This is a genomic window from Proteiniphilum sp. X52, from assembly GCF_003712195.1.
GTDB lineage: Bacteria > Bacteroidota > Bacteroidia > Bacteroidales > Dysgonomonadaceae > Proteiniphilum.
The window spans coordinates 115,344-173,014 of sequence record NZ_RDSD01000003.1 but is presented as its reverse complement, the minus strand read 5'-3'; the positions used below and the strand labels follow the sequence as shown (position 1 = coordinate 173,014).

General features: G+C 43.8%; 43 protein-coding genes, 1 tRNA gene and 2 pseudogenes (2 of these 46 cut by a window edge). 21 read left to right on the top strand and 25 right to left on the bottom strand.

The genetic code is table 11. The features are described from left to right. The 8 genes from D7D25_RS04415 to D7D25_RS04380 all read left to right on the top strand — a co-directional run. On the top strand, positions 1-2,251 hold the 3' portion of the coding sequence (locus tag D7D25_RS04415) for a hybrid sensor histidine kinase/response regulator transcription factor (protein ID WP_122967742.1). The gene continues 1,703 nt to the left of window position 1, outside the view; the window shows 2,251 of its 3,954 coding nt (coding positions 1,704-3,954); its start codon lies off the left edge, out of view; its stop codon occupies positions 2,249-2,251. 408 nt (positions 2,252-2,659) lie between these two features. Then, positions 2,660-5,737, top strand: a complete 3,078-nt coding sequence (locus D7D25_RS04410; protein ID WP_158602537.1) for a SusC/RagA family TonB-linked outer membrane protein — start codon at positions 2,660-2,662, stop codon at positions 5,735-5,737. Positions 5,738-5,748: 11 nt separating this feature from the next. Next, the gene (locus tag D7D25_RS04405) at positions 5,749-7,281 is read left to right on the top strand and encodes a RagB/SusD family nutrient uptake outer membrane protein (RefSeq protein WP_122967740.1); all 1,533 of its coding nucleotides are present in this window, start codon (positions 5,749-5,751) and stop codon (positions 7,279-7,281) included. A 27-nt stretch (positions 7,282-7,308) separates the two neighbouring features. Further along, positions 7,309-7,710, top strand: a complete 402-nt coding sequence (locus D7D25_RS04400) for a hypothetical protein (protein ID WP_148038851.1) — start codon at positions 7,309-7,311, stop codon at positions 7,708-7,710. Between the two features lie 266 nt (positions 7,711-7,976). Beyond that, positions 7,977-9,254: a hypothetical protein gene (locus D7D25_RS04395; protein WP_122967738.1), complete on the top strand. Its 1,278-nt coding sequence runs from the start codon at positions 7,977-7,979 to the stop codon at positions 9,252-9,254. Between the two features lie 324 nt (positions 9,255-9,578). Then, complete coding sequence (locus D7D25_RS04390; RefSeq protein WP_158602536.1) at positions 9,579-12,065, top strand: SUMF1/EgtB/PvdO family nonheme iron enzyme; 2,487 nt, start codon at positions 9,579-9,581, stop codon at positions 12,063-12,065. A gap of 41 nt (positions 12,066-12,106) precedes the next feature. After that, the gene (locus tag D7D25_RS04385) at positions 12,107-14,143 is read left to right on the top strand and encodes a beta-L-arabinofuranosidase domain-containing protein (protein WP_122967736.1); all 2,037 of its coding nucleotides are present in this window, start codon (positions 12,107-12,109) and stop codon (positions 14,141-14,143) included. 41 nt (positions 14,144-14,184) lie between these two features. After that, positions 14,185-16,050, top strand: a complete 1,866-nt coding sequence (locus D7D25_RS04380; protein WP_122967735.1) for a glycoside hydrolase family 127 protein — start codon at positions 14,185-14,187, stop codon at positions 16,048-16,050. Between the two features lie 148 nt (positions 16,051-16,198). Here D7D25_RS04380 and D7D25_RS04375 read toward each other — a convergent pair whose 3' ends face one another. Continuing rightward, positions 16,199-16,594 (bottom strand): hypothetical protein, encoded by a 396-nt coding sequence (locus tag D7D25_RS04375; RefSeq protein WP_148038849.1) that lies wholly within the window; start codon positions 16,592-16,594, stop codon positions 16,199-16,201. 123 nt (positions 16,595-16,717) lie between these two features. Here D7D25_RS04375 and D7D25_RS04370 point away from each other — a divergent pair, with 123 nt between their 5' ends. Continuing rightward, positions 16,718-16,930: a hypothetical protein gene (locus D7D25_RS04370; protein ID WP_122967733.1), complete on the top strand. Its 213-nt coding sequence runs from the start codon at positions 16,718-16,720 to the stop codon at positions 16,928-16,930. A gap of 284 nt (positions 16,931-17,214) precedes the next feature. Here D7D25_RS04370 and D7D25_RS04365 read toward each other — a convergent pair whose 3' ends face one another. The 3 genes from D7D25_RS04365 to fumC all read right to left on the bottom strand — a co-directional run bounded on the left by D7D25_RS04365 (position 17,215) and on the right by fumC (position 21,423). Continuing rightward, complete coding sequence (locus tag D7D25_RS04365) at positions 17,215-17,829, bottom strand: hypothetical protein (protein ID WP_122967732.1); 615 nt, start codon at positions 17,827-17,829, stop codon at positions 17,215-17,217. Positions 17,830-18,255: 426 nt separating this feature from the next. Further along, a complete protein-coding gene (locus D7D25_RS04360; RefSeq protein ID WP_122967731.1) occupies positions 18,256-19,896 on the bottom strand; it encodes a fumarate hydratase in 1,641 nt (546 codons plus the stop codon). A gap of 129 nt (positions 19,897-20,025) precedes the next feature. After that, a complete protein-coding gene (fumC, locus tag D7D25_RS04355) occupies positions 20,026-21,423 on the bottom strand; it encodes a class II fumarate hydratase (protein WP_122967841.1) in 1,398 nt (465 codons plus the stop codon). Positions 21,424-21,752: 329 nt separating this feature from the next. Between fumC and D7D25_RS04350 the strand changes: the two genes are divergently transcribed. From D7D25_RS04350 to feoB, 3 genes are all read left to right on the top strand, one after another. After that, positions 21,753-22,298: a hypothetical protein gene (locus tag D7D25_RS04350; RefSeq protein WP_122967730.1), complete on the top strand. Its 546-nt coding sequence runs from the start codon at positions 21,753-21,755 to the stop codon at positions 22,296-22,298. Beyond that, a complete protein-coding gene (locus tag D7D25_RS04345; protein ID WP_255417174.1) occupies positions 22,279-22,833 on the top strand; it encodes a PepSY-associated TM helix domain-containing protein in 555 nt (184 codons plus the stop codon). The genes D7D25_RS04350 and D7D25_RS04345 overlap by 20 nt, the downstream gene beginning before the upstream one ends. 102 nt (positions 22,834-22,935) lie before the next feature. Then, positions 22,936-25,452, top strand: a complete 2,517-nt coding sequence (gene feoB / locus D7D25_RS04340; protein ID WP_122967729.1) for a ferrous iron transport protein B — start codon at positions 22,936-22,938, stop codon at positions 25,450-25,452. Between the two features lie 38 nt (positions 25,453-25,490). On the opposite strand, the gene D7D25_RS17830 is transcribed toward feoB, so the two are convergent. Continuing rightward, positions 25,491-25,703, bottom strand: coding sequence for a hypothetical protein (locus tag D7D25_RS17830; RefSeq protein WP_148038848.1), 213 nt, complete (start codon positions 25,701-25,703; stop codon positions 25,491-25,493). A 17-nt stretch (positions 25,704-25,720) separates the two neighbouring features. Here D7D25_RS17830 and D7D25_RS04335 point away from each other — a divergent pair, with 17 nt between their 5' ends. Next, positions 25,721-26,593 (top strand): hypothetical protein, encoded by an 873-nt coding sequence (locus D7D25_RS04335; protein ID WP_122967728.1) that lies wholly within the window; start codon positions 25,721-25,723, stop codon positions 26,591-26,593. A gap of 3 nt (positions 26,594-26,596) precedes the next feature. On the opposite strand, the gene D7D25_RS04330 is transcribed toward D7D25_RS04335, so the two are convergent. The 3 genes from D7D25_RS04330 to D7D25_RS04320 are packed head-to-tail and all read right to left on the bottom strand — an operon-like array spanning position 26,597 to position 28,177. Continuing rightward, positions 26,597-27,022 (bottom strand): ATP-binding protein, encoded by a 426-nt coding sequence (locus D7D25_RS04330; protein ID WP_122967727.1) that lies wholly within the window; start codon positions 27,020-27,022, stop codon positions 26,597-26,599. Next, complete coding sequence (locus D7D25_RS04325; RefSeq protein WP_148038847.1) at positions 27,019-27,855, bottom strand: transposase; 837 nt, start codon at positions 27,853-27,855, stop codon at positions 27,019-27,021. The genes D7D25_RS04330 and D7D25_RS04325 overlap by 4 nt, the downstream gene beginning before the upstream one ends. Beyond that, entirely contained in the window at positions 27,812-28,177 is a 366-nt protein-coding gene (locus D7D25_RS04320) for a hypothetical protein (protein ID WP_221407952.1), read from the bottom strand. The genes D7D25_RS04325 and D7D25_RS04320 overlap by 44 nt, the downstream gene beginning before the upstream one ends. Before the next feature lie 173 nt (positions 28,178-28,350). Between D7D25_RS04320 and D7D25_RS18450 the strand changes: the two are divergent. Then, positions 28,351-28,494: pseudogene (locus D7D25_RS18450) on the top strand (helix-turn-helix domain-containing protein); the annotation flags it as partial. A gap of 282 nt (positions 28,495-28,776) precedes the next feature. Then, positions 28,777-29,409, top strand: a complete 633-nt coding sequence (locus D7D25_RS04310) for a class I SAM-dependent methyltransferase (protein ID WP_122967723.1) — start codon at positions 28,777-28,779, stop codon at positions 29,407-29,409. An 80-nt stretch (positions 29,410-29,489) separates the two neighbouring features. On the opposite strand, the pseudogene D7D25_RS04305 reads toward D7D25_RS04310, so the two are convergent. The 3 genes and pseudogenes from D7D25_RS04305 to purN form a co-directional block, all read right to left on the bottom strand. Beyond that, positions 29,490-29,738, bottom strand: a pseudogene (locus D7D25_RS04305) (type II toxin-antitoxin system death-on-curing family toxin); the annotation flags it as partial. Between the two features lie 186 nt (positions 29,739-29,924). Beyond that, positions 29,925-30,006, bottom strand: a tRNA-Leu gene (locus tag D7D25_RS04300). A gap of 82 nt (positions 30,007-30,088) precedes the next feature. Continuing rightward, positions 30,089-30,748, bottom strand: a complete 660-nt coding sequence (purN, locus tag D7D25_RS04295; RefSeq protein WP_370453828.1) for a phosphoribosylglycinamide formyltransferase — start codon at positions 30,746-30,748, stop codon at positions 30,089-30,091. Between the two features lie 100 nt (positions 30,749-30,848). Between purN and D7D25_RS04290 the strand changes: the two genes are divergently transcribed. The 3 genes from D7D25_RS04290 to rnc are packed head-to-tail and all read left to right on the top strand — an operon-like array spanning position 30,849 to position 33,187. After that, positions 30,849-31,085, top strand: a complete 237-nt coding sequence (locus D7D25_RS04290; RefSeq protein ID WP_019539373.1) for an acyl carrier protein — start codon at positions 30,849-30,851, stop codon at positions 31,083-31,085. A gap of 10 nt (positions 31,086-31,095) precedes the next feature. Beyond that, positions 31,096-32,358, top strand: coding sequence for a beta-ketoacyl-ACP synthase II (gene fabF / locus D7D25_RS04285; protein ID WP_122967722.1), 1,263 nt, complete (start codon positions 31,096-31,098; stop codon positions 32,356-32,358). Position 32,359: 1 nt separating this feature from the next. Further along, entirely contained in the window at positions 32,360-33,187 is an 828-nt protein-coding gene (gene rnc, locus D7D25_RS04280; RefSeq protein ID WP_255417173.1) for a ribonuclease III, read from the top strand. A gap of 16 nt (positions 33,188-33,203) precedes the next feature. Here rnc and D7D25_RS04275 read toward each other — a convergent pair whose 3' ends face one another. From D7D25_RS04275 to D7D25_RS04255, 5 genes are all read right to left on the bottom strand, one after another. Further along, on the bottom strand, positions 33,204-34,220 hold the full coding sequence (locus D7D25_RS04275; RefSeq protein WP_122967837.1) for an ATP-dependent 6-phosphofructokinase: 1,017 nt from the start codon (positions 34,218-34,220) through the stop codon (positions 33,204-33,206). Between the two features lie 262 nt (positions 34,221-34,482). Further along, positions 34,483-35,634 (bottom strand): lipid-A-disaccharide synthase, encoded by a 1,152-nt coding sequence (gene lpxB / locus D7D25_RS04270; RefSeq protein WP_122967721.1) that lies wholly within the window; start codon positions 35,632-35,634, stop codon positions 34,483-34,485. Between the two features lies 1 nt (position 35,635). Beyond that, positions 35,636-36,400 (bottom strand): 5'/3'-nucleotidase SurE, encoded by a 765-nt coding sequence (gene surE, locus D7D25_RS04265; protein ID WP_122967720.1) that lies wholly within the window; start codon positions 36,398-36,400, stop codon positions 35,636-35,638. 276 nt (positions 36,401-36,676) lie between these two features. Then, the gene (locus D7D25_RS18150) at positions 36,677-36,979 is read right to left on the bottom strand and encodes a hypothetical protein (RefSeq protein WP_185140212.1); all 303 of its coding nucleotides are present in this window, start codon (positions 36,977-36,979) and stop codon (positions 36,677-36,679) included. A 24-nt stretch (positions 36,980-37,003) separates the two neighbouring features. Continuing rightward, entirely contained in the window at positions 37,004-38,350 is a 1,347-nt protein-coding gene (locus D7D25_RS04255; RefSeq protein WP_255417172.1) for a sn-glycerol-1-phosphate dehydrogenase, read from the bottom strand. Between the two features lie 377 nt (positions 38,351-38,727). On the opposite strand from D7D25_RS04255, the gene D7D25_RS04250 reads away from it, so the two are divergent. The 3 genes from D7D25_RS04250 (at position 38,728) to D7D25_RS04240 (ending at position 42,027) form a co-directional block, all read left to right on the top strand. After that, the gene (locus tag D7D25_RS04250) at positions 38,728-39,492 is read left to right on the top strand and encodes a DeoR/GlpR family DNA-binding transcription regulator (RefSeq protein ID WP_122967719.1); all 765 of its coding nucleotides are present in this window, start codon (positions 38,728-38,730) and stop codon (positions 39,490-39,492) included. Positions 39,493-39,667: 175 nt separating this feature from the next. Continuing rightward, positions 39,668-41,164 (top strand): glycerol kinase GlpK, encoded by a 1,497-nt coding sequence (gene glpK / locus D7D25_RS04245; RefSeq protein ID WP_122967718.1) that lies wholly within the window; start codon positions 39,668-39,670, stop codon positions 41,162-41,164. A gap of 113 nt (positions 41,165-41,277) precedes the next feature. Further along, positions 41,278-42,027 carry an MIP/aquaporin family protein gene (locus tag D7D25_RS04240; protein WP_122967717.1) on the top strand — a complete coding sequence of 250 codons (750 nt, stop codon included), beginning with the start codon at positions 41,278-41,280 and terminating at the stop codon, positions 42,025-42,027. A 290-nt stretch (positions 42,028-42,317) separates the two neighbouring features. Here D7D25_RS04240 and D7D25_RS04235 read toward each other — a convergent pair whose 3' ends face one another. From D7D25_RS04235 to D7D25_RS04195, 9 genes are all read right to left on the bottom strand, one after another. After that, entirely contained in the window at positions 42,318-43,829 is a 1,512-nt protein-coding gene (locus tag D7D25_RS04235) for a BACON domain-containing protein (RefSeq protein ID WP_255417171.1), read from the bottom strand. Between the two features lie 115 nt (positions 43,830-43,944). Then, on the bottom strand, positions 43,945-45,732 hold the full coding sequence (locus D7D25_RS04230; protein WP_122967716.1) for a RagB/SusD family nutrient uptake outer membrane protein: 1,788 nt from the start codon (positions 45,730-45,732) through the stop codon (positions 43,945-43,947). Positions 45,733-45,752: 20 nt separating this feature from the next. Next, positions 45,753-49,019, bottom strand: a complete 3,267-nt coding sequence (locus tag D7D25_RS04225; RefSeq protein WP_122967715.1) for a TonB-dependent receptor — start codon at positions 49,017-49,019, stop codon at positions 45,753-45,755. Between the two features lie 42 nt (positions 49,020-49,061). Beyond that, positions 49,062-51,017 (bottom strand): calcineurin-like phosphoesterase family protein, encoded by a 1,956-nt coding sequence (locus D7D25_RS04220; protein ID WP_255417170.1) that lies wholly within the window; start codon positions 51,015-51,017, stop codon positions 49,062-49,064. Between the two features lie 159 nt (positions 51,018-51,176). Further along, a complete protein-coding gene (locus D7D25_RS04215; RefSeq protein ID WP_185140211.1) occupies positions 51,177-52,148 on the bottom strand; it encodes a YncE family protein in 972 nt (323 codons plus the stop codon). A gap of 21 nt (positions 52,149-52,169) precedes the next feature. Beyond that, positions 52,170-53,312 carry a porin gene (locus tag D7D25_RS04210; RefSeq protein WP_122967713.1) on the bottom strand — a complete coding sequence of 381 codons (1,143 nt, stop codon included), beginning with the start codon at positions 53,310-53,312 and terminating at the stop codon, positions 52,170-52,172. Between the two features lie 183 nt (positions 53,313-53,495). Beyond that, entirely contained in the window at positions 53,496-54,839 is a 1,344-nt protein-coding gene (gene glpT / locus D7D25_RS04205; RefSeq protein WP_122967712.1) for a glycerol-3-phosphate transporter, read from the bottom strand. Positions 54,840-55,106: 267 nt separating this feature from the next. After that, positions 55,107-56,681, bottom strand: coding sequence for a glycerol-3-phosphate dehydrogenase/oxidase (locus D7D25_RS04200; RefSeq protein ID WP_122967711.1), 1,575 nt, complete (start codon positions 56,679-56,681; stop codon positions 55,107-55,109). Positions 56,682-56,974: 293 nt separating this feature from the next. Further along, on the bottom strand, positions 56,975-57,671 hold the 3' portion of the coding sequence (locus tag D7D25_RS04195) for a DeoR/GlpR family DNA-binding transcription regulator (RefSeq protein WP_122967710.1). 86 nt of this gene lie beyond the right edge of the window; 697 of the gene's 783 nt are visible here — the last part of the coding sequence; the start codon falls outside the window, past its right edge — the gene reads right to left on this strand; the stop codon is at positions 56,975-56,977.

Below are 57,671 nucleotides of genomic sequence, written 5' to 3'. Positions count from 1 at the left end.
ATTACCGAATGATGTTATTTACAGATTAATAGAAGACAATAAAGGATATATCTGGGGAAGTACCAACAAGGGTATTTTCAGGTTGAATCCCGACAATCTGGATGTGACAGTATATACTCATTCAAACGGATTATTAGGGGATCAATTTAATTACAAATCCGGGTTTAAGAGTTATGACGGGAAAATATATTTCGGGGGAGTAAAAGGATTTGTTGGCTTTATGCCTGATAACCTGGGAATAAATGAATATATACCACCCGTAGTTCTGAATAGTTTTCAAATTCAGAATAAAGAAGTCACACTCACAGAAAAAAATTCGCCGTTAGAAAAATCTATTACTTATACTCATAGTATCAGGGTTCCACACAATGTTTCAGTGTTTAGTATAGGTTTCGCATCTCTAAGTTATACGTATCCCGGAGGGAATATGTATGCTTATAAACTGGAAGGACGTGATAATGAATGGATCTATGCCAATCAGGCACATCAGGTAAATTATTCTGATTTATCACCGGGCAATTATGTTTTCAGAGTAAAAGGATCAAATAGTGACGGCATTTGGAATGAAACAGAAACATCATTAAAAATTGATGTGTTACCCCCCTGGTACAGAACTTTTGCTGCCTACCTGTTTTATATTGTAATGATAAGTGGCATAATATCGTTTAGCATATATATTTTTGTACGCAGGACAAAACGTCGTAACAAACTATTATTGATGGAGATAGAAAATACCAAAGAAAAAGAATTATATACGGCAAAGATCGATTTTTTCACGCATATAACCCATGAGATAAGGACACCTTTAAGCCTGATTAAAATCCCATTAGAAGATGTTATGAAGAATATTGATATAAACAATCCGAATTGGGACAATCTTACAATCGTTCAACGTAATGTTGACCGGTTATTAAAACTGGTCAATGAACTCATGGATTTCAGAAAGACAGAGTCTCAAAGCCTTAGTTTGAATTTCGTAAAAACCGATGTCGTTGGTATTATAAAAGATACGATCAGCCGATTCAAGCCAAGCATGGATGCAAAAAGAATACTATTCAACAATAGTTTTTCAATTGGAAGTATTTATGCCGATGTTGACCGGGAAGTATTTACCAAAATAGTAAGTAATTTATTTTCTAATGCGTTGAAGCAATCTCTTACAGTAATAGAAATGGTATTCAGCCACAATGAAAAAAATTTTACCATAAAAATAGAGAATGATGGGGATACCATTCCGGATGAGTATCTTAAAAAAATATTTGAGCCGTTCTTTAAGTTAAATAGAAATGTACAGGGCACCGGTATAGGTCTTGCATTTGTGAAATCATTAGTAGAACTTCATAAAGGAGCGATATACTGTGATAACTCTAAGCCCGATAGAACTATTTTTGTGATGACGCTACCTATTAATCAGGATTACAGTATAAATATAGATGATGAACAAACAGACAAAATGTACGATACATCATTGAAAACATCACACACCCTACCGATCCATCCTAAAAAACCGAATCATACAATCCTCACAGTGGAAGACAATGAAGAATTTCAAAAGCTTCTTTATAGCCACCTGACAAAAAAATACCACGTATTGCAAAGTAGAAACGGGATGGAAGCCATGAGTATCATGGATAAAGAAAATGTAGATGTAGTGATCTGTGATATAATGATGCCGGTAATGGACGGGTTAGAATTTTGCAAGACGATGAAAGAGAATATAAAATACAGCCATATACCGGTAATCCTGCTAACCTCCAGAACCAATCTGGAATCTAAGATTGAAGGAATAAATTGCGGTGCGGATGAATATATAGAAAAACCTTATTCCGTTGATTATCTTATGGCAAGAATCGACAATTTATTAGAAAACCGAAGGAAGATGCAGGAAGCATTCAAAAATTCACCGGAACTTGCTTTTAAAAGTATTACTCATTCAAAAGCAGATGAAGAATTCCTACAAAAACTGATCGATATTATTCATAATAATTTGGATGAACCCGATTTAAATATAGATAAGTTAGCGGAAGAAATGGCTTTGAGCCGTTCCACTCTTTACCGAAAAGTTAAAAATGTATCGGAACTTTCTCCCAATGATTTTATTCTACTTATCAGACTTAAAAAAGCAGCCGAACTTATTAAACAAAAACAATATCAAATCAATGAGATCGCCTATATGGTAGGTTTCAGCTCTCCAAATTATTTTTCAAAATGCTTCTTCAAACAGTTCGGTGTCACTCCAAAAGATTTTTAATTACCACTTAGACACTGTTCACCTTAGTTTGATACGATTTTGCATTTTTTTGGAACAATAGTTCATTTTCCATAATTTAAACATATTCATCTTTGTGATGATTATGGCGGTATTCAGTGTACTATTTAATTATCAATGCTTTGAAATATTTCTTTTTGTACTATATACTTATATTTTAATTTAAAAATATGAATGCCTATGAGAAAAACCAATTTAGATCTATCAAGAAATGAGAATCGGATAAGATTCAGGTATCTACCAGCTATGGTGAACAGATAAAATCAGTTCCTACGTTTAAAATTGGAAAAAATGAAATAAAATTAATATGATAGTATGAATAACATTAGTCTTCAAAATAACGGTATGATCCTTTCGACATTGGTCGATCGTATGATGAAAAAGGTAAAAATGAGAATATTTTTACTGCTCATTGTTCTTTTCAGCTCGGTTACCTTGTTCGCAAATTCCTCTGAGATTTTTTTAGCTGAAATAAATACTGAAGCGCATAATTCAAGCATTGCGACGGTAATTACCCAGCAAAATAAAAAACGGATTACAGGTAAAGTGTCAGACTCCGGAAAGGGACCTATTATCGGTGCAAATATTATAGAAATCGGTACATCCAATGGAACGGTAACTGATATTGACGGGAATTTCACCTTAGAGGTAAACAACGGTGCTGTATTAAAAATTTCTTATATAGGCTTTCAGGATATGAATTTTGACCCGAAAAACAGATCATATGTTGAAATAATAATGGAAGAGGATACAAAAATTTTAGAAGAAGTTGTTGTTACAGGTGTCGCAAAAGGAACCTCAAAAGAAAAATTATCTTTTACCGTGGAAAAGGTAAGCAACGAAGTCATAAAAGAAGTACCGGGACTCAATGTTGCTTCAACTTTGTCAGGGAAAATGCCAGGTATAAAGGTTTTCTCCACCACTGGAAATCCAATGGATGAACCGGTAATTCAATTACGCGGAACAACCTCATTTACAGGCACATCTCAGCCGTTAATTATTATTGATGGTATTATTACCGCAGGCGTGTTGAAAGATATTAACATGGAAGATGTTGAAAGTATTGAGGTCATCAAAGGGGCGGCCGCGGCTTCTTTTTACGGTTCAAAAGCCGCGGCGGGTGTGGTGAATATTATCACCAAAAGAGGGGGTAATTTGGAAAGCGGAACTTCAAGAGTTACATTAAAAAGCGAGATCGGAGCTAACTGGATAGGTTTTTTACCTTTAAGAACGACCGCCCACGGACATGTAGTCGATGAAAATGGAGAACCCACACGAGGAGTTTTGGACGATGACCAGATCTGGGACAATAAATACAATATGTCCAGTAATTCATATAATGATTTCTTTACTCCCCGTCTTTTCAATTCCACGACTGCAGGCATAACCAGCCGATCCCGGGATGGGGATATGAGTTATTACGCTTCTATTCAATATACGCATAATCCCGGAATCGTGCGTGATCTGGACGGCGTCAAACGACACAGTTTCAGGGTTAATCTCGATAACAGGATTTCCAATACCGTTTCGCTTACCTTATCAAATCTTTACGTAAGGACGATTAATGACCGTCGCTCCGTAAATTTCGACGACATCTATTATGCTGATCCCAATGCCAATTTCTTTGCGGATAATCTGGACGGTACCCCATATAAGGTCAATCCGAATATTGTATCCACTCGTAATAATATTAATCCTCTGTACGATATAAACAATAAAATACAACGCGGGACAGCAAACCGTTTTTTAGGAAATTATGGAATTCGCTATATACCCACCCTCTGGTCAACATTCAGCGTTAATTATAATTTAGATTTTTTCCACTATCAGGATGAAGACCTGACGCCAAAAGGACGCCTTTTGGTGAATTATCCGGATGGAAGCACCCGGGATGAGGGTTATGTATACAAAGGGTCCGGAAATACATTTAAGCATAACTTCGAATTGAGCGGTCTTTTTACGAAATCTTTTGATGACATCACCACCACACTGAAGTTGCAGTATTTATATGAAGACTCAAAATCAGAAGGTTTATGGGGCAACGGGTCCAGACTTGCTGTTTCAGGGATGAACAATACCTCTTTGGAATTGGCCGATCCGGAGACACGAGATCATTCTTCCTGGGGAAGCCGCATTGTGTCCAATAGTTACACCGCAGTAGGTAATCTTGATTATAAAGGCAAATATATCCTGGATGGTCTGGTAAGAAGAGACGGAGCGTCTGTGATTGGAGATGATAACATATGGCAAACATATTATCGGATTTCCGGTGCATGGAATGTAACCGAAGATTTCAAAATACCCTATTTCCAAATGTTTAAACCTCGCATATCGTATGGCACAGCCGGGATCCTACCGGATTATGGTGCCAAATACGAAACCTTCTCTCTTAGCAATGGCACTTTATATGGCGGAGCCCAATTAGGAAATAAAAAACTCAAACCCGCATTATCACAGGAACTTGAAGTTGGGATAGATACGCGTTTTTTAAATCGAATTGATTTGTCTTATACCTACTCAAACAAAAGAAATACCGACTTACCCTATGTGATGACCGTATCAGGTGTAACGGGTTTTCAGTATCAGAATATAAATATTGGAGAGTTTTTTGTACATAGTCATGAAATCTCACTTAATGCGAACCTGCTGCAAAGGAACGACTGGAGATGGGATGCAACCCTAACTTGGGATAAGCTGACAGAGTATGTCGGAGAATTGGGCAGACCGGATTTTACTATCGGATATACAAAAGTCGCATCCCATGAGAAGTATGGAAATCTCTATTCCAGTAAATTTGCAACCTCTCTGGATCAGGTAAAGACAAGCACACTCATAAAACCGGGACAGACGGTTGAGGATGTTTTTACCATTAATAATTATGGATATGTCGTTCGGAAAGATATGATAGGGACCCGGGACGAAGCTAAAATGTCGATATTGGATGAGAATGGTGCAACCTCTCAGAATGAGTTTATCGGAAATATGATCCCTGACTTTAATGTTAATTTAATAAATGTGTTGAATTACAAAAACTGGATGTTCTATTTTACACTCTCATGGCAACAGGGTGGTGTATTATATAATAATACCAAAGTGTATATGTCTTTTGCCGGAAGAAATGCCGCTTTCTGGGATATGTCGGATCGTCCGTGGGAACAAAGGAAGCCTATGTCATATGCGAATCAGCATTCCAGAGCATCATTTACAGAGGATGCTACATTTTTAAAAATGCGGGAAATGTCGTTGAATTATAATCTGACCGCACAACAATTACAAAAATGGGGAATCTCATTCATTAACAGCATCAAATGTGGTGTAGTAGGTAGAAACTTATTTACTCTGACAAAATACTCAGGACCTGATCCGGAAACAAGAACCGTAGAAGGAGGAACATTGAACGGATCGGATACGCCAAAATATCCTTCTGATATCAGAACTATTACAGGCACAGTAACTATTGAATTTTAATTCTTGCAATTATGAAAAAAAAAATATTCATTTCGTATTTTATATTCCTGTATCTGACCGCATGTGAACCATATTTTTCGGGTCTGGATATTAAGAACGATCATCAGCCGGATATTTCAACGGTTATGGGAGATATTAATCAGTATCCCTCTTTGATAAGCGGAGCATATAATAATTGGTGGCATCACATGCTTGCATCCAATGATGGTGATACATGGATATTGGCGACAAATTCAGATGCTTTTACAGCTGGAGCAGGAAACTGGGATCTGCAATCTTATTACTATAGGAGGAACTATGAAAAACCCATGATTCCAAATACGGATAAAAATGCAGGTTTTCCCCGGACATTATGGTATAATCATTACAGTAAAATCAGCACTGTCAGGAACATGCTGGCAACCATAAAAGAAAATCAACTGGTATATCAAGAAGATAACAAGGATCAAACATTTAAAATACTGGCAAATTGCTATTTTTTAATGGGTGCTTTTTATACCGAATTAAGTTTATTATTTGATCAATGTTTTTTAATTACTGAGGATTCTGATCTTCAGTCAATTACTGCTGACAATATCCGACCGGCTCTGGAGACCAAAGAATTAGCCCTTGGCTATTTGGATCAATGTATTGAGATATGCAACGCTCATAGTTTTACAAACTTCGGCGGTCTGTTGCCATCCGATATCGTGGGTAATAATGTTAAACTGAGACAGTTTGCTAATTTCATGGCTGCCAGATCTATAGCGTATCATCCGAGGAACAAGGATATGTATGGATCAGTAGATTGGGCTGAAGTAAAGAAATATATAGCAGAAGGGCTTTCAGAAGATGTAAAAGCAAAGCTACCTCTACAAGGATGGGATGTGTGGTCTTATGCTGCCGCCTCATGGCCGGGAGGCAATCAGTGGGGCAGAGTTGGAATGAGGGTTATTAATATGATGGCTTATCCCGGTGATCCCGGAGCAATTTGGCCGCTTCCAACCGATTTCGGACAAGGTCAGACATTGCCTGAAGCTGATTCTCCAGATTTTAGATTAGGTACCGATTTTGTGTATTATCCCTCTGTGAATACTCCGACAGGTGGTTTATCCTATGACGGATATACAAAATACAGTTCATATGTACTTAATCGTTTTTCGGAAACAGGACAACAATCGGGAGAAGGAGACCTCTATTTTTTCACTAAAGCAGAATCAGATCTCTTATATGCAGAAGCTGCACTCCAGACGTCCGAAATATCCAAAGCGATTCAAATGGTGAATCTCACCCGTGTGAATAGAGGCAGGTTGAACGATATAGATAATAATTCGTCCAAAGAAAAAATTTTAGAGGCGATCTATTATGAACGATTTGTTGAATGCGGATATGCATATACCGCTACTCCATTTTATGATAGACGCCGTACTCCTATCGATAAATTTCAATTGACCACCAGATCGTTCCGTCAATTACCTATCCCAATACTGGAACTTGGCTTCTATGATATTGAATCTTACACTTTCGGTGGAGAACAGGATAAAAATGACCAATATGAGTTTTAATCGTATGTAATAAATAATTTTAATTATATGAAAATCAAAATAATATCTTTTATAATCTTTTCAATATTCGTGATGTCTTGTGATAGATCCGGAATATTTGAAGAATTCCAAAAAGCAACCCCCTGGGAATTTCACGTGCAGGTATTTAGTGACGACAACATGACACAACCCGTTGCCGACGTACTTGTAAATATTTATAAAACCAATCAGGACCGGGACAACAATACGAATATTCTTTCAACACGCAATACTGGTGCAGACGGCGAAGCGGTTTTTTCTTTAAAAGATTTCGAACCCGGTTTGGATACTCAGAAAGCAAAAGGAATTTATTATATAAGAGTTGAAAAAGATGGGATTATTAAAAACGATATAACTCGTTATCTTTTAATGAACGATGGGCATACTTACCACTATATCGTACTTAATTAGCATATCATTTTTATCTTCAATCCATTGTAGGTCTTGTTTATGATATTCTAATATTATAACGAAGAGTACAGAATTAATTGTATGAGGATCTACAATGGATTTATATTAAATTTATTATGCGAATGAATGGAGCATTGGTTAAATATTCTCTTTGTTTTCTGATATCAACCTCGGTATTTTATTTTATTTCTTGTAAGAAGAACAGGGATGATAATGTGATATCCTTAGGGTTGAATATTACAATTACAGATCAGACAGGGAGAAAAATGGAAGGTGCGACCGTGGAAATTTACAGTTCTGCGGAGGATCGAGATCATGGCAGAAATATAATCATATCAAAAAAAACAGATGCCAAAGGTATTGTCAGGTTTACAGGGAATGAGTTCAATAAAAATAACCAGACATTTGAAAAAATAAATGGAGTATACTATTTGAACGTATTCAAACATAATATGAGGCAGCAGGCAGAAACTGAATTTTTGGACTTCACGAAAGACAAAAAAACTGATCAGTCAATATATCTGGAAAATGCCAATGCAGAAACCATTACGGTAAAAGTTGCCGTGGTGTATGAAAACCCCGTTTTATTACCTCAAAACAAACGCCTTCACGAACTCTTTATCACTCCCGGATACAGCTTTAAATGGAATGATCCGGTGGAACTTTCCCAAAATTATGAAAAGACGCTGGAAGAAGTTTCAGGATATACCATAGATTACCAGATTGTGAAGGAAATTGATGCCGGGCAACTATTTACTTATCTCAAAAATGATCCCGAGAAGAGATTGTTATCAGTGGATGAAGTAGCGAAATACCTTGGGGAGGAAAATTGGGAAACTTTTAAAGAAATAGGTACTTCATATGATTATAACGCGATGGTCGCCCATTATGGTTTTGATAAAATGCGGGACAAGGGGGAAATTCATGAAGTGTGGGTTTGGACTTTTCCTTATGGTGGAATGTGGGAATCGCATATGATGGGCAAAGATGCTTTTTGGATTAACTCTCCTCCGAATGAAAATCCCACTTGTACGGAACTACTCAGTATTATGGGATTGAATTACGAACGGGATCTGGCTTGTGCACTGGAAAGTTATGGACATCGTTTTGAATCAACCATGATGCAGGTTTACGGATGGTGGAATTATGACAATAAAACCAGCCTGTCTCAACTTTCCACATGGGAAAAATACTCTGCCTATGGTTTGCGGTATGATAAATTTGAGAAAGGTAAAGCCCAGATAGGAAATGTGCATTTCCCACCTAACGGACAACAGGATTATGATTTTGGCAACGAGACATATATCCTTAGTTATGTGGATGATTGGCTGAACTATCCTTATTTAAGAGGAAATGAGGCCAGAAGTGTGAATCGGACAGAATGGGGAAATCCTCAGGGTTCCTGGCAATTAGGATGGATGAAGTATTATCTCTCCCATATGCCTCGTTACAAGGGGATTAATCCGAATGATGGAAAATTGAATAATTGGTGGCACTATGTTGTAGATTATAACAATGCCATCAAAAAACAAACTCTTGATTAGTCTATGGAAGATTTAAAAAAACTGTTGGCCATTATTTTTCTCATAGTGTGTTCTATACATCCACTGTGCAGCCAATCTTTGGAGTCAATACGGTTCAATGAAGGAAGCCATTTGTCATTTCAATCCATTGAACCGGACATTATCTTTCCTGAAGAGTTGCCACTGACTACGTATCAGATAGGAGAAACAGAATACTCAACAGTTACTTCCTCCGGGATTATGGATGTATCTTTTTTGATGCAAACATCCCAATTGGGGATTCAAGGAATAATCAGCTTTAAAAATATTTCTGCAGATACATTGATTTTACACAATATTGTTCCGTTGGGACGAAATAAAAAAAACATATATATCACGGGGAAAGGCTCGCATGGCCTTTCCCGTACGTATTTGTTCCGACCGGATCATGAACCCCTGAATGTTATTCTGCCCGACAATGCCTGGGAATTAGGATTTACTTGTGCGGAAACAGATGGAGAAGATAATATTGTTGCATTGGTACGACGTGATAATAAAAGTCTGAAAAATGGAAATTTAAGACGCTTTGAAACAATCCTATATCCTGATGGCATCATTGAGTACAATTTCTGGCTGGATAAATATAAGGGTGATTGGCAAAATGGTTTGAAGTTAATGTTCCAGGATAGGTTATTGTATGATGTTCCGGTAGGCACATTCGATAATTCATTGATCGAGAGGGAAGACCTGAAATGGATTCGGGACTGCTTCGCGGTTAATCTCATGATGACCTGGGATAAACGATTCTTTGATTATAAAGACAATTCGTTTCATGTACAGCAGTATCTTGAAAAAATGAAAAGTCTGATGGGTGGCTATGATGTGTATGGCATTTGGCCCACATGGCCCGCATTAGGGATGGACCAGCGAAATCAATGGGATATGTTTCGGGATTTGCCGGGTGGATACACGAAATTAAGGGAGATATCGGATCTATGCCACAAAATGGGAACTTACTTCTTCTTATGCTACAATCCATGGGACGAAAGTACCCGTTCGGATGAAGGTCATTTCGACGGGATGACCAATATTACCGGAGTGGCGGATATTGACGGATTCGTGCTTGATACCAAAGGTGGATCAAGTGTCGAATTACAGAATGCGGTGGATGCTGCCCGCAAAGGAGTTGTAATGTATAGTGAGGGAATGGCTGTGCCTCGTGATATGCAGGGAATTGCTTCCGGCAGAGTGCATAATGCCCTTTATTACCCGCCTGTACTGAATTTAAATAAATTCATAAAGCCTGATTTTGCCATTTTCAGAGTGGCAGAGGAAGCACGCGAACCGATAAAAAGAGAATTCAATCTTTCATTTTTCAACGGATATGGCACGGAGATAAACAGTTTCCCCCCCGGAAGATTTGAATGGTCTGATCAACAAATGCAATATTGGGGTAAACTGCTTATGATCCAAAGGGAAAACAGTGCAAATTTCTTCCAATACGATTTTACCCCGCTAATCCCCACATCGATTGATAGTATGTATGTGAATAGATGGGCAACAGAAACAAAGACAGTCTATACAATCTTAAACTTGCGTCCGTCCGGATATGATGGAAACTTATTTCAGGTAGAGAGTGGGGATTCCTGGCATTTTGTTAACCTTTTTAAACATGAAGAAGTGCTTGTCAATAAGATTGGGGATAAAGACTATGTAAAAATAAAAATAGACGGATTTAATTGTTTTGACCTGGGCACAAATAATGAAAGCTCGGTATCAGCAATCGCCCGGTTTCCAAAATTATTGTCTGTTATGTTGAGTGGCGATAAACTTTCTTTCTCTTCCAAAAAGGGTGATAAAATCAGGATCTGGTCAGGAGAGCCGGGTTATGAAAATATTCCTGCTGAATATGACACGAAGCTGCAAACAATTCGATTACAGGATGTATTTCCGGATAAAGAAGGAAAATTTATCATTCAAGCGTTTGAGGGAAAAGAATTAATCGATGAGAGGATAATTCATATAACACCCGGCACAGTACGTTTGATATCGGAAACTGAAATCACAGAGAAAGTGAAAACAGCGCCTACAGGTATGGTCACTATACCTGCCGGGATTTTTAAATGCGATAGTTACAGAGTAGGCGACTCTTTCATTCCTTATCCTGATAATCTGACATCCAAGGGTGAGAAAATATCTATGAGAAAATTTTTTATGGATCAATATCCGGTTACCAATACACAATATAAAGAGTTTTTAGAAGCAACTGACTATCAACCGGGTGATACAACAAATTTCCTGAAACATTGGATAAATAAAGAGATTCCCAAAGGACAGGAACACTATCCTGTAATTTATGTGACACTTGAAGATGCGAAGGCCTATGCCAAATGGGCAGGAAAACGTATCCCAACCGAATTGGAGTGGCAGTATGCAGCCCAGACCGCAGATGGAAATGAATGGCCCTGGATACAAAGAACGCCTGTGGAAAGAGAAGAAGAGTTTATCACTAATACTCTTTCTGTATGGAGAATAAAAGGGATCGATTCAACCCGGTGCAATTTGGGAGACGGCTCGCTTTATCCGGTCGGAAAATATGAAGAAGGGAAGAATCCCTATGGATTATATGATTTGGTAGGTTGTGTATGGCAGTTGACAAATGATGTTTATGATAATACTACTTACAGGTATATAATGATAAAAGGAGGAAGTTATTTTTCACCAAAATCAAGTTTCTGGTATGTACAGGGAGGCCCCCGTGAATTGAATTTCAGACAATACCTGCTCCGGGTTTCCTCGTCGTTCGAAAGAAAGGCAACAGTGGGATTCCGTTGTGTAAAAGATGCATGGTGAAAAAATATTTTTGATTATAAAATTATAAATATGTATATGTTATGAAGAAAACAAGTCTAATTATTCTATTATTATTTTTAGTATATAACATGAATATCGAAGCACAACAGAGGCAACTGTCAACTGACCTCTATTTAAATAATCGTTCGCCACTAATTACAAAACCATACATGGAACTTCCTTTGGGTTGTATACAGCCGGAAGGATGGTTGAAGGATCAGATGTTGAGGATGAAAAACGGTATGACCGGTCATCTCGACTCTCTCTACCCCGAGGTGATGGGACCGCGGAACGGTTGGCTCGGCGGAGACGGTGACGTGTGGGAAAGAGGACCTTATTGGATAGACGGTCTCCTCCCACTGGCATATATATTGGATGATGAATCATTAAAAGCCAAAGTGCAGCCCTGGGTGGAGTGGACTCTCCAGAGCCAACAACAAAACGGTTATTTTGGTCCATCAATGGACAGAGAGCCGGAAGAAGGACTACAAAGGACAAATGCTCATGACTGGTGGCCGAAAATGGTCGTCTTAAAGTTCATGAAGCAGTATTATGAGGCAACACACGATGAACGTGTCATTCCATTTATGCTGAATTATTTCAGATATCAGCTGAAAGAACTACCTTCGAAGCCTCTGAATCACTGGACCCGTTGGGGTCAGCAACGGGGAGGAGACAACCTGATGGTGGTATACTGGCTTTATAATATTACCGGAGAAAAGTTCTTACTGAAACTGGGAGACCTGATTACAGAGCAAACTATAGATTGGACGAATGCCTTTCTGGAAGGTGATATGCTGAATACGCTGTTCAGTGTTCATTGCGTCAATTTGGCACAAGGTATGAAACAGCCAGTGATTCGTTATCAGGCAAGCAAAGATCAGAAACATATCTATGCCGTTCACAGAGGAATGAAAGATCTTAAACGTGCCCATGGATGGCCCAACGGCCTTTATGGTGCCGATGAGTTACTGCACACCGGAAACCCTACACAAGGCTCCGAGCTCTGTACTGCTGTTGAACTGATGTTCTCCCTTGAAAAAATGATTGAGATCACAGGAAGTGTTGAATGGGCGGACTGGCTGGAGAAAATTACTTTTAATGCTTTACCAACGCAAATTACTGATGATTTCGATGCACGCCAATACTATCAGCAACTGAACCAGGTTGAAGTATCACGTCATCCGAGAAATTTCGTAACATGCTACCATGGCACCGATCAACTATTCGGCCTGTTGACCGGATATCCCTGTTGTACTTCGAATTTGCATCAGGGATGGCCAAAATTCACGAAACACTTGTGGTATGCATCCGAAGATAAGGGACTGGCTGCTCTCTTTTATTCCCCATGCACGATTACCGCTAAAGTTGGGACAGGTACTACGGTTAAAATCGAAGAGATCACGAACTATCCGTTTGAAGAATCTGTTCGTTTTACCATTGATATAATCGATCAACCTGTCGAAACGGTTATGTTCCCTCTCCACCTCAGAATCCCGGAATGGTGTAACGAGGCTACGATAAAAATCAATAATAAAATATGGAAAAATACCGGTGGCGGGATAATTGAAAAGGTTCATCGTGAATGGAAATCGGGGGACGTGGTTGAGCTGCTGTTACCGATGGAAGTAAAAGTTTCCCGCTGGCATGAGGCATCGGCGGCAATAGAGAGAGGTCCCCTTCTGTACGCCTTGCGGATGGAAGAAAATTGGATCAAGGTAGAGGATGATCGCCAATTCGGAACCCGTTACGGGGAGTGGTACTATGAAGTGCATAGCGATTCGCCGTGGAACTATTGCCTGAAGGAGGAATCCATAAGACCTGAAAATATTGAAACCGATTTTCAGGTAATTGTGAATGAAGTGAAAGGATATCCATGGAATGTGGAAAACGCTCCTGTTGAAATAAAAACCAAAGGAAAACGAATGATTGACTGGCAGCTATACAACCGTTCCGCCGGACCTCTTCCATTCAGTGTACAATATCAGGCGGAGACAATGCCCGAGGAAGAGATCATCTTGATACCCTACGGATGTACAACGTTGAGAATAGCGGAGTTCCCCGTTACAAGACAGTGATTTAAACAGAGGTTAAATGATATAACATAAACAGCACAGCAATGAACAAATATTTTTTATTGTTCCTCTCAGTTACTTTGATCGTTTCTTGTTCATCGATACACAAGAATGATAAAGGGATTTCTACTTCGAAAGTGATCGGCCAAATCGACTTTTCGAATGTACAACTCACGGATAATTTTTGGTCACCCCGCCTGAGAAATCATGCCAGCACAACATTACCCGTGTGTATTGACCAGATAGAGAACAAGACAGGCAGGATCCGTAACTTTGAAAACGCAGCAAAAGGAACCGGCGAACATTCAGGGATCTTTTATGATGACTCCGATGTGTATAAAGCACTGGAAGGCATGGCATATAGCCTGATCAACAATCCGGATCCTGAACTGGAAAAAAAATGTGATGACTGGATCGCAAAAATTGCGGCATCCCAGCAACCGGATGGCTATATCAACACGTTCTACACCTTAACCGGCATAGATAATCGTTGGACGAATATGGACAAACATGAGATGTACTGCGCCGGACATATGATCGAAGCAGCTATTGCATATTATAAGGCAACCGGAAAGAGAACGCTTCTCGATGTCTCCATTCATATGGCCAATCACATGATGGATTTATTCGGCCCCGGTAAGCGTCATTGGGTTCCGGGACACGAAGAAATAGAACTGGCGCTGGTAAAGTTATATGAAGTAACCGGGGAAGGAAAATATCTCGACTTCGCCTACTGGCTTCTCGAAGAGAGAGGGCACGGACATGGAAGTAAGGGATCGGAAGGAACATGGAACCCGCTTTATTACCAGGATGTGGTGCCGGTAAGAGATCTGGAAGAAATAACCGGTCACGCTGTCCGTGCCATGTATCTTTTCTGCGGAATGGCCGATGTTGCCGCTCTGAAGGGAGATGACGGATATATTGAAGCGCTGAACCGTTTATGGGATGATGTCGTGCTTCGAAAAATGTATATTACCGGTGGTATAGGATCATCACGACAGAACGAAGGTTTTACAGAACCTTATGATCTACCGAATTACGAAGCATATTGTGAAACATGTGCTTCAGTGGGAATGGTATTTTGGAATTCACGCATGCATCAGTTAACCGGTGACGCAAAATATATTGATGTGATGGAACGTTCCATGTACAACGGTGCACTTGCCGGTATATCTTTGGACGGCGATCGCTTTTTTTACGTGAATCCACTGGCATCCCACGGTAATCACCATCGCAGGGAATGGTACGGAACAGCCTGTTGTCCCAGCCAGATTTCACGGTTCTTGCCATCCATCGGGAATTACATTTATGGGATATCGGATAAGACAATATGGATCAATCTGTTCATAGGCAATAAAACCGAGATCAATACAGGAAAAGAGAGATTCACTATACGTCAGGAAACTGATTATCCATGGAACGGAACAGTTGAATTTCGCATAGAATCTCTTAACAAAACAATGAAAAAAGAATTTCGTTTACGTATTCCTGAGTGGTGCAATAAATTTACTGTTGCCATAAACGACGAAACCGTAGAAAATATACCTCTGGAAAAAGGGTTTGCCGTAATAGACAGAAAATGGAAGAATTCCGACAAATTGGTTTTAACGATGGATATGCCGGTAGAAGTGATAGCAGCCGATCCTCGTGTCAAGGAAAATACCGGGAAACGAGCCATTCAACGAGGGCCGTTAGTCTATTGTATGGAAGAAATCGACAACCCTTCTTTCGATAACCTGTTTTTATCTCCGGATATGGAATTTACCTCCAACTTTAATGAATCGCTTCTGGAAGGAATAGTTACAATAAGTGCAGGAAAGGATAGTGACAGCATTCTTTTCGTCCCGTATTATGCATGGGATAACAGGGAAGCAGGACAAATGAAGGTATGGGTTAATTACAAAAAATAATATAAGGAACAGGTAACCTGTTGTCTTCATCACCTCATTTATACCGGTTTTGTCCGCAAGGGAAAGAAAGCCCTGGATGAAGCCGGTAAAAACAGGTTGTACGCCTGTTATTAAAGGAAAGTACAATACAAGAAAATAGAAACCTGATCTATACCGGATCCACAGTATTGCTCTTCTTATGCTTGGTTAAATTCTCAATGGTGCGTTGCTGTGAATCGATGATATTGATCAGTTGTCGGTTGATATCAGTTTCATAATGGGTCCCCGGTTCTGTGATCATTTGATTGCTTTTATCATCTCCCTTTCTCATTTCTCCTCTGCCGGTGATCAACCAATCCGGATTTAACCAATCAATTGATTGGATGATTTTTAACAATATCTCATAGCCAGGATAGCTTCTTCTATTTACCACAATATTCCTGACAGTTTGATCTTTTGACCCGATCTTTTTCGCAAATTGCGCGGGCACCCCATTACACTCAATTTCAATAATTTGAGCAATTCTGTCAAAAATAGTTTCATTTTCCATAGAAAAAGCAATCATTTTATTTGTATTTATCAACAATATTATTGATATTTGCAAAACGAAATAAATCATTACAAAGTAAACGTTTTTATTTCACTTTTGAAATAGCGGAAAACGCTATTTCCTTAACTAATACATAAAATGGAAAGAAATTCGTTTCAGAAAGGCCTCGGGCAAGTACAGGTAAAAGATTTGGCCGAAGTGAAGGCCAAATTAATGCAGGCGCTTGGTATTCGAACACCACAGGGGCTCGGGTATCGCATACGGGGTGTGTATTCCTTGAAGGTGCGCGAAAAGGAGTTAATAGAGTCTGTCTTCGCTGAATATGGAATCAAGGATATTTGGGGTTCGTAGGGCATGTCTTGCCAATACAAGGAAACCTCACAATTTAGTCCTCCATTCAGATAAATAGAAGAAAATAGATATACCGCTTCTTTGAAGGAACAGAATTATCACAACTTCCATACACTGATAAAAAATCAATAAAGTATGGATGAGAAAGGTAAACCAATCGCATGAAAAAGAAGAATCAGGCCAGTGAGAAGTGGCTCGAGATTATTATTTGCATCCTTTTAGCTGTGATATTGATCGGGCTGTTCGCTTGTCTGATTATCTTAATGACCTGATTCCATCACCTGTTACCTATTGAAAACGCATATCATGGTTTCGTTGTCTGATTTTATTATCGATGACTCTTTCAGTTCGTTTTCCGAACCACTCTTGGTTGTATTGCCAAGTTTCCAGCCCATAAACAGACCGGAAATTTCTTTTGCTTCTTCAAATGATGTGTAACGAGAATTTTTATTTACATTTCCCGCCTTTTGATGTATGGTTGCTTGCTTGAATGCGCTTTTCCATCCAAAATGAATAATCAGTTTACGGTCTTTGATTGTATGGTTCTCCGATATGGATACCTTAAACGCATAAGGAGACACGACTTTTATAGTAAACCATTCCCCTTGTATTTCTGTGATAGACCCATTCAAATAATCAACCTTAAACTTTTCAAGAGATAGTATTCCTGTAAAATTTTCATTAGGACGTGATATATTAATCATCTCATCAGCCAAATTAATACTTGAAATAATTGCTTCATCTTGCTTTGTTTTAATTTCAAGTTCATGCGATGACGCATCCAAATTAAATTCACTGGGAGTGGTAAAATTCAACTCAAATTTGTCGCAAGATGTAAAAAGAAAAAGCATTACGTATACGCTTATAAAAAATCCTGATAATAATTTACTTGGTTTCATTGTTCAATCGTTTTAATTCATAACCTGTTTTCATTATGCACATTAAAAAAATCAAATCCACCTTACCAATTTCAATTTTTAATGAGTATTGCATATAATAATTATGATGTCTTTTCAGGTGTTGTAAGCTATTGAACACAAGCACCTATTATATAGATGTAATAAATGCCAGTTTCGCTGCATAAAAAGTTAGGGAATTACATATAATTTTATCATTTATAACAATTATCGAGTAAGTTTGTTTAATAATTTAGAAACATTAACGGTGTTTATCTTGGAAATAGGTGTTGTAATGAAAGCCCCTCACCCCTTCAACCGGGGCTCAAACGCTAGTTAGTTTAAATAGAGATGCCGGCTTTCCATTCCCATCAAAGGGTTACGGAAAGTCGGCACCGGTTTTTCCCTGCTATTTACCCTAACGTGTATTTAGCCTGCCGCGCAATTAGGCTGTGTCACTACCTGGAAGAAATCATTTCCCTTGTCATCGACCAGGATAAATGCCGGAAAATCTTCCACTTCAATCTTCCATATCGCTTCCATCCCCAATTCGGGATACTCCACACATTCAAGGCTCTTGATGCTATCCTGCGCCAAGATGGCTGCCGGGCCGCCAATACTGCCTAGGTAGAAACCTCCATGCTTTTTACAGGCATCGGTAACCTGTTGACTGCGGTTCCCTTTTGCCAGCATGATCATGCTGCCGCCGTGCGACTGGAACAGATCCACGTAAGAGTCCATACGCCCTGCCGTGGTGGGTCCCATCGATCCGGAGGCATAACCCTCCGGGGTCTTGGCCGGGCCCGCGTAGTAAATAGGATGATCCTTGATATACTGTGGGAGGCCTTCCCCGCAATCGATGCGTTCTTTCAGCTTGGCATGGGCTATGTCTCTTCCGACAATGATCGTACCATTCAGCGAAAGGCGGGTGGAGACCGGATATTTGGAAAGCTCCGCGAGGATTTCACTCATCGGCCTGTTGAGGTCGATTTTTACACCTCCCGCTTCACCCACTTCACGGTATTGTTCTGGGATAAGACGTGCAGGATTATCCTCCAGCTTCTCGATCCAGATACCTTCACGGTTAATTTTCGCCTTGATGTTGCGGTCAGCCGAACAAGACACTCCCATCCCTACGGGACAGGAAGCGCCGTGGCGCGGCAGTCGGATAACCCGCACGTCATGGGTGAAATATTTCCCTCCAAACTGCGCGCCCAGCCCCAACTCTTCAGAGGCTTTCTTCAGCCTCTCCTCCAGCTCGATGTCCCGGAAAGCCTGTCCCAGTGCATTCCCTTCAGTGGGGAGGTTATCGTAGTATTTGGCAGAGGCAAGCTTCACCGTCTTCAGGTTCGCTTCGGCCGAGGTGCCGCCAATCACGAACGCCAGGTGATAGGGAGGACAGGCGGCAGTTCCCAGTGACTTCATCTTTGCGAGCAGGAACTCTTCCAGTTTACCTGGGGTAAGCAACGCTTTGGTCTCCTGATAGAGATAGGTCTTGTTGGCCGATCCGCCTCCCTTGGCAATGCAAAGGAACTTGTACTCGTCCCCCTCCGTCGCATAGAGGTCGATTTGCGCGGGCAGGTTCGTGCCCGTGTTCACCTCATCATACATGTTCAATGCGGCATTCTGGGAGTAGCGCAGGTTCTCGTTCACGAAAGTATTGTACACTCCCCGTGAAAGGGCCTCCTCATCGTTCCCGTCGGTCCACACCCGCTGCCCTTTCTTGCCCATGATAATCGCTGTGCCCGTGTCCTGACAGAAAGGGAGAATTCCTTTCGCCGATATCTCGGCATTACGCAGGAAGGTGAGCGCCACGAACTTATCATTGTCACTCGCGCCGGGGTCGTTGAGAATGCTTGCCACTTGCTCCTGGTGGTCGGGGCGCAGCAGGAATTCCACATCACGGAAGGCAGTCTCCGCCAACAGGGTCAATCCCTCTTTCGAGACCTTCAGGATTTCTTTCCCTTCAAAGGATGCCACTGACACATGCTCCTTGGTGAGCAGATAATAGGAGGTCTGGTCTTTCGACATCGGAAAAGGCTCCTGATAAATGAATGGTTTTGTTGCCATAAATATGATTTTGTTCAATAAAATTCGTTCGGAGGTTATTTATCCGGGTTATTTTGCATTAGCAGGCAAAAATACAAAGAAAAAACGGCATCCGAAAACGACGCCGTTCAAAAATAGTTGTAATTAAGATTAAGCCAAAGGCCCGGTCATATCCTCGGGACGCACCCACTTATCGAAATCCTCCGCGGAGACATAACCCAGGCGGACAGCTTCCTCTTTGAGCGTGGTTCCGTTCCGGTGAGCCGCGTTGGCGATCTCGGCAGCTTTATAATAACCGATCTTCGTATTCAAAGCGGTTACCAGCATCAATGAATTGTCGAGCAAATCCTTAATACGCGGCCTATTAGGCTCAATGCCCGATACGCAATGGATATCGAACGACAGGGCGGCATCTCCCAAAAGTTGCGCACTCTGAAGGAAGTTGGCTGCCATCACCGGCTTAAAGACATTCAGTTCAAAATGCCCCTGCATGCCTCCCACGGCAATTGCCACATCATTTCCCATTACCTGGGCGCATACCATGGTGAGAGCCTCGCATTGGGTAGGGTTCACTTTTCCGGGCATAATAGACGAACCGGGCTCGTTGGCGGGGATAATAATCTCGCCGATACCGCTCCTGGGGCCGGAGGCCAGCAGCCGGATATCATTAGCTATCTTGTTAAGCGACACAGCGACCTGTTTCAATGCTCCATGTGTTTCCACAATGGCGTCATGTGACGCGAGCGCCTCAAATTTATTCGGGGCAGTCACAAAAGGAAGGCCGGTAAATTCGGCAATGTAACGGGCTACAATCACATCATAGTGCCTGGGAGTGTTCAACCCCGTTCCTACGGCAGTACCACCCAAAGCAAGTTCAGCCAAATGCGGCAAGGTGTTTTCAATGGCGCGGATGCCATATTCCAATTGCGCAGCATAACCGCTGAATTCCTGTCCCAATGTAAGGGGAGTGGCATCCATAAGATGTGTCCGCCCGATCTTCACCACATCCGCCATCTCTTTCGATTTGGCGGCCAATGCTTTCCGCAGTTGGCGCAATCCGGGGAGAGTCACTTCTACTATTTTTTTGTAGCAGGCGATATGCATTCCGGTAGGGAAAGTATCATTCGACGATTGCGATTTATTCACGTCATCGTTGGGTTGTAATGTTTTTTCTCCCTCGCCGATTATTTTTCCTGCCAGTTGATGGGCGCGATTGGCAATCACTTCATTCACATTCATGTTGCTCTGCGTCCCCGACCCTGTCTGCCAAATAACCAGCGGGAACTGGTCATCGAGTTTACCTTCTAGGATTTCATCGCAAACCTGCGCAATGTAATCACGTTTCTCCTGCGACAACACACCCAGTTCATGGTTGGCGTATGCCGCTCCTTTCTTCAAATAGGCAAATCCGTAAATGATTTCTTTTGGCATGGAAGCGGGACTTCCAATCTTAAAATTATTCCGTGAACGCTCGGTTTGCGCACCCCACAGCTTATCGGCAGGCACCCGCACCTCGCCCAGCGTATCCTTCTCAATTCTGTAATTCATAAAGCATGCATGTAATATATTTATATAAATTTTCTCACCCTTTCCAAATCCTTCGCCCTCCACACACTCACAACCAGCATCTTTCCTCTTTTCCCAATTCGGCAACCGGAAAAATAAATAAATCCACCACTGTCTGCAAAAATATAAAGAAAAGACGGTATTGAAAAACCACTACCATTTCATGCTATATCATCACATAAATATACTCATTTTAAGGGATGGTTTCATAAGGAAAAAAATTGTTATTTTGAAGTTTCTAAATCGCCATATCTAATTAAAAATAACAAAAAGCTGTAAATTTGCAGTTTTAATCATAATAGAATAATCGTATGAGGCAGTTAGATTTTATTTTAGTGGCATTTGCCTTCTTTGCCGCTTCCTGTAACAATGCGGGACAAACACAAAAGAGCAATGAAAGTAAAGAGACCGTGACGGAAACCGGAGCGATTGTCTACGATGCCGACTCCCTTTACGCCGTAGCCGAATCATTGATAGACGAACCGGTGGCGATCAAAGGGTATGTGACCCATACTTGTAAGCATTCAGGTAAACGTTGTTTTCTGACCGGAGAAGGACAAAAACATTCCATCCGGGTGGAAGCCAAGGGAGAAATAGGAGGTTTCAACCGGGAACTGGAAGGCTCCCAATTGCAAGTAAATGGCATATTGCGGGAAAGACGACTCACCGAAGCTGAAATAGCAGATATGGAAAGCAGTGTCAACGAAAAACTGACGAAACAAGAGGCCTCTGCTGAAACTTGCGAGGCAGAGTTGGCCAATATCAACGAGATGAAGGATTGGATGAAGGCCCACGGAAAAGATTACTACTCGATATATTATATCGACGGATTGAACTATGAAGAAGTTCACAATTAGTCCAAAAATAAGAAAATGGATACGAATCCTCCATCGCGACATCGGGTTCGTGATGGTGGGCCTATCCCTTGTTTACGGGATTTCCGGTATTTTGCTCAATCATATGAACGGCAAAGATCCTTCCTATAAAGTAGAGGAGACTAGCTTGACTTTTGCCCCAGGGTTGACACGGGAAGAGTTCAAACAAGCATGGCAATCCGAAGCCGGCAGGCCCGGACTGAACACTATCGGCGAAACCGCGGGAAAATACCGGTTAATGCTGCAGGGCGGTATCGGGGAGTATGATCCACAGAGTGGTGTGGTCCAATATCAGACAAGCAGAAGAAAACCCTTTGCCTACTGGGTGAACCGGCTCCATTATAACCGCGTCAAGGGGTGGTCGCCCATGGCCGACATGTTCGCCGGATCAGTGATCTTTCTGGCCGTATCAGGGCTGTTTATGGTAAAGGGGAAACATGGCATCACGAAAAGAGGGAAATGGTATCTGATTATCGGCCTGCTTATTCCTGTCTTATATATATTGCTGGCAGGATAAGAAGGCTGAAAGCCTCAAAGACCCCATTATTTAGAAACAATATAAATAATCAAGGCAAAAAAAGTTATCTTTGCATGGCGAAATAAGAAAAATCAATCATTCATGCGCCTTTCAGAATTACAAACGGGACAAAAAGCGTACATCGTAAAAGTAAATGGTAACGGGGCTTTCAGGAAACGTATCCTCGAAATGGGGTTCATACGCGGAGAGGAAGTCAAATCGATACTGAACGCTCCATTAAAAGATCCCATCAAATATGAGATCATGGAATACGAGGTATCGCTACGCAGGAGCGAGGCGGTAATGATTGAAATATCGATGCTGGCAGGAGATGTCCCCAATGACGCCCCTTATAAGGAGGATCCCATAACTGAAGAGCAAGTGCGGCAAAACGCACAGGCCAGTCGCGACAGTGGATCGGAACCGCGGACACATCATCATAGAAATGGAGGAAATCATCCCGATAAGAGAATAAGAGTCGCACTCCTGGGAAATCCCAATTCGGGAAAAACCACCATTTTCAATCTGGCTTCCGGCGCGCACGAGCATGTGGGTAATTACAGTGGTGTGACGGTCGACTCGAAAGAGGGCACCTTACGCCACAATGGCTATGAGTTCACACTGATAGACCTTCCCGGCACTTACTCCCTCACAGCATATACCCCGGAAGAATTATTCGTCCGGAAACATATACTGGATGAAAAACCCGATGTGATTGTGAACGTGGTATCGGCATCGGCGGCGGAGCGAAACCTCTATCTCACCACGGAACTGATCGACCTGAAAGTGCCGGTGGTGATCGCCCTGAACATGTACGACGAACTGGAAGAGAGCGGCCGCACATTCGATTACGAGACCTTCGGATCATTGATCAATATCCCTATGGTACCCACCATAGGCAAAAGGGGTGAGGGTATCCCCCAATTACTCGAAAAAGTAATCGATATCTACAAACAAGAGGAGTTCGATTATGTGCAGATCCCCTATGGACGGGTGTTGGAGAAATCCATCGCCATCATGGAGCGGGAGTTCAAAAATGTGGAACCCACACTGTATGCGGGATGGAATATGCCATTACGGTATATCTGTGTCAAATTGCTTGAAGGCGACAGGGATGTGGAGAAGCATGTCCGCACCTTGCCCCAACAGGAACAGATCTTCTCCCGCAGGGATAAAGAGCGGATCTACATTGAACGGTTACTCCGGGAAGATCCGGAGTCTGCCTTCACCAATGCCCGGTACGGTTTTATCGCCGGCGGACTCAAAGAGACGCTTACGGAAAAGACCCAGTTCTCCGAAAAAACCAAATTACTGGACGCCCTGGCAACCCATAAATACATCGGGTTCCCCCTCTTTTTCCTGTTTTTATGGATCATGTTCGAAGCCACTTTCCGTCTGGGCAATTACCCAATGGAATGGATCGAGTGGTTGGTCGAACAACTGGGAAATCTCGTCAGGGGTAACATGCAGGAGGGTCCCTTGAAAGCGCTGATCGTGGATGGCATCATCGGAGGTGTGGGAGGCGTCATCGTCTTCCTCCCCAATATTGTGATATTGTACCTTTTCATCGCCTTCATGGAAGACTCCGGCTATATGGCACGCGCCGCTTTCATCATGGACAAACTGATGCACAAGATCGGCCTGCATGGGAAATCGTTCATCCCCCTCATCATGGGCTTCGGTTGTAACGTCCCGGCCATTATGGCCACACGCACCATCGAAAGCAGGAGCAGCCGTATGATCACCATGTTCATTGTGCCGTTTATGTCTTGCAGCGCCCGGTTACCTGTTTATATTCTCTTCGTGAGTGCTTTCGTACCTAAATACGGGGGGCTGGTGATGTCTGGATTATACGCTTTTGGTATTCTCATTGCCGCGCTCACGGCAAGAATACTTCGGAAGACAGCCTTTAAGGAAGAGGAAACACCGTTCGTGATGGAACTGCCTCCTTACCGGATGCCGACCACCAAATCGATCATCACCCATATGTGGGACCGGTCGAGCCAATACCTGCGGAAAATGGGAGGCCCGATCCTGATCGCCTCCATCGTGATCTGGTTCTTAGGATATTTCCCCCAGAATGCGGAGAGAGATGCCGCCTTCGACAGTGAGATCGCCATGGTCGACGCGCAATACCTTCGGAGTGAAATAAGCGACGAGGAGAGGGAGGAGAAGACAACAGAGATAGAACATCACCGCATTACAACTCACCAGGAGAATTCCTATATCGGCAATATCGGAAAGTTCATTGAACCCGCGATGCGCCCCCTCGGATTCGACTGGAAAATATCAGTGAGCCTGCTCTCGGGGATGGCGGCCAAGGAGATCGTCATCTCCACCATGGGCGTCCTATACACCGGTGACGGTGAAGACCAGCAATCGTTGCAGCACCGGTTAAAGGCAGAGGCTTATGCCGACGGATCGCCCATCTTCACCCCTCTTGTGGTAGCCGGCTTTTTGCTCTTTGTATTGATTTACTTCCCCTGCATTGCCTCAATAATAGCCATCAAAGAAGAGTCGCATTCATGGAGATGGGCGCTATTCAGTGTACTTTACTCCACAGGCCTCGCCTGGTTTACCGCATTCCTGGTATACCAGATAGGAAACCTGTTGATTTAATAGGGTATATATATAAACTTTTCCTGTTATAATACTGTTTAAAAGGCATGGATATACAACTTTTCATCGTTATCATCATCGGTATCATTGTAGGGGCCATCCTCATCCGGGCAATCTATCGTTTCTTTTTCACCGGAAGAGACCACTCCATCTGTGGCGGCTGCACGGGATGCGATATACAAAGAGAACAGGCCCGTCATCTTGATCGATAACAAGGATCCTAAAGAAACGAATCGATCAACAGATTTCACATAAATAATAGGTGCAAATGAAAAGATACAGCCATTTAGCGTTTTTATTCCTTTTGTTTATTGCTCTGTCCTGTAAAAGCAAGCAACAAGTGACACCGGTGTACCAGATCGGTATTGGGGGTTCCATTATTGGCTTTCAGGAACAACAGCTCATCGATTCCATCCTGCAATATGCCCTTGATTATGAAGCGATCTACACCCTGTTGGGCAATATCAAACCCATGAGTTCGGTGAAACTCTATCGTTTTCCATTGGCCAACACCGACAGTTTAAAACAAACGAGCGCCAACATTGTCGATCGCGAGAAGCAAGGAACCTATTTAGACCGGTTATATGCCGTCCAACAAGCGGTGAACCGACTTGATTTCCCGGATCTGAAATTTGTGCTGATACCCTATAAATCTGTACAGGACAGTATTCGGATGATACAGTTAAGCGTTGTCAGGATGAGTTCGCTGGATAGTCTTCTACAGGCAAAGGAAGAATTTTTCGGACAGTTCGGTCTGGTTCCCGGGGCAGACCCGGCGGTCGTGGTCAGTACGATTGAAAATGCAGACCGCTATGAGCGATACAGAGGATACGGCTATTTGTTCGGGTATCCCGATTATGCTGTCGATTTCTTTGTTGAAGCTGCGTTGGAATCTTCCAAGACAAAGAAGACCCTGCCGAGGAAATTTTTCCAGATACCGGTATATGCAAGAGAAGCAGGGTCTTTTACATATGCCTATCCGGAAAGCCATACACCTACAATAGACGTAGATTCCACCGTCTATTACCGATCAGGGAAAGTACTGGAAGAATATAAAAAGATACGGAACAACTATCTGAACACAGACAGTTCACTCAGGGCGTATCAATTGCTCCAGGACTTTTATAAACAGTCTCTTTAGTTCTCAGGCATGTGAGATATCCTCCATGGATATCATATAGGCCTTCTTTCCGGCCTTGAGCGCATCGTAGATGAGCCCGGAGGCAATGAATGTTTTACCTGTTCCAGACGGTCCCATCAGGATCAGGTTGTATGCCTGATTGAGCCAGGCAAGCTGACGCAGTTCACGAAGTTGCCTTTCGGACACACCTGTGGAGTGGCTGAAGTCATACTCGTCCAAGTCGTACTTTGGAGGCAGCTTGGCCTGTTTAAGACGGTTCAGATACGCTTTGTACTCTCTGGTCTTGGTTTCCTCGCGGAGCACGTTTTCAAGGAAGTCCTCATAAGTGGGTTTACTGTTCCGGGCATCAACGATAAGTTGGCCCAGATTGTTGGGGATATAGGACAGACGCAGCCGCGCGCAGCATTTCCTTATATTGTCGGTGTTCATGCAAAGATGGATTTATAGTCATTGATGTTAGATCTCCGGGGCATTTGCTGGAGCGATTCCGGCAGGAGTTCTGTCAGGCTGGGTTCCCGTGGCCCCCTGGGATTACGGCCAAAGTGCCGCTCACAGTAGTTGATGAGGTCGTTTGCATTGTAGTCTCCCTTGTCCAGACACACCTCGAAGCCTTTGATGAGGTGCTCCGGAAGGAAGGATTCCAACTCCGTATTGACGCGGGTTATATTTGCCCTGTAGTATCCGGGATTGGTATCATAAAGATTCTTGAGCCACATGGCCTCCAGGGCATTGCCTTCCAGATACGACAGGATGTAGTTCTCAAGTTCCTTCCTACCGGGTAGTTTGGGACGCTGTATGGTTTCATCCAGGATGGCTTGGCCAGGTATCCGAGCCACTTGGTGGCGGCAAAGCATCTTGCCGGTTTCATTGCTGTGGATTTCGACGTGCCCCTCTTTTACACAAACCCAAACGAAGGTGCCATCACCGTTGAACGTGCCTGTGGGAACATTGTGGAAGTGGCTGTGGAAGTTGATGGTGTTATCCTTTCGTACCAGGTATTCCTTCATCCCATCCTGTGGATGCACGGGTGTGTCCGTGTATGGGGCAAGGTATGGCTGCTCCTCCTTGAAGGCTTCAGCGGGAATGCGTTTTGTGGTACTGTGAGGCAGGCCGTTGGCTGTCCTTGCAAGCCAGCGAAGCGCGGACTCGTTCAGCATCTCGATGTTGGTGAACTCCCTGCCGCGAAGGAACCCGTACTTGATATATTTCACCACATCTTCAACCTTCCCTTTCGACTGCGGATCGCTTTTCCCGCAGAACACACATTGGAAGTGCCCGGATGCGCATGACGAAGTTGAATACTGTCTTCTCACTCACTTCAGGAAAGTCAGCATGACCCTCGCGAAGATGGTCGTGGACCTGACGGCATGACAGGTATGGTGCCTTTATCAGCTTTTTCTTAACTTCTTCCTCGAAGATGTCCAGCTTGTGCTTGAAGTCCCGCTCATACGCCTGGCTGGCCTGGAACTCCTCCAGCGTCATCCTGACGTACTTCTCAACAGTGTGCCGGTGCAGACCCAACTCATGGGCAATCCGCACACAGTGTAGTCCTTTTGATTTTAATTCTTTAACTTTGTACCACATTATGAGTTTCCTTTGTGAACTCGTGAGTCCTTGAGCATCCATAGCATTTGTATTTGTAGTGATTTACAAAGTTATGGATGCCTTTGTATTCTCCGGCCAGGATGTACATTTTACTTTACCAAAAAATGTCCATTTACCTTTGCCAAAAATTGTACAAACAAAGTTACCTATTACAGCTGAAGCTTAGCCGTCGTGTCCTTCAGGATTACCGGAACGAAGGGAGAATTCCCTATTATAAGCTGGGCGGGAAAATCCTTTACCGGAAGTCGGATTTACAAAAACTGCTGGATGAGGGTTATCGGGATGTCTGGAAATAATATCCAACCTTGAATATTTTTTCCTTTTTTTCTGATAAACCACTCTTCGATAGGAGATAAGAAATAAGGTAAGCCTTTCTCAAAATTTCTTCCTTTTCTTGCAGAAAAGAGTAAATTTTGAAGAAACCCGTCAGGGCTTGGGCTTGATGTTTTCTTGTCTCCTATCATTTTTGTGTTCACATAAAAAGCAATTATAAGATAGAAAATAATTATTTCAGTTCAAATTTACATAGTTGTAAAACCACTACCTTTGTATTGGTAATAAAATATAGATGGGTGCATATGTCAACCAATGAAAAATCATATAAATTTTGGGATAGGGTTTCCGGTTGGAGCAAAGCCGAAAGCGCTGCGAACTCTACCTTAGTTGAATGTCTAAATAGTAGATTCGGAATACATATAATGCCTGATGATACGGTTCTTGATTTCGGATGCGGAACGGGAACAATAACCCTTCGGATAGCAAAAAATGCAAATATGGTCTATGGAGTGGACGTATCCGAAGGAATGCTGAAACGAGCGCAGAAAAACGTTGAAAAACAAAATATTGAAAATGTTACTTTCGCTAAAATCACGACATTCAATAAAATGTTTAATGAGGATTTTTTCAATGTAATTACGACGTTTAACGTTTTCCAATATGTTGAAAACAGAAAAGATTTATTTGAGCAGTTTTATAAGTTACTTAAGCCTCAAGGTCTATTAATAATTGCTGTTCCCTGTTTTGGTGAAATGAACTCTATATCAGCTTTGCTTGTAAAATTTTTGAGATTCTTTCGTATTATGCCGGAAACGTATGCTTTCGGTGAAGATGAAATTGAGAAAGAAATAACTGATACTGGATTCAGTATTATTGAAAGTATCCATTTATCAAACTTACCTGAAAAGTTTATTGTTGCAAGAAAGGACATATAAAAATAAATGGCGAGTGAATAACACCCGCCATTTTTCTTTGTGGTCGGAATTTTCGACCGCTATATTAAGACATAATCAACTTAGTTATTCCTGTTTATCAAATTCACAACCACTTTAACCATTACATCCTTTTCCTCTGTACGGCTTTCGGCAGTCATCAGAGTTAATGCCACAAGAGTGTTGTTTTCTATCAGTCTCGAACCATCAACTTTGTAGAGAATGCCATTATTTTCTAAGAACCAAAGAAAAAGGAAAGCAGCAATCCGCTTATTCCCATCACTGAACGAGTGGTTTTTAACTACCAGATACAACAACATGGCGGCCTTCTCATTAAAATCTTTTCAGTGACTTATTCGTGTACCTGTTTTTAAAAATGGGAATAGGTACACTGATAAGTCACGATTTTGTTGCGGAAATCCGCATTTTTTTGCTTTTTCGCATGTTTCAGGAAATAAAAAAATCTCTGAAAACCTATTGATTTTCAGAGATTTGCTTGATTTCTCGATTTTAATCCGTGCGGCTGAAGGGACTCGAACCCCCACGCCTTTCGGCACCAGATCCTAAGTCTGGCGCGGCTACCAATTACGCCACAGCCGCAAATGCGAAACGTGCCGCAAAGATACGATTTATTTTCCTACCGATCGTTTTCCATGCTCATTTTTTTCAAAGACAAGGCCTGTTATTGTTCCTTTCCGGCAAGAAAAGCAAGATCCCGGGGATTCTCTCCTTTCACCACAGCTTCTATCACCCGGGGAAAACAGGCATATTCCAACGCATGCACTTTCCGGGCCACCTCCTCGGGTGAATCATCCGCCAACACTTCACAGGTTGCCTGAAAAATCATGTCCCCCTCGTCGTAATTCTCATCGATAAAATGGATGGTGATGCCTGACTCGGTTTCACCTGCCTCCACCACGGCCTGATGCACCCTGTCGCCATACATCCCTTTGCCCCCGAATTTGGGCAACAACGCCGGATGGATATTGATGATCCTGCCGGGATAGGCGTCAAGCAACGGCTGCGACACCTTTAACAGAAACCCCGCCAACACAATAAAATCAATATTATAAGTATGGAGAGTGTCCACCACCACCAGCCCCTCATCGAACTCAACCTTGCTGAATGTCAGTGAGGGAACACCTAACCGGCTGGCACGCTCATGTACATAAGCATCTTTTTTATTGGAGATGATAAGCGGGATCGATATATCTTCTTTTTCGGAAAAATAGCGGACAATATTCTCCGCATTACTGCCACTTCCCGACGCAAACAGGGCGATACGAGTCATAAAAGGGTTATTTTCTGCACAAAAAAACATAATTTGTGCACTTTTCTTGATTTTAATGGACAAAAATTTGCTCAGTTAGAGAAAATTTGTGTTACTTTGCATCGCAAATTTAAGAATAAATTTTTTTATTTATTAATTAATATCGAAAGTTATGTCTGAAGTAGCGCAAAGAGTAAAATCGATTATTGTCGATAAATTGGGTGTTGAAGAAGTTGAGGTTACTGAAACCGCAAGCTTCACCAATGATTTGGGAGCTGACTCTCTTGACACGGTGGAATTGATCATGGAATTCGAAAAAGAATTCAACATTTCAATTCCGGACGATCAAGCTGAGAAAATCTCTACTGTTGGTGACGCGATTTCTTACGTAGAACAACACGCGAAATAATCCATATTTTATGGAGTTAAAGAGAGTAGTAGTAACAGGCCTGGGTGCGATTACCCCCCTTGGAAACGACGTGAAAACCACGTGGGAAAATGCTTTGGCGGGCAAAAGCGGAGCCGGGCCTATTACTCATTTTGATGCATCGACTTTCAAAACGCAGTTTGCCTGCGAAGTAAAAGACTTCGATCCGAGTGATCTTTTCGATCGTAAAGAAGCCAGAAAATATGACCGGTATGCCCAGTTAGCCATCCACGCAGCCAAAGAAGCGATGGAAGACTCGGGACTTGATCTCGAAAACGAGAATGTAGACCGTATCGGGGTTATTTTCTCTGCCGGGATCGGAGGAATAAGAACATTCGAAGAGGAAGTGGGGAGTTATTATACCAACATGGACAAAGGGCCTCGATTCAATCCCTTTTTCATTCCGAAAATGATAGCGGATATTGCCGCAGGCCATATCTCTATGATTTATGGACTGAGGGGTCCCAACTACGCGACCGTGTCGGCTTGCGCTTCCTCTACCAATGCAATTGTCGACGCATTCAATCTTATTCGCCTGGGTAAAGCCAATGTCATTGTAACAGGTGGCGCCGAAGCAACCATCAGTCCCTCGGCAGTGGGAGGATTCAACGCCATGCATGCGCTGTCCACCCGCAATGACTCACCTCAAACAGCGTCGCGTCCTTTCAGCGCCAGCCGCGACGGGTTCGTGATTGGAGAAGGCGGATCGACACTCATCCTGGAGGAGTTAGGCCATGCGCTGGCACGTGGGGCTACCATCTATGCAGAAGTAGTCGGCGGAGGCATGTCGGCCGACGCGCACCATATCACGGCTTCCCATCCCGACGGGTTGGGTGCCAAATTGGTGATGCGGAATGCTTTGGAAGACGCCGAGATGAACCCGGATGAGATCGATTACATCAACGTGCATGGCACATCCACTCCTGTAGGCGATATCTCGGAAGTGAAGGCAATTGTCGATGTATTTGGTGAACACAGCTACAACCTGAATATCAGTTCCACCAAATCGATGACCGGCCACCTGTTGGGAGGCGCGGGTGCCATCGAGGCGATGTTCACTATCCTGGCAATAAGGGATCAGATAGTTCCCCCGACGATCAATCATGAAGAAGGGGATAACGATCCGGAAATTGATTACAATCTGAATTTTACATTCAACAAAGCTCAAAAAAGGAAGATAAGAGCTGCGTTATCTAACACTTTTGGCTTTGGGGGACACAACGCAAGTGTAATTCTCAAGCAATTCAACAAATAGTGTGTTAAGAAGACTCGTAAAGAGGATAAAGGCTCTCCCGCACAGAGGGAAAGAGCCTTATCTCTCGTTTTATAACATATTGGGATTCTATCCCGACAGGATAAATCTCTATAAGGAAGCCATGACTCACCGATCTTCGTCCATCCGGTCGGAGAAAGGACGATGGGTGAATAATGAACGTCTCGAATTTTTGGGAGACGCCATTCTTGATGCCATCGTCGCCGATATCCTTTATAAAGATTTCGAACACAAAAAAGAAGGATTTCTCACCAGTACCCGTTCACGCATAGTACAAAGGGAAACGCTCAACAAACTGGCCATAGACCTGGGGCTTGACAAGCTCATTGTCTCATCTACCCGCAACCTGGCCCATAACACCAATATATATGGTGATGCGTTGGAGGCCCTCATTGGCGCGATCTATCTCGACCAGGGATATCGGGTAGCCAAGAAATTCGTGTTCGAGACACTCATCAAGCAGCACCTGAATATCGACAAGGTGTTGAAGAGTGAAGTCGATTTTAAATCCAGGCTGATTGAGTGGGGCCAGAAAAACAGGATTGAGGTCAACTTCGAGGTGACCGAATCCACGTATGACGCGCAAAATAATCCCGTGTTCTTCTCCTGCGTGAAGGTGGGAGGGGCGGAAATTGGGTCCGGAAAAGGATATTCAAAGAAAGAATCTCACCAAATGGCGGCAAAAGTGGCGATCAAAAAGCTGCGTGAGAACAACGAACTGCAAGAAGCGCTCGTTGAAACAATGAAAAATGACTCTGAGAAAACAGATAAAAAAACAGGATCACCCGCTTCCTGCCCGGAGAACGGATGATCGGCATTGTCGATATTTACCAGACACCAAAAGAAATACCCATTCGTTTGCCCTGTACCACAAGCTGGTTATCGGGTGTGACTAACCGGAGTTTACCTGCCACTTGCGACAAAGGCACATCGGTTATTTCCGATCCGATTTTGGCCACCATCCGTCCGAATTTTCCTTCATGGATCAACTCGGCGGCATGTCCTCCCAAAGATGTGCCCAGATTCCTGTCGTATGGCGAGGGCGATCCACCCCGCTGGATATAACCGAGCACCGTCTCTCGGGTTTCATAACCGGTCTGTGCCTCGATCTCGCGGGCAAAATAGGTGGCGGGGCGCTCCTTGGTGGGCGACTCCACTCCTTCGGCCACAGCCACGATAGAGTAGGCTTTTCCTATCTCCATCCGTTGATTAATCTTATCGATCACCACCTTCATATTGTATCCTAACTCCGGCAATAAGATGATATCGGCTCCTCCCGCCATCCCCGCATGAAGCGTAATCCATCCGGCATGGTGTCCCATCAACTCGATCACCATCACACGACGGTGTGAGCTGGCGGTAGAGTGCAGCCTGTCGATAGCGTCGGTAGCAATATTCACGGCTGTGTCGAACCCGAAGGTCACATCTGTCCCATACACGTCATTATCAATGGTTTTGGGTATACCCACCACGTTCAGTCCCAGTTCCGAAAGCATCCAGGTGGTGCGTTGCGTACCGTTTCCACCGATACAGACCAAACAATCAAGTCCCAGTTCATTATAGGCATTCTTGATCTTCTCCCTGTCTTTCTCGTCAGGTGAAGTAATCATTTTCCGGAACACTTTCTCGCGCGCGGTGCCCAGAATTGTCCCTCCCATGTTCAGAATTCCTGAAAGAGACTGATCGGTGAGTTCCACGATATCCTTATACAGCAATCCGGAAAATCCATTCTGAATACCAATCATCTGCATGCCATAATTATTGATGGCTGTTTTTCCCACGCCACGTATGGTCGCATTAATTCCCGGGGCGTCACCACCGGATGTAAGAATACCTACCTTCATCTGATTCATTTTTATTTTTTAGTTTGAGGGACAAAATATTGAGAAATTAGAACTGAGAACTAAAACTGGGAACTGAGAACTGGGAACTGGAAACTGAGAACTGAGAACTGAGAACTGAGAACTTGGAAGTATCCCATATCCCAAGTCCCAAATCTTGGTTCCTCCGCCTTGGATAGGGGTTCTTAGAATTCACAAAGAAAGTAAAAAAGGGAGAGAAAATAAAGTTTCGGTAAAATTATTTTCCGGTAAATGTACGCAAGTGCTACCGGTCAATCTCACTGACTGTTCTCTTGTCATAAATGATCGCGGCAGCCCGCTCCGAAGCACCGGGTCCACCAAGCAACTGTCGCATCTCTTCATAATTGTCGAGCATATTCTTGCGGTAAATCTGCACATGGAGTATTTGTTTCAACTCTTTCCGGATATTATCCACCGTGAAGAAGCGGGCGAACAGTTCTTTGACAACGGGACGGCCGCAAATCAGATTCACCAGGGAGATATAAGGTGTATGAAGAATATTTTTGAAAACCCAATAAGTGATCCGCGGCATCGGCGTCCGGTAGCAAACCACCTGAGGCACATTGAGCAGCGCCGTCTCCAGCGTGGCCGTCCCCGACGTCACCAAAGCAGCATCCGATTGTGCCAGAATACGGTAAGTCTGATTAAAAAGCACTCTTACCGGGGGAAAGGAGCCGATAAAGTCGTCATAGAACGCCGGATCAATACCCGGCGCGCCTGCCACCACTACCTGATAACCGTCGCAATAGCCTTTTACCGCTTCCAACATAGGGGGCAGGTTACTAGCGATCTCCTGCTTACGGCTCCCGGCCAGAAGAGCAATCACCGGCTTGTTATCCAGTCCGTTCGCCGCGACAAACTGGGCAAAGGTCTCTTCTTTATGGCCTCGTTGCACAATAGCATCTACCGTAGGATTTCCCACATAGCGCACCTCATAGTGATGCTCTCTGAAAAAATCGACCTCAAACGGCAGGATCGACAGCATTTCGTCCACATATTTTTTGAACGATTTCACCCGGTACTTTTTCCATGCCCACACCTTGGGCGAAATATAATAGTAAACCGGGATACCCAACCTGGTTTTTACATACTTGGCAATCTTCAGGTTAAACCCGGGATAATCGACCAAGATCACCGCATCGGGACGATAAGCGGCAATATCTTTTTTGCAGAACGCAAGATTCCGCAGAATGGTACGCGCATTCAACACCACCGGAATAATACCCATAAAAGCCATATCGCGGTAATGCCTTACCAGCGTGCCGCCGGCAGACTGCATCAGATCCCCTCCAAAGAAGCGGAAGTCAGCTTCTTTGTCGAGTTTCCGTAACGACTGCATCAGATTGGACGCATGCAGGTCGCCCGATGCCTCTCCTGCTATAAGGTAATACTTCATTTTATACTCTCCATTCCTTCAACTGGGGAAGAAAGTCGTAAGCTGTCATATCGATCTTTACCGGCACAACTGCGGCATATCCGTTTGCCAAAGCCCATTCATCGCTGCTGTCATTCTCCTCTTCCCAGTTTTCGAAATTACCGGTCATCCAGAAAACGTCTCTACCTGAACCGTCTTTAGATCGATGATACTCATTCACCCACTTCCCATGCGTTTGTGTGGTCATCTTGATTCCTCTCACCTCCCCGGCAGGCACATTCACGTTCAGGCATATCCCTCTGGGAAGACCTTGTTCTATAACTGTTGCGGCCAGTTTCCTGGCAATCTCCATCGTGAAGGAGAAATCGGCATCGGGGGTGAAATCACACAATGAAAAGCCGATAGAGGGCACATCAAATATACAACCCTCGATGGCTGCTCCCATAGTGCCGGAATAAATAACACTGATCCCGGCATTCGAACCGTGATTGATTCCCGAAACCAAGAGGTCGGGCTTCCGGTCTACAAACTCATTCAACGCCAGTTTCACACAATCGACCGGTGTACCGTTACAAGCATAAACGGTCAAGTTTTCCTCTTTTTTCAGCAACCTTGCCCGCAGCGGGTGGCTGGTGGTAATGGCACTCGACATACCCGAACGGGGTGAGTCGGGCGCGAACACAATCACTTCTCCTATATCTCTCATCGCTTCCGTCAACGAAGCGATCCCTTTCGCCTGATACCCGTCGTCATTAGTGACAAGGATCAGGGGCTTTCTATCCATCATTCTACTCTTGCCTTGTTTTAAGAAATACAAATATAATGAATAAAAGCCATTCCTTTACAATGGGAATGGTTACGATAAGGTTAATTATTCCGCCAGGGCAGTCTCAAAAGTAAAGACAGCTCCTTTTTTTATTCTGTTTTTTCTTTACCATATTATTAGATTTCAGCATATTAGCTGTAAAATCTATGGGATATGGCAAAACCTGTTTTTAAAAGTTACTATCAAGGGGAAATTGCTCTTTCCCCTGCAAGCCTGGATGAAAAACTTCCCGCTGATTCATCCGCCCCGTTGGCCAGTCAGACAGTGTGCGGTCCGGACATCGGCCGCGTGACAGACACCCGGCCATAACACGATTAACCGCTTCCGCTCCTTCCATTTGAAAAATACGATCGACGGAATTTTCACCCGGGTGGTGATGATGCCGAAACGGGTTTTGGTGATGCCGTACTCGGCGCTTAAGCCGGGAATGGCAAAGGAGAGGTTCTTCCACACGAAGTAAAAGAAGGCATAACCGATCATCGCGGCTATCAGGGTGCGTTTGTGCCAGTATTTCAGACTTTTGTGTGTCTTGGTTTGCATAAGTGGTAATCGTTGACTATCCGTTTAACTTTCCCAACGTCCTCCTTTTCCGAACAATTTATCCAGCCATTCATCCAGCAGGTTAGTCCTTACCGCTACATCCAAAATGGTAAACCGCCGGCGAATATATTGCGCCCGGACAAAAGTCTTTCTCAAGTAATGCCGTGTGATCCCTATATCTCCAGGGTTCACGGGTGCTCCTACCTGCGACAAACGCCGCTTAACTTCTGAGTACGGGACCAATTGTTCTTTCAGTTTTGAACGGATCTCCGGCCAGTTCTCTTTCAGGGTCCGCAATTGCCCTGACAATTCTTCTTTTGAAATATATTTTGCTTTCGTCTCTATCACCCCTATCTCCGGAAAGTCAGTATCGCGGAATCGGTCCCGGGCATCTTTCTCCAACTCTTCTAAAGTGGGCCAGGCTTGGCAACAGGCTTGAATATCCAAATCCTGAATTGGGGCATTAAAAAACAGCTCATAGAGTGCTGTGATCGCCAGTGTGCCGACAGCTACCTGAAACCCATGGGAAATATGTTCACCGTGGTTGGTATGATGCTCCATATTCCATAAATGGCTGAACTGGTGTTCCGCCCCCGACGCAGGTCGGCTTGTTTTATGCGCCTGCATCGCAAACCCTCCTAACATCAAGCCCTCGATCAGCTTCTCAATAGCCGGTTCTTCCCCTTCCCTGACCCCCTTGGGATCAGCCAGCGCGTCATGCAATCCTCCTTGCACAATATTCCAGGATTGTTCATCTATTTTTTCGGCACCCAAGGCGTCCGATAATATCCAATCCGCTCCTGCAGTTATCTTGGCAAATAAATCCGCATATCCCGAAGCTGTCATTTCAGGCGGGGCCTTACTGATAATACTCACATCTGCCAGACAAGCCTGCGGCGCAGGACAATCAAACGTTTGTTTCGCACCCCTGTAGGTAATAGAAGCACCAAAAGCAGTATATCCATCCATCGATGCTGCCGTTGCCACACACATATACCTTCGGTTTGCTTCGTATGAGGCCAGTTTCGTCAAATCGTTAATAGTTCCCGACCCCACGGCAATGGGAATAGCGCTGTTACTTTTCAATACATCCACCAACTCTTCCACGAATCCATATTCCGCATACAGATCCGGCTCTGTGAAGATATAACTTCTCTCTTGCTTGATCTCCGCTTCCTGAAGTAAACGCTCTATCTGTTTTCCGGCAACCCTGTAAGTGTTGGTATCTGCCACAATAATTGCTCCCTGCTGCGGAAACTGTTCTTTAAACAACTCCGGGACCCGATGTAATATATCACTCCCTATAATCAAAGCCCTTGTTTCATCAGCGGCTTTTAGAGCCTCTTCTATTCTGGATACAACCCCCATCATATTATTTGTTTTTCCATTGTACTCAATATACCCCATCCCTCAATTTCTCCGGTGACATTGCCATGCCCATCTTTCAACCGCAGATTTCGTAATTCCGGTTATTAGAAAAAATTGTATTATCTACCACTTTAAAGTATAAATAAAAAAATATCATAAGATTTTTTATCGTTACTTATTTCGCAAAGAAAGAAAGAAATTTTCTTTTCAACAAATATTTTTCAAGAATTTTTTCTTTTTCTTTCTATTCAGTGGAAATATTTTTCTTTTTCTTATCTTTAAAATAAAAATAAAAAGTCCTATTTTGTTTTTAGCCTTGTTTTGTTGCAATATTTTCATTTATTTTGTATTTCGTTTATTGCAATTTAAACAGAATCAACATGCTAAGCATTGCGGAGAGACATAAATACATCATAGACACATTGAACAAAGAGGGATTTGTCAAAGTCATAGACATAGCTAATGCGCTCAATATAACCACTGTAACCGCAAGAAAAGACCTGAAGCAATTAGAAGAAAAAGGGTTATTATACAGGACGCATGGGAGTGCCAGTCCGGCCAATCCGCACATCGGGGATCGCACAGTAACGGAAAAAGAAAAGATAAGGATCATAGAGAAAAACAGCATTGGGATGGCAGCCGCCCGTCTGATAGAAGAAAATGACTCAGTCATCATGAATTCCGGCTCCACCATCTGCTCCTTTGCCGAACAAATCGCCCCCCAAACCCCATTAAGAGTCGTCACATCTTCCCTAAAAGTATCCTTGATTCTCGGGGAGAAAGAAAATATCAATATACTGCAACTGGGCGGGAGATATAGGACCCGTTCGATGTCGGTGATAGGCAGTTATACATTAAGCCTTTTAGAAAAAATCACCTGTTCCAAATTGTTCTTGGGTGTCGATGGCGTGGATACTGAATTTGGCGTCACCACCTCCAACCTGGAAGAAGCGGAACTTAACATCGCCATGATGAATGCCTCGCTCAAAACAATTGTCTTATGCGACTCTTCTAAGTTCGGCAGAAAAGGGTTCGGCAAGATTTGCAATATAGACAAGATAGACACGATCGTTACCGATTCGGGGATCCCTGAATCGATGAAAGAAGTGCTTGAAGAACAAGGCATCGAATTAATCATTGCCTGACCACGCGAGCTGAGGGGATAGAGCCGATATATCCTCCAAAAAAACAGGGATGGTTCTTTTTAAACGACAATTGTCAATATCTTATAGAAAAAAGATTGAGATGTATGTGAAATATCAAAAATAATTTTTATCATTGTTTCCGAATTGTTTATCTTGATTCATAATAAGAATTGCAATGGAAAAGTATATCCTTTCACTCGACTCAGGGACTACCAGTAATCGTGCCATCCTTTTTGATCACTCGGGTAAAATTGTAGAATCGGCACAAAAAGAATTCGACCAGATTTTTCCGCAATCGGGATGGGTGGAACACGAACCTGAACTGATTTGGAAGACCTTGTTGCAAGTGGCCCGCGATGTAATGCGGCAGCACAGAGTGGATCCCTCACAAATTGCGGGGATCGGAATAACCAATCAACGCGAAACCACCATTGTTTGGGACCGCAAAACCGGTGTGCCTGTTTACAATGCCATCGTTTGGCAAGATCGTCGCACTGCGGGGTTTTGCAATGAACTCAAAGAGAAAGGTCTTGAAAAAACCATTACCGAAAAAACCGGACTGCTCATCGATGCTTACTTCTCGGCAACAAAAATCAGATGGATCCTCGATCATGTCGAGGGCGCACAACATAAAGCAAAAGCCGGGGAACTGCTCTTTGGCACTGTCGACAGTTGGCTGGTGTGGAAACTTACAGGAGGGAAACTACACATTACCGATATCACAAACGCGAGCAGGACCCTTCTTTTCAACATCCACACATTGCGATGGGACAAAGAACTCTTGTCTCTTTTTGACATCCCCGCAGAAATGTTGCCGGAAGTAAAACCCAGTAGTCAGCTATATGGCCTTACAGAGGCCGGTTGCTTTGAAAGCGCGGTCCCCATAGCCGGCATTGCGGGAGACCAACAGGCCGCTCTCTTCGGGCAAATGTGCACTGACAAAGGAATGGTTAAGAACACCTATGGAACCGGTTGTTTTGTGGTGATGAACACGGGAGAAAAACCGGTCGTGTCGAAAAACAAACTGCTTACCACCATCGGCTGGCAAATTGGCAATGAAGTGACCTATGCGCTTGAAGGCAGTATTTTCATTGGTGGCGCTGTAGTACAATGGTTACGCGACCAGTTGGGAATCATCCGTTCATCTTCAGAAATTGAAGCTCTGGCAAGCGAAGTGGAAAACAACGGCGGCGTTACATTCGTGCAAGGCTTTGTTGGTCTGGGTGCCCCGCACTGGGATCAATATGCCACCGGGACAATCATTGGCCTCACCCGTGGCACAGGGAAAGCGCATATCGCCAGGGCTGCGCTCGAAGCCATCGCTTTCCGTTCAATGGAAGTGATAGAAACAATGGTATCCGATTCCGGGATCGAACTAAGTGAATTACGCGTGGACGGGGGTGCCGCGGTGAATAATCTCTTGATGCAAATCCAGGCCGATGCCATCGGACGAAAAGTGGTCCGGCCAAAAATCACCGAAACAACCGCGCTTGGCGCAGCCTATTTCGCCGGACTGGCCGTGGGCTATTGGAAAAATATCGACGAATTAAAAGAGCAATGGCAGGTGGACCGAAAGTTTATTCCCCGGGCAAAAGAACCCGAAATTGAAAAAACAATCGCCAATTGGAAGAAGGCTATCATGCGTGCCAAAAACTGGAACAATCCGGTTTGATCTGCTTTTAAGATAAGCCCACGCAGCAGGCCAACAATGAATCATTGGTGGTGTGGCGACCGTTTTGGCATGTGCTGTTGCGTCAGTTTGTGGATGATTAAAATTTTAAAACTATGAGTGAATTTTTAGGAGAATTTTTGGGTACATTTGTGTTGATTTTGTTGGGTAATGGCACTGTCGCCAATGTGAATCTCAACAAAACCAAAAGCCATGGAAGTGGCTGGATTGTCATCACGGCCGGGTGGGCACTGGCCGTGTTTGTCGCGGTTCTACTTACGTCTGATCTTAGTGGGGCGCATATCAACCCGGCTGTAACCTTGGGGTTGGCATTCAGCGGATTGTTTGAGTGGGTGAAAGTAGCCCCGTTCATTATGGCTCAAATGCTGGGGGCTATGCTGGGCGCGTTTACGGTTTATCTATTTTTCAAAGGGCATTTCCTGATCACAACCACCCCCGGTATTAAAAAGGCTTGTTTTTGCACCGATCCGGCCATCAGAAATTACCGGAACAATTTTTTCTCTGAATGTATCGGAACATTTGTGCTGGTACTGGCTGTATTAATGATCGCTTTACCGCAATTGCAATACGAATATTTGGGAAGCACCAAGGTGGGGCTGGGATCATTGGGTGCACTACCGGTTGCACTGGTCGTTTTTTCCATTGGACTCAGTTTGGGGGGAACTACCGGATACGCCATTAATCCTGCGCGTGACCTGGGACCACGAATTGTGCACGCTTTTATCCCTTTCAAGAGTAAAGATGCCAATGATTGGGAATATGCCTGGATACCTGTTTTTGGTCCCATTGCAGGAGCAGGACTGGCAGCATTGGTTTATCTCTTCATTCTCACAGTGTGTGCCTGAAGTCGCACCATATCCGTTTTTTGATCCAGCCACACATCTGCGTGCAGTAGTAGCCGAAGGGTTACTTCTGTCATACCTTGTCGAAATAGGGTTCCGTCTGTTTGAAATCTCCCCAGTAGTATTAGGAACATTGGCAAATCGACACATTTTACAAAATTCTTGAATGAAACACCGTATTGATTCCTTTCACAATGAAAAAGGAGAGCGACTGTCAAATACTTTTATAGATTTGACAGTCGCTCTCCTTTAAGACAATTATCCCACATTTTCGCTGAGCAATACGAGCCTAATCAACGGGCCAAGCTGCTTATTTCAATATTATCAAGGAAATAGCGGTTCGCCGTAGCTAACTGCCAGTTGGTCTGGCGGATCGTAATTGTGGTTTCTTTGGTGAGCACTACTCCGGTGAGTGCCACTTCAGCTCTGATCCACTCAAGTTTTTGGCCGTTCTCGAAGCCTGCCGGAGGTATGCTGAATTCCATCTCATCACTTCCATTTTTCACGATAACGATCAGGTTGACCGGGTCAATCACGCCCGAACCTTGGCGCATCGGACACCAGTCAAACGACATCACGGCAGTGGCCCCGGGTGGAACATCTTTTTCGAGTTTCGGAAGAATGATGCCGGCCTGGAAACCGGTTTTACCGAACTTAAGGTAATTCTGCTGGAGATAGATACACTCGGTTGCGTTCGTAGTCGCAGGAGTGACACGAAGGAATGCATACCCCCTCTCAAGGAGGGCGGCGAGGGCTGATTTACCGTCGACCTTGGGAGTCGGGAGCTGTGGAGCTGTAGCACTGAGATTGTCTGTTTCGACAGTTCGGCCTGCTTTACCGGCTACCGACCATGGATCAAGCCACTCGAAGTCTTCAAAGAAATAGATATCTTTGGCAATGCCGTTATCTTCCACTTCCGCGGCAAAGACCTTGACCACCGGAGCAGCCAGTCCATCGAAATAACCCGTCACCACCACACGATGTCCGTTCATAGAAGCAAGATCAAATGAAGCAGGCGCATCAATGATAGTTACCGTGTAATTGGCATCCGCAACAGACACGTTGGCACCATTCAAAATACCGCTTACCGCAATGAATTCTCTCGCAGTAGCGTTATATTTGTCCACCTCGTCTGTAATATCCTTAGCCGAAGGATAGGTCACTTCTCCTCCCGTTGAAACAATTTTTATATTGTCAGCCTCAACAATTGGAAGCGATTGTGAATTGGAGGACTTGTTTCCCAAAATCGTGACTTTATTCCCAACACTTACTGACGCATCACCCAATACATATACGTTATTGGCGTTTTGCGCATCCGTCACAATAAATCCTTCCGTTGTAAGAGCCATTACAGTTACGTTGGGGACAGACACGACGGTCTCATCAGCCAAAGCGGCCAATTCCGCCACTGTATAATCTTTCACATCCCTGAACTTATCACCCATCTGATTGACAATCACCTGTGCACGGCTGTCGAGGGTTGCTCCCTTGAAGACAATAACACCTCTTCTGGGATTATCCAACGCCCCGTCACGCAGGTTGTCGGATACAGCAATCGTCACATCCATCATGCCTGTGCCTGAAGCAGGACTGACAGTTATCCACTCCGGCACTTCGGTCAACCAGTCAGCATCGGCATAGACGGTGATGATCTGCGGCGCACTGCCTGTTCCTTCAAAACTTAAAGAGCCGGCACTTGCCAAAACGGCCTTCGAAAGACTCGACTCATCCTCCCCGCAACTCCCGAAAGAAAATAGGAGTGCCATTAGAATCACCGCTGTATATGTATATTTCAAAAATTCCATGACCATGTATTTTTTAATTTTAAAAATTCAACCCCATCAGGTATTTTCCCGCAACGGCATAATCCAAACAAGTTTGTCTTCTGCTGGTATTGCTTAATGAAAACGTTCAATTACATTAGAAATTAAGACCATCATCCCACCCCGGATTCTGTGTGAGATTCTTATTGAGTGAGCGCTCGTTGATAGGAATTGGATAAAGGTAATCTCTCACCTCCGAGAATTTGGTCCGTGCTATATTTTTATGATAATATATATATCCCCGGTTTTCTCCCGTGAGAAGGATATCTTTCCCAATCTCCAACACTTGCACTCCAGCAGGAGCCGATGGTTTGGGAGTTCCCTGTTCATAAAGAATCACATCAGGACTACCATCTCCTGTAAGATCGTACGCTCCCGGTTGTTTAAAATACATACCATATATATCCTGATCGATAGCGTATCCGGCTTTCCATCTTACCAAATCATCGAATCGGAAACCTTCTTGCGCCAACTCTATTGCTCGTTCTCTACGAATCTCGAGTATTACCCCTTTGTTTGATCCGGCCACATTTGTGTATCCATATTGGGCTGAAGAGAGATACCAGTCCGGATCCGCATTTGCTGCCTGCATATTCAGATTCGGCATACCCACCCTGCCCCTGAGCTTATTGATAGAAATATCAAGGTTGTCCTGTGTTAATGTACCCAACTCTGCTTTTGCTTCGGCATAATTCAGCAGCACCTCCCCGTATCGGAATACAGGAAGATCACATGTCGATCTGTCGTTACGGTCAACATTCCCGCCAGAAGCTGTCGGATCCTGAACGAACTTGACAGGATGATAGCCGGTAACACTGCCGGTAAGATCAGGAGGCAACACCTCTGATTTTCCGATTCTCGTATATCCCGGGGTTCTGATGCTCTGCGCCAAACGTGGGTCACGGTCCCTCACCTCGTCAACAAAGGCCATCTCTTGCCATCCTGGCTGATCCGTGAAAGCCGTACCATCTTTTTTCAAATAGGTATTTATAACCTTTCTTGTCAGGCCCGGACGTCCTTGGGTGGGAACCACCGTGTGTGCTGTGGCATTGTGATAAATGCCAAGGCTGTAATCGAATTTGATGGCAAGAATATACTCATCCACACTGGCGTTTTCTTGCGCAAAAAGCATCAGATAATCCTTGGCCGGATTGTTGGTGGAATAAAGCCTGTAAGGGCCTTCACTAATCAGTTCTTCCGCCGCATTGGCGGCCTGCTCGAGATAATAAGCATAGTCATTTCCCTCAAGGTCGGGTTGGTGATATTTCCGATAAGTTCCTTCATAAAGGCAGAATCGCGCTTTCAGAGCCAAGGCAGCCCACTTGTTGACACGATAAGTACTCACTTTAGAAGACAGGTTGTCAATGGCATAATCAATGTCCTCAATCATTTTAGTCATTACCAGCTCACGTGAATCCCGCGGTTTGTATAAATCTTCATCAGCCGACCCCAGTTCTTTATCGTACCAAGGCACATCACCGAATCGCTTGACCTTTTCGAAATAGAAGTAAGCCCTGAAGAATCGTGTCAAGGCCGTATACTTGACAATGGCGGCTTCATCATCACATTGATGGATATAGGCCAAAAGAGTATTCATCTTTCTCAAGTCCCCCCATGACCATCCTCCTCCGGAATTGGGGACTGTCCTTTTGTTGCCTCCAATCATTTCGTCTGAGAGGTTTTGTTGGATGTAAAGATCACTTTGATCATCATAAGGAGATTTATCCAGCAAATTGTTGTAAAAAGTATTACTGAACAACTGAAGGTCGGTTTCCGTCTTAAAATAAGTAGCAGGAGAAATTTGGCTCAGAGGTTTGGTGTCAAGCATGTCGCAGGCCGTCAAACCTATCATTAGAGCAATCGCTATTATAATATATTGCTTCATTGTCATGTTCCTTATTGTTATTAAAAAGTAAGATCTATACCAAACATAAACGTCTTAGCCCACGGATAATAGGCGTTTTGGTAAACGGCACTCGACCTATCGATAACCGCCTCGGGGTCAACATATTCAGAGTTCTTTTTAATAGGCGACCAAAAACAGAGATTTTCACCCGAGAAATAGACACGAACCATATCCAGTTTGATCTTTCTCGTCAAATTGTCCGGCACCGTGTATCCAAAAGTCAAATTCTTGAATCTCAAGTATCTCAGATTCTGGAGATAACGATCATTCACCCTACTCAGGGGGCCAGATGTTGCTGAATAGGCCATCGGCCTAGTGAAATAGGCGTCAGGATTATCTTCTGCCCACACTTTGTCGAGGAAGTTCTTCGGCAAGAAAGAAAGGTAGGGATAGGAATATGGCCCCCAGAAATTCATCATCTGCCCATGAGGATACCAATAATGGTTACCTGTTCCCTGAAAGAAAACCGACACATCAATACCGTGCCATCGGACATTTGCATTGATACCATAAGAAAGGCTAGGCAGTGAGTTCCCCAAAATCTTACGATCTCCGGGATCGCCCACGGTATTGCTGCCTATCCCCAATTTACCATCACCATCAATATCGAGAAATTTGAGGTCGCCTCCTTGCCACCCTCCGGTGATACGGTTGTTAATATAACTCAAATCGACTTCTTTTGCATAGGCTTGCGCTTCTTCTCTGCTTTGAAAAAGCCCATCAGTGACAAAGCCCCAGATTTCTCCAATTCTCATTCCTTCGTAGTAATCTTTAGCGAACGATTTTTCCGGATTGTCATACTTAGTGATCACACTCCTGTAATCACTGATATTGAATCCAAAACCATACTCTAAAGGTTTGCTGGATAGCACTATTCGATCTCTCCAGTTGATGGAAAGTTCATATCCCTTTGTGCGCAGGTCGGCCGCATTCATTTTTGGAGGGTTAGCTCCATACACACCAGGCAGAGCCACTCCATCGGTCAGCATATCTTTAGTATCACGGACATATGCATCGCCGACAAAATTGAGCCGGTTATTCAAGAAAGTCATATCAAGACCAACGTTCCACTGGTTAGAGGTTTCCCATGTCAGGTCAGAGGCTACAGGTGCCCCTATGGTGGAATATTTACTCATGGTGCTACCCTCTCCGAAGGAATAACCCGCGAAATCATTGATTGTAATAAGTCTCAAATAGGCATAATAGGAAGAGACGTTTTGGTTGCCCAGGCTGCCATAAGAGCCTCTCAACTTGAGATTATCCACATATTTTCGCGCGGGTTCGAAGAATGACTCCTCTGAAATTCTCCATCCAACTGACCCGGAAGGAAACCAACCCCAACGATGACCGGCCGCAAAACGGGAGGTGCCATCATAACGTCCGCTGGCTTCAAACAAATAGCGCCCTTGATAGTCATAATTGACACGGCCAAAGTATCCCATCAGTACATATTCATTCTGGCCGCCACCAACACCGGTAAGGGTATTGCCTTCCGAATCCTGCCCCACAAGATTCAAGTCGTCCAACTCCGTAGAAGAGAGATTTCTACCCCATGCTGAAACATTTTTCAATTTTAATGTCTCATAATTTAATCCGACCACTCCTGTCAGGTTATGAGCATTGTTGAATGTTTGGCTGTAATTGGCGAAAACATTGGTAGAATAATAGTTCCTTGTGTTCACAGCTTCATCCAGTTGGTTTTCACCAGCTCCGGTACTATAAACCCCCATTTCAGCATCAGGATATTCCCTGAAATACATATGGTTGGAACGGCTGGTATTGCGTGCCTGGTACAACCGGTAAGTAAAATCTCCCGTGACACTCAGTGTTTTTAGCGGAGTGATGACAAGACGGCTGGTATTGGAGAAATCGCTTGTAATATTAACAAGGCGGTGCGAGTTTTCACCCAGTATTATGTGGCGCCCGTTGGCCACCTTATAACTACTGTATGGCGTACCGTATACCCATGAACCGTCAGGGTTCTTCATGGGGATGTTGGCCAACGCGTGCCGGGCGCTGTAACCAAGAGTGTTATCGACACTCCCGTCTCCTAATGAGGTATACTTTGAAGTATAGAATGATGTGTTGTTTGACAGCGTGGCCCACTTGTTGATGTTGAAGTCTATTTTCGACCGCAGATTATATTTTAAAAAAACATCGGGATGTTGCCTTTGTATACCTTCCTGTCTGTCATGCGCTCCGGAAACAAGATATTTCACGTCTTTTGAACCCCCATTGAATGATACACTGTGCTTTTGAACCGGACGTTTTGAGCGGTATAACATATCCCACCAGTCATAGTTGCCATAGTAAACCCATTGTCTTCTTCCGTTTCTTACATCTTCCACAACCCATGGACGATCGGGATGCTCCTCCTTGTCGTTTACACGAGCTAGAAGTTGGCGCATATCCTCGTCGGTATAATTAAAGTATAGCGTTCCCGAATCTGCATTCCAAAACTTGTTAATTGTATACACGGACCAGTATCCCCTATTCTCGTAATCGGTAGATGTGGTTGATTCTTCCCATCCCCAACGGCTACTGTAACGCACCATCGCTTTTCCATCTCTGGCTGTGCCGGACTTGGTAGTAACAAGAATTACGCCAAATGCGGCACGCGCTCCATACACGGCAGCAGCGGCTGCATCTTTGATAACAGAAATTGACTCCACATCATCAGGATTGACACGGTTGAGGTCACCTTCAGCACCATCGATCAACACAAGCGGTGAGGCTCCATTGATAGAGGTAATACCGCGGACATTAATTGAAGGGGTACTACCGGGTTTACCTGAAGAGGTGGTAATATTGAGTCCGGGGACGGCTCCCTGTAACATATGGGTTACAGAGTGCGCAACACGGTCTTCGAGCTCTTTGCCACCTACAACCGCCACAGAACCTGTAAGATTGACCCGTTTCTGTGTACCGTAACCGACTACCACCGCTTCCTCAAGAATGACTACATCTTCCTGCATATAAATGGTGACACTCGTTTGGTTTGCTGGAACCTTCACCTGCTGAGTAATATACCCCACAAATGAAACACTGAGGGTAACTTCTCCTGATGGAACTTCAAGCGAGAAACTTCCATCTACAGAAGAAATTACACCTTTGGACGTGCCATCGAGTTGGACAGTTACTCCTATCATTGGTTCTTGTCCGGCGTCGAGGACTTTCCCGGAGATCACTCTATTCTGAGCCGACAAGGAAAATCCTCCTCCAACTATCAGAAGTATAAATAGGACAAATAGTCTACATTCTCTCATAAAATCAATGTTTTAAATCAGAAATTATTTTTGTCAACATGTTTATTTTCTTTTATACTCGTCTATCGAGAATACTTTCGGCCGTTCCATATTCTCAGTCCACCTGTTTCCAAATTCATCTTGAACGGTGATCACCAAATCCGTATCGGCATCATTCGCTTTTACCTTGAAGAAATGGGTAAACTTCTGGGTCACGAATGACGGCGTTGATGTGAGATTCGGCTGATTGAATCTTTTCACGGAAAGCGCCGCTATATGGAGCGGATCATAAGCCCATACTTCCTGTGGCACCAGGTTATTGCCATCTTGATCCACCACAGTCAAGATCCAGTTTCGATTCCAGTTCCAGATATTTATCAGCACCTCGTTACTGTTGTTCGCCGGATAGGCGTCCACATACTGCTCATATACCCTCCTGGTCGCATCAGGGACATTGGAAGGCATCAATGGGACGTCGGCCATTGAGAAGCGCACATTGTTCAGATCGTAACTTCGGAACTGATAATCTTCAGGCCATCCGGTAGCTTTATATTTCCACTTCAAATTGGTTCCCGACACATTCCAGACGGCATACCCACCCGGCGTTCCATCAAGGCTGACATGCACTCCGGGGGTAAGGTGGCCTGACCACCACCAGGAGGCGCATACCGCTCCTGTATTATGTTCATAAAAGTTGCGGTCGCCTACGATTGCGTCGCCGGGCCTTACATTGAAGGTCATGTGTGTATGACCTGTCACAAAATGAGCTTCGTATCCGGCCAAAGCATCAAAAAGCTTTTCGGTATTGATCACGTCGTAATCATATTTGAATCCACCAGCTATCGGATAAAATACTTGCGCATGCATCGCAACAACAATGGGCGTTGATTTTTCCACATACGAAAGATCTTTTTCAAGCCATTTCAGTTGTTCTTCAGAGATAATCTTTTTATATTTTCGAGAAGTGGTACCATCATATTCGCTGCAATCGATATTATCCATAACCACATAATGCACTTTGCCAATATTGAAAGAATAATAAGTAGGTGCAATTTGGTCTCTGTATTTGATTTCGGCTGTAAAATCCGACGTTCCCTGAAAATCGTTGTCGTGATTACCCATCACATGGAATATTTGCAAGTCCTTCAATTGTGAGTTTACATCATTCAGGTATTGGGGAAAAGAATAGTTGTTTGAATACCAATACAAGTCCCATGTCATGTCTCCAAGCGCAATTGCATACATCTTCTCTCCTCTGTGACGATCCATGTAAGCAGTCAGGTCGGTTGTGAATTCTGTGAATTGCCTTGCATCATCCGTACGATTCGCAAGGTGCATGTCACCGAGCATAAACACCTTGTAAGAGTCCTGGTTATTCACTTTTCTCAGTGTAAAATCGACCCGTTCAACAACATTGGGGGCTCCTTTCAGCTTATAAAAAAACTGAGGCAGTACTCCGCTGGATGGAACTTCATATCCGCCTGGTATGGAGATAAACACATGACCTTGCTGTTTGGCGGATTTTAGCTGGTATATACCATCCCCATTCGTCACGGTCACCTCCACCCCATCAGACACCACAACATTTCCCACACCCGCACCATCACCCGAGGAAACGATGCCGTAAATTGTAGTGCCTTCATCCGGCTCGAAACCGATATTTTCAACGATAGTGATGTGGGTTCCTCCAAACGGTTTTTTCCGGGTGTCCCTTTTGATGAAAACTTTGTGATAACCGGATTTGCATTCACTGGCCAAACGTACGGTGAAACTTTCTGAAGAGGTACTGATAATGGGGCATACAAAAGATATTCCGGCATCCGATTCTAAAATAAATGAGTCTGAGGAGGATGGCGCTTTGCCGTTTTTTACCGTAAAAACGTATTCTCCTCCTTGAGTGATATCAATTAAGGCCGGGAGTTCAAATTGCACATCAAACTCATCCGCAATGTTTTCCTCCTTATTACTGCAAGTTATGTATTGAAATAGTATTACTAAAACTAACAGATATTTTCTCATATTTTTCATTTTGAAACGCTGATGTAACAAATTAATTCTATTTTGAAAGGTTAGGATTTTGCCTGAGACAGGTATGCAGAAATGGTTGCCAAACGTATAGTAGACCATGTATATTTTTCTAGCATTTCCGCACAGTTATGCTATCACTATCCATATAGGTCATTTAATTCTTTCATATATATACAGCTCACGTACCTCCTGTGTGTAGCCTTCCTCCCTGACAGGACCTTGCGACATTCCAAGTATGATTTGAGTTCCACGGTTATTTAAGACCACCAGGTCATCGTTGGTTGGATCGATGGCAAGTCCTTCGATTTCACCGGTGCGACGGAAATCATTCATTTCACGGAACAATGCAAGGCGTCCGGCCTTTGCCCCACCGGCAATAAGTCCCGGACGGGTTACCACCTTGCCATTATCATCCAACTTGACCGAGAATGGTGTGTCCCTGACCACCTCAGTTCCCTCAACCAGTCCGGTGAAAGGCACTTCACTTATGTCTGCGATGTAAATATTATCCGGGATCTGGTACATTGATTCACCATCATCGGCGGTAAACAACATCTTGCCGTCTGCGACAAAGATTCCCTGTGTCCAATAAGGAGCGGGACGACATTGCATTTTCGTGTAATATTTGCCGGTTTCAAGACTGTAACAATAAACATAACGGCTATCCACCCAATCGGACATCCATATCATGTTCTTTTCCCTGTCGATAGCAATTCCCGACACTTCCACCTGACCCGACTCCGGCGACCATGGAATATCGCGTTTCCATTGCAATGTTTCCGCATCATATACCGAAATGGCGATATTATATCCACGGCCATATTCAAATAACTCGACGCCGGCATAAATTTCGCCATTGAAAACGTCGATATCACCAAAGTGATTCGTTTTTTTAAGATCCTTGAAAGGTTTCTCATTCGACATCAGGAGATTGCCCTCCTTATCATACTTATGCAATGCCGTAGTATTGGATACATAATAATAGTTTTCATCAATCGCGATCCCTTGGCGTCCAACTACGGGAATAACTTTCTTTAAGCGGTACTCTTCACCGATATGCTGCGCCATAACAGAGGATAAGGACGCGATAGCCAGCGTAATGGAAATAATTGTTTTTTTCATGTTTTTATTATTTAATTGATTTTAAAATCTGAAAAGGCCCATTAATTGAACCTGATCGTAACCATCTCTTCCAAGGGCCTGTGAGGCCTTAGCGGAATAGAAACCGTGCTGATAATTCAATTGAATTTTTAAGTTAGGCGCAGGCTGGAAAGTAAAGCCTGCCAATATACGGTCATAGTTATTTGCAGTCATATCATTCGCTTTATCTTCATATCTATCATAACGAATGAGAGGAAGGAGTTTACCGTACTTTGTTTGGAGATTATATCCGGCAAGTGCATAAAAACCACGCTCGTCAAACATGCCATTCTCCCCCTTGAGGAAACCGTATTCGGCTCTCAAAAAAACACCGTTCGGGTCATTATACCATGCCCCGAGAATAGTTCGGTTCATGGTATTATATAAGGACCTTTTTCCTTCTCCATCGGTATAAGTATATTCACCCCAGCCATGCGAAGCTTTCACATTGAAATATTTAATTGGCCGCACAGTGATTGCGGCAACAACATCCTTGGATTTATTGGGATCATCTTTCATTGGAAGAGAGCCATTCGAAAGGGACAAGTCATAACTTAAATGATTGAAATCCTTTTCCGACGGGAAAAGATCCCCCATAATCATCACACCAAGGTCACGCCCGTAGTCTACGAAGTTGTATTCATAAGGATTCCTGCAAACCATCCGGTAGACAATATTCGAGAAATCGACTGTCTCCAGCGTTGCGGGAGAAATATCGTAATTCTCATATCCTAGTGGAAGATAGTACTGTCCTGCACGCACTTTGAATGCAGGACTGAAGGTATAGGTGGCAAACGCATCCATAACCTGGAGGTTTTTTTGTCCATTCGGGGTTAGAGAGCCGGGAATACCGTTAAAAGCCTCAATCTGGAGTCTAAAAGCCAGGTTTGGCGTCACCGTCCCGTCTACAAGCAGGCGAAGTCTCTTTGCCTGAAAAGATGAAGTCCCCTCGCCGGCCGTACTGTAATTCCAACCGGTCTGCAGATAGCCGGATATTTTCGGCAGCTTGGCAAGCACCACGGCAATTTCAGATTGTTGTTGTGTGTTTTTTTCAACAACCTTGTCCTCCTCCATGTTCACCATTGGAGTTGCTGAAGAATAAAAGGAAAAACCCACCATTAACATGACAATAAAAAAATGTTCCATAGTAAAAATATTATTATGAGTTGATTGTGCTCACTACAGTTCAGATTCAATCCAGACGGCCGTAGAATTGTGTGCTCGAAAGAAGGCGGCTGTCAATCACCAATGTGGTCCTTTTTCGAATCCGGGGATTTTCCTCCTCTCTGTCAATCCGGATTTTTCAGTCACTGTTTTAATTTATTCGCATTATTCGTCATCTACGGCCAATCTTTTTTTCTCCGCATTCCAGGTAAAAGCAGAAAACAAAATAGCAATTGCGCTACCAAACAACATCAGCATAAATGCGGCATTCCATCCCATATGGTCTACAATAAAGCCAATGGCGATATTGGCTCCCAATGCGCCCCCCAGGTAACCGAACAATCCGGTAAGCCCGGCCGCCGTACCGGCCGCTTTCTTGGGTACCAAATCAAGCGCCTGCACGCCAATGAGCATTACCGGCCCATAAATCAGGAAGCCGATGGCAATCAGGGCGATGTTGTCGACCATCACATTGCCTGGAGGGTTTTTCCAATAGACAAAAATAGCCACCATCACCAGCAACATATAAATTATCGTGGCCGGCGCCCTCCTGCCTTTAAAGACCTTGTCTGAAATCCACCCGCAGAGCAGGGTTCCCGGTATTCCCGCATATTCATAAGCAAAATAAGCCCATCCCGCTTCTGCCACCGAGAAATCTTTGGCCTCTTTCAGGTAAGTCGGTGCCCAGTCGAGTATACCGTAACGCACCAGGTAGACCATGACGTTGGCGACAGCAATCAGCCAAAGGAATTTATTCCTAAAGACAAATTTAAAAAATATTTCTTTGGTTGAAAATTCCTCCTCGTGGCTGGCCTCATAGTCCTTGGGATAATCATTCTTGTATTTCTCGATATTGGGTAACCCGCACGATTGCGGTGTATCCCTCACGAGCAACCAGGTAATAAAAGCGAAGAGCATCGCTATCATTGCCGGGAAATAAAGCTTACTGTGCCAGTCCCCAAAAATGGCAACACCCAGAATAGCAAGCGGGCCGACAAGACCGCCACCCACGTTATGCGCCACATTCCAGATAGACATTTTCGTACCTCTCTCCTTGACGGAGAACCAGTGCACCATCACCCGTCCGGATGCGGGCCATCCCATCCCCTGGAACCAGCCGTTCACGAACATGACCATAAACATGACTGTCACCGATGAGGTGAGTGCCGGTATGGTACCAAAGCTAAATATGGTAAGAGCGGAAAGGAGGAGTCCCAGACTCATAAAGACACGCGCGTTACTACGATCCGAAACTCCACCCATCAAAAATTTGCTAAGCCCGTAGGAGAGGGAAACAGCCGCGGAGATAAATCCTAATGATCCTCTCGAATATCCCATTTCAATGAGATCCGGCATCACCAGTGAGAAATTTTTTCTTACAAGATAGTAAGCTGCATAACCGACAAAAATACCCATAAAGACCTGAAAACGCAATTTTTTATAGGCAGGGTCTATTTTCTCATCGGCTATCTGCTCTTTGTGTGGCGGTGGCTTTAAAATACCTATCATGGTTTCTGTTTGCTTATAAATCTATAATCCATTGCATATCGAATTCCTAAGAAACTGTTTTGAATTTTACGAGTAATTCTTTCACGCTTATTTTTCGACTCTTTCCTATTGTTTTTTGCCCTTTTTCGCGCCTTTGAACTTTCATTTCTTTTAAGTGGCCCGCCACATTTCAATCAATGAAAATCCAAATCCATCAAAAAACGGCTAAAAAACAATCGATGAAAAAATTCAAAACAGCTTCTAATAAAACAAACTTATTTAGGGAAATTATGTCAGAAAATAATTCTGGGCAATAGACCTGTATTCCCTGACCTGCTCCTCTTCCCAGCTTTTGTCTTTGTTCAGTTCCTTTGCCATAATGGAAGCCACGAGAGGCGCCATCTCGATGGAAGCTTTCGCATCCATATACAAAGCCCTCACTCTACGGGCAAGCACATCGTCCACAGTAAGAGCCATCTCTTCACGTACGGCCCACACCACCTCAGCTGCCGTAAATTCCAAGTCAGGATGCAGCTTTTGCGCGTATTCGGGATTGTTTTTCTGCAACTGAAGAATATGCTCCTGGTCGCTTCCATAGATATAGAGATGGTTGCTTCTATCGGGATTGGCCTGATAACCATGCACCTTGAGATGTTTGGTTTTACAAGGTTTATGTTTCATCCCGTTTGTTTTTTCCGCAAGATTCACAGTTTCTTCAGCCATGATACGATAAGTAGTCCATTTGCCGCCGGTGATGGTAACCAGCCCCGATTCAGAGGCAAACAACTTATGGCTGCGCGAGATCTCTTTTGTTTTGGTCTCTTCGGAATGTTTGGTAGGGGCAGCCAATGGCCTGAGGCCGGCAAACACACACAATACATCTTTGCGTTGCGGTTTTTTCACCAGATATCTTCCCGCGGTTTCCAAAATAAAGTCCACCTCCTCATCGAGCGGCTTGGGCTCCATCACAAACTCTTTCACCGGCGTATCGGTGGTACCCAGAATAACCCGGTTATGCCATGGAACTCCAAACATCACCCTTCCGTCGCTAGTCTTGGGCACCATAATAGCATCGTCACTGTCCAGGAAAGAACCGTCAACCACCACATGGACACCCTGACTGGGGCGTACCATCGGCTTTTGCACGGGATTGTCCATCTTGATGATATCATCCACAAAAATTCCGGTGGCATTGATGACACATTTGCCTTTTAATTGAAAAGTACCACCACCCAGTTTATCTTCAACGACTACCCCTGTAACTTTACCTCCCTCTTTTGTCAAATTGGTCACACCAGCATAATTGACTACTGCCGCGCCATGCTCGACAGCTGTCTGCACCAGATTAATGGCCAACCGCGAATCATCAAACTGACCATCCTGATAGGATACTCCCCCCTTTAGCCCTTGCTGCTCTATTTGAGGAATATGCTTGATGACGCTTTTTTTACTCATGGGCAATGAGCGCCCCAGCGCCCTTCTCCCCGCCAGAAGATCGTAAACGGTCAAGCCAATTGTATAAAAAGGTTTCTCCCACCACAAATAATTACCAATGACAAAACGCTGATTCTTCACCAAGTGGGGCGCATTCCTCCTTAAATACCCTCTTTCACGCAAAGCTTCCCTGACTAAAGCCACATCACCCTGTTGCAGATAGCGTACCCCACCATGCACCAGTTTTGTGCTCCGGCTTGAAGTCGCCTTTGAAAAATCAGCCTGTTCCAGCAATACAGTTTTATATCCCCGCGTAGCTGCATCCACCGCAATACCGAGGCCGGTAGCTCCTCCACCGATCACGATGAAATCCCACGCTGATCCTGTTTTCGTATTTTTCAATTCATTTATATAACTCGTACGATCCATAATAAAAAGTATTAAAGCCCAAAAGTAAAAGAATAATTTATAAATTCAAAACTTTTTCGAAAGTTTTTTATAAGGAAACAAACCCAAACATCTCTATTTCGCAAGTTAAATCGTTGTGTTTTTCATGAAAAGCCTGTTCGACCGCAATATAAGCCGAACATCAACGAGCATTAATTTTAATAAAATCCAATGAGATGCGTTCGAGTAGCGGTTAATATCTATTTTTCAAGTTTATTGAAGTAAAACGCCCACTTAATCCCTATGCGACAAACACCCGGATAGAGGTTCAATAACTAAACAAGAGTGACTTCAATCCCTTTGTCCCGGATTATCTGAATTATATTCTGCGGCGCATTTTTATCGGTAATAATATGATGAACCCGTTCTATATCACAGATTTTCCCAAACCCCTGTTTTCCGAATTTAGATGAATCGGCCAACACAATCACCTCTTTTGCCGCATTCAGCATACAGTGATTCAAATGGGCTTCGCCAATATTGCTGGTGGTTAACCCGAATTCGATCCCGATTCCGTCGACACCGATAAACAGCTTGTTACACATCAGCCCCTCCAAAAATTGTTCGGTATAGGTCCCGATTACCGACGCGGAGCTTTTACGCATATCGCCCCCCAACTGAATAATTTCCACGTTGGGATAGTAACACAGTGTCAACGAGACTTTTACCGATGGGGTGATCACCATTAACGATTCTGTCATGGATATTTTGCGGGCGAAAAACAACAAGGTAGTGCCTGAAGCGATAATAATCCGGTCATTTTTATTCAGCAAGCGGGTTGCAGCTTCAGCTATCCTGATTTTTTCATCTACCATGATTTTCTCTTTTTCATCGATATGCCGGTCGCTGATCAGTGAACTCAACGGACTTGCACCTCCATGGCTTCGTAAAAGCATATTTCTCTTTTCAAGATCTTTCAAATCCTTTCGAATAGTCACCTCCGACACACCAAGCGTCTGGCTGAAATCCTGT

Excerpts from the sequence above, each read along its gene's own strand:
- D7D25_RS04410 (WP_158602537.1), top strand. The coding sequence starts at position 2,660 with ATGAGAATATTTTTACTGCTCATTGTTCTTTTCAGCTCGGTTACCTTG.
- D7D25_RS04405 (WP_122967740.1), top strand. The coding sequence starts at position 5,749 with ATGAAAAAAAAAATATTCATTTCGTATTTTATATTCCTGTATCTGACC.
- D7D25_RS04400 (WP_148038851.1), top strand. The coding sequence starts at position 7,309 with ATGAAAATCAAAATAATATCTTTTATAATCTTTTCAATATTCGTGATG.
- D7D25_RS04395 (WP_122967738.1), top strand. The coding sequence starts at position 7,977 with ATGGAAGGTGCGACCGTGGAAATTTACAGTTCTGCGGAGGATCGAGAT.
- D7D25_RS04385 (WP_122967736.1), top strand. The coding sequence starts at position 12,107 with ATGAAGAAAACAAGTCTAATTATTCTATTATTATTTTTAGTATATAAC.
- D7D25_RS04380 (WP_122967735.1), top strand. The coding sequence starts at position 14,185 with ATGAACAAATATTTTTTATTGTTCCTCTCAGTTACTTTGATCGTTTCT.
- D7D25_RS04375 (WP_148038849.1), bottom strand. The coding sequence starts at position 16,594 with ATGATTGCTTTTTCTATGGAAAATGAAACTATTTTTGACAGAATTGCT.
- D7D25_RS04370 (WP_122967733.1), top strand. The coding sequence starts at position 16,718 with ATGGAAAGAAATTCGTTTCAGAAAGGCCTCGGGCAAGTACAGGTAAAA.
- D7D25_RS04365 (WP_122967732.1), bottom strand. The coding sequence starts at position 17,829 with ATGAAACCAAGTAAATTATTATCAGGATTTTTTATAAGCGTATACGTA.
- D7D25_RS04360 (WP_122967731.1), bottom strand. The coding sequence starts at position 19,896 with ATGGCAACAAAACCATTCATTTATCAGGAGCCTTTTCCGATGTCGAAA.
- fumC (WP_122967841.1), bottom strand. The coding sequence starts at position 21,423 with ATGAATTACAGAATTGAGAAGGATACGCTGGGCGAGGTGCGGGTGCCT.
- D7D25_RS04350 (WP_122967730.1), top strand. The coding sequence starts at position 21,753 with ATGAGGCAGTTAGATTTTATTTTAGTGGCATTTGCCTTCTTTGCCGCT.
- D7D25_RS04345 (WP_255417174.1), top strand. The coding sequence starts at position 22,279 with ATGAAGAAGTTCACAATTAGTCCAAAAATAAGAAAATGGATACGAATC.
- feoB (WP_122967729.1), top strand. The coding sequence starts at position 22,936 with ATGCGCCTTTCAGAATTACAAACGGGACAAAAAGCGTACATCGTAAAA.
- D7D25_RS04335 (WP_122967728.1), top strand. The coding sequence starts at position 25,721 with ATGAAAAGATACAGCCATTTAGCGTTTTTATTCCTTTTGTTTATTGCT.
- D7D25_RS04330 (WP_122967727.1), bottom strand. The coding sequence starts at position 27,022 with ATGAACACCGACAATATAAGGAAATGCTGCGCGCGGCTGCGTCTGTCC.
- D7D25_RS04320 (WP_221407952.1), bottom strand. The coding sequence starts at position 28,177 with ATGTGGTACAAAGTTAAAGAATTAAAATCAAAAGGACTACACTGTGTG.
- D7D25_RS04310 (WP_122967723.1), top strand. The coding sequence starts at position 28,777 with ATGTCAACCAATGAAAAATCATATAAATTTTGGGATAGGGTTTCCGGT.
- D7D25_RS04290 (WP_019539373.1), top strand. The coding sequence starts at position 30,849 with ATGTCTGAAGTAGCGCAAAGAGTAAAATCGATTATTGTCGATAAATTG.
- fabF (WP_122967722.1), top strand. The coding sequence starts at position 31,096 with ATGGAGTTAAAGAGAGTAGTAGTAACAGGCCTGGGTGCGATTACCCCC.
- D7D25_RS04275 (WP_122967837.1), bottom strand. The coding sequence starts at position 34,220 with ATGAAGGTAGGTATTCTTACATCCGGTGGTGACGCCCCGGGAATTAAT.
- lpxB (WP_122967721.1), bottom strand. The coding sequence starts at position 35,634 with ATGAAGTATTACCTTATAGCAGGAGAGGCATCGGGCGACCTGCATGCG.
- surE (WP_122967720.1), bottom strand. The coding sequence starts at position 36,400 with ATGATGGATAGAAAGCCCCTGATCCTTGTCACTAATGACGACGGGTAT.
- D7D25_RS18150 (WP_185140212.1), bottom strand. The coding sequence starts at position 36,979 with ATGCAAACCAAGACACACAAAAGTCTGAAATACTGGCACAAACGCACC.
- D7D25_RS04255 (WP_255417172.1), bottom strand. The coding sequence starts at position 38,350 with ATGATGGGGGTTGTATCCAGAATAGAAGAGGCTCTAAAAGCCGCTGAT.
- D7D25_RS04250 (WP_122967719.1), top strand. The coding sequence starts at position 38,728 with ATGCTAAGCATTGCGGAGAGACATAAATACATCATAGACACATTGAAC.
- glpK (WP_122967718.1), top strand. The coding sequence starts at position 39,668 with ATGGAAAAGTATATCCTTTCACTCGACTCAGGGACTACCAGTAATCGT.
- D7D25_RS04240 (WP_122967717.1), top strand. The coding sequence starts at position 41,278 with ATGAGTGAATTTTTAGGAGAATTTTTGGGTACATTTGTGTTGATTTTG.
- D7D25_RS04235 (WP_255417171.1), bottom strand. The coding sequence starts at position 43,829 with ATGGAATTTTTGAAATATACATATACAGCGGTGATTCTAATGGCACTC.
- D7D25_RS04230 (WP_122967716.1), bottom strand. The coding sequence starts at position 45,732 with ATGAAGCAATATATTATAATAGCGATTGCTCTAATGATAGGTTTGACG.
- D7D25_RS04225 (WP_122967715.1), bottom strand. The coding sequence starts at position 49,019 with ATGAGAGAATGTAGACTATTTGTCCTATTTATACTTCTGATAGTTGGA.
- D7D25_RS04220 (WP_255417170.1), bottom strand. The coding sequence starts at position 51,017 with ATGAGAAAATATCTGTTAGTTTTAGTAATACTATTTCAATACATAACT.
- D7D25_RS04215 (WP_185140211.1), bottom strand. The coding sequence starts at position 52,148 with ATGAAAAAAACAATTATTTCCATTACGCTGGCTATCGCGTCCTTATCC.
- D7D25_RS04210 (WP_122967713.1), bottom strand. The coding sequence starts at position 53,312 with ATGGAACATTTTTTTATTGTCATGTTAATGGTGGGTTTTTCCTTTTAT.
- glpT (WP_122967712.1), bottom strand. The coding sequence starts at position 54,839 with ATGATAGGTATTTTAAAGCCACCGCCACACAAAGAGCAGATAGCCGAT.
- D7D25_RS04200 (WP_122967711.1), bottom strand. The coding sequence starts at position 56,681 with ATGGATCGTACGAGTTATATAAATGAATTGAAAAATACGAAAACAGGA.